The sequence below is a fragment of the Nocardia thailandica NBRC 100428 genome (genome assembly GCF_000308795.1).
GTDB lineage: Bacteria > Actinomycetota > Actinomycetes > Mycobacteriales > Mycobacteriaceae > Nocardia > Nocardia thailandica.
Window position 1 is genome coordinate 1 of the sequence record NZ_BAGK01000238.1, and the last position, 54,341, is coordinate 54,341.

The 54,341-nt window shown below is 72.0% G+C and carries 59 protein-coding genes and 1 pseudogene (1 of these 60 running past the window's edge); 25 read left to right on the plus strand and 35 right to left on the minus strand.

Going from position 1 to position 54,341, the window contains the following annotated elements; all coding sequences use genetic code 11:
* The 5 genes and pseudogenes from ON36_RS34310 to ON36_RS27280 form a co-directional block, all read right to left on the minus strand.
* Positions 1–510 (minus strand): annotated as a pseudogene (locus ON36_RS34310) (hypothetical protein); the annotation flags it as partial.
* 77 nt (positions 511–587) lie between these two features.
* Entirely contained in the window at positions 588–1,202 is a 615-nt protein-coding gene (locus ON36_RS27265) for a DUF1707 SHOCT-like domain-containing protein (RefSeq protein WP_043659581.1), read from the minus strand.
* Between the two features lie 88 nt (positions 1,203–1,290).
* On the minus strand, positions 1,291–1,944 hold the full coding sequence (locus ON36_RS27270; protein WP_043659435.1) for a response regulator: 654 nt from the start codon (positions 1,942–1,944) through the stop codon (positions 1,291–1,293).
* On the minus strand, positions 1,937–3,118 hold the full coding sequence (macS, locus tag ON36_RS27275) for a MacS family sensor histidine kinase (RefSeq protein ID WP_043659437.1): 1,182 nt from the start codon (positions 3,116–3,118) through the stop codon (positions 1,937–1,939). Before macS ends, ON36_RS27270 begins: the two co-directional genes overlap by 8 nt.
* Positions 3,099–4,346: an AI-2E family transporter gene (locus ON36_RS27280; protein ID WP_043659439.1), complete on the minus strand. Its 1,248-nt coding sequence runs from the start codon at positions 4,344–4,346 to the stop codon at positions 3,099–3,101. Before ON36_RS27280 ends, macS begins: the two co-directional genes overlap by 20 nt.
* Positions 4,347–4,418: 72 nt before the next feature.
* Here ON36_RS27280 and ON36_RS27285 point away from each other — a divergent pair, with 72 nt between their 5' ends.
* The 3 genes from ON36_RS27285 (at position 4,419) to ON36_RS27295 (ending at position 7,462) form a co-directional block, all read left to right on the plus strand.
* Positions 4,419–5,942 (plus strand): adenylate/guanylate cyclase domain-containing protein, encoded by a 1,524-nt coding sequence (locus tag ON36_RS27285; protein WP_052314406.1) that lies wholly within the window; start codon positions 4,419–4,421, stop codon positions 5,940–5,942.
* A 4-nt stretch (positions 5,943–5,946) separates the two neighbouring features.
* On the plus strand, positions 5,947–7,035 hold the full coding sequence (locus ON36_RS27290) for a lysylphosphatidylglycerol synthase transmembrane domain-containing protein (protein ID WP_043659442.1): 1,089 nt from the start codon (positions 5,947–5,949) through the stop codon (positions 7,033–7,035).
* A 64-nt stretch (positions 7,036–7,099) separates the two neighbouring features.
* Positions 7,100–7,462: a DUF3054 domain-containing protein gene (locus ON36_RS27295; protein WP_043659445.1), complete on the plus strand. Its 363-nt coding sequence runs from the start codon at positions 7,100–7,102 to the stop codon at positions 7,460–7,462.
* A gap of 3 nt (positions 7,463–7,465) precedes the next feature.
* On the opposite strand, the gene ON36_RS27300 is transcribed toward ON36_RS27295, so the two are convergent.
* A complete protein-coding gene (locus ON36_RS27300) occupies positions 7,466–9,103 on the minus strand; it encodes an NTF2-like N-terminal transpeptidase domain-containing protein (RefSeq protein ID WP_052314394.1) in 1,638 nt (545 codons plus the stop codon).
* A gap of 428 nt (positions 9,104–9,531) precedes the next feature.
* Here ON36_RS27300 and abmR point away from each other — a divergent pair, with 428 nt between their 5' ends.
* Together abmR and aroQ are read left to right on the plus strand one after the other, a co-directional pair.
* Positions 9,532–10,101 carry an ATP-binding transcription factor AbmR gene (gene abmR / locus ON36_RS27305; RefSeq protein WP_043659450.1) on the plus strand — a complete coding sequence of 190 codons (570 nt, stop codon included), beginning with the start codon at positions 9,532–9,534 and terminating at the stop codon, positions 10,099–10,101.
* A 15-nt stretch (positions 10,102–10,116) separates the two neighbouring features.
* Positions 10,117–10,572 (plus strand): type II 3-dehydroquinate dehydratase, encoded by a 456-nt coding sequence (gene aroQ, locus ON36_RS27310; protein WP_043659452.1) that lies wholly within the window; start codon positions 10,117–10,119, stop codon positions 10,570–10,572.
* Here the strand turns inward: aroQ and ON36_RS27315 are convergent.
* Together ON36_RS27315 and ON36_RS27320 are read right to left on the minus strand one after the other, a co-directional pair.
* Positions 10,569–11,015, minus strand: a complete 447-nt coding sequence (locus ON36_RS27315; RefSeq protein WP_043659454.1) for a nitroreductase family deazaflavin-dependent oxidoreductase — start codon at positions 11,013–11,015, stop codon at positions 10,569–10,571. The genes aroQ and ON36_RS27315 overlap by 4 nt on opposite strands.
* A 118-nt stretch (positions 11,016–11,133) precedes the next feature.
* Positions 11,134–12,015 (minus strand): NAD(P)-dependent oxidoreductase, encoded by an 882-nt coding sequence (locus ON36_RS27320; RefSeq protein WP_043659457.1) that lies wholly within the window; start codon positions 12,013–12,015, stop codon positions 11,134–11,136.
* Positions 12,016–12,187: 172 nt separating this feature from the next.
* On the opposite strand from ON36_RS27320, the gene ON36_RS27325 reads away from it, so the two are divergent.
* On the plus strand, positions 12,188–12,502 hold the full coding sequence (locus ON36_RS27325) for a winged helix-turn-helix transcriptional regulator (protein WP_052314395.1): 315 nt from the start codon (positions 12,188–12,190) through the stop codon (positions 12,500–12,502).
* On the opposite strand, the gene ON36_RS27330 is transcribed toward ON36_RS27325, so the two are convergent.
* Positions 12,496–13,260 (minus strand): SDR family oxidoreductase, encoded by a 765-nt coding sequence (locus ON36_RS27330; protein WP_043659463.1) that lies wholly within the window; start codon positions 13,258–13,260, stop codon positions 12,496–12,498. The two genes, ON36_RS27325 and ON36_RS27330, sit on opposite strands and share 7 nt — an antisense overlap.
* A gap of 157 nt (positions 13,261–13,417) precedes the next feature.
* On the opposite strand from ON36_RS27330, the gene ON36_RS27335 reads away from it, so the two are divergent.
* On the plus strand, positions 13,418–14,287 hold the full coding sequence (locus ON36_RS27335; protein ID WP_043659467.1) for a helix-turn-helix transcriptional regulator: 870 nt from the start codon (positions 13,418–13,420) through the stop codon (positions 14,285–14,287).
* On the opposite strand, the gene ON36_RS27340 is transcribed toward ON36_RS27335, so the two are convergent.
* Positions 14,269–15,393, minus strand: coding sequence for a glycerate kinase (locus ON36_RS27340; protein ID WP_043659469.1), 1,125 nt, complete (start codon positions 15,391–15,393; stop codon positions 14,269–14,271). The genes ON36_RS27335 and ON36_RS27340 overlap by 19 nt on opposite strands.
* A gap of 132 nt (positions 15,394–15,525) precedes the next feature.
* Here ON36_RS27340 and ON36_RS27345 point away from each other — a divergent pair, with 132 nt between their 5' ends.
* Complete coding sequence (locus ON36_RS27345; protein WP_043659471.1) at positions 15,526–15,837, plus strand: GNAT family N-acetyltransferase; 312 nt, start codon at positions 15,526–15,528, stop codon at positions 15,835–15,837.
* Here ON36_RS27345 and ON36_RS27350 read toward each other — a convergent pair whose 3' ends face one another.
* Positions 15,838–16,599: a lysophospholipid acyltransferase family protein gene (locus ON36_RS27350; protein WP_043659474.1), complete on the minus strand. Its 762-nt coding sequence runs from the start codon at positions 16,597–16,599 to the stop codon at positions 15,838–15,840.
* A gap of 66 nt (positions 16,600–16,665) precedes the next feature.
* On the opposite strand from ON36_RS27350, the gene ON36_RS27355 reads away from it, so the two are divergent.
* The 3 genes from ON36_RS27355 to ON36_RS27365 all read left to right on the plus strand — a co-directional run bounded on the left by ON36_RS27355 (position 16,666) and on the right by ON36_RS27365 (position 18,579).
* Positions 16,666–17,310, plus strand: coding sequence for a YqgE/AlgH family protein (locus ON36_RS27355; protein ID WP_043659477.1), 645 nt, complete (start codon positions 16,666–16,668; stop codon positions 17,308–17,310).
* 67 nt (positions 17,311–17,377) lie between these two features.
* On the plus strand, positions 17,378–17,887 hold the full coding sequence (locus ON36_RS27360) for a sigma-70 family RNA polymerase sigma factor (RefSeq protein ID WP_043659480.1): 510 nt from the start codon (positions 17,378–17,380) through the stop codon (positions 17,885–17,887).
* Positions 17,884–18,579 (plus strand): anti-sigma factor family protein, encoded by a 696-nt coding sequence (locus ON36_RS27365; protein WP_043659483.1) that lies wholly within the window; start codon positions 17,884–17,886, stop codon positions 18,577–18,579. The genes ON36_RS27360 and ON36_RS27365 overlap by 4 nt, the downstream gene beginning before the upstream one ends.
* A 52-nt stretch (positions 18,580–18,631) precedes the next feature.
* On the opposite strand, the gene ON36_RS27370 is transcribed toward ON36_RS27365, so the two are convergent.
* From ON36_RS27370 to ON36_RS27380, 3 genes are all read right to left on the minus strand, one after another.
* Complete coding sequence (locus tag ON36_RS27370; RefSeq protein ID WP_043659486.1) at positions 18,632–19,405, minus strand: ABC transporter permease; 774 nt, start codon at positions 19,403–19,405, stop codon at positions 18,632–18,634.
* Positions 19,402–20,376, minus strand: coding sequence for a daunorubicin resistance protein DrrA family ABC transporter ATP-binding protein (locus ON36_RS27375; protein ID WP_043659489.1), 975 nt, complete (start codon positions 20,374–20,376; stop codon positions 19,402–19,404). The genes ON36_RS27370 and ON36_RS27375 overlap by 4 nt, the downstream gene beginning before the upstream one ends.
* Positions 20,377–20,485: 109 nt before the next feature.
* The gene (locus tag ON36_RS27380) at positions 20,486–21,010 is read right to left on the minus strand and encodes an EXLDI protein (protein WP_043659491.1); all 525 of its coding nucleotides are present in this window, start codon (positions 21,008–21,010) and stop codon (positions 20,486–20,488) included.
* Between the two features lie 162 nt (positions 21,011–21,172).
* Here ON36_RS27380 and ON36_RS27385 point away from each other — a divergent pair, with 162 nt between their 5' ends.
* Genes ON36_RS27385 through ON36_RS27400 form a run of 4 tightly spaced genes read left to right on the plus strand, consistent with a single transcriptional unit; the run spans position 21,173 to position 25,599 of the window.
* A complete protein-coding gene (locus ON36_RS27385; protein WP_052314396.1) occupies positions 21,173–22,852 on the plus strand; it encodes a thiamine pyrophosphate-binding protein in 1,680 nt (559 codons plus the stop codon).
* Positions 22,849–23,508 (plus strand): DUF8713 domain-containing protein, encoded by a 660-nt coding sequence (locus ON36_RS27390; protein WP_043659496.1) that lies wholly within the window; start codon positions 22,849–22,851, stop codon positions 23,506–23,508. The genes ON36_RS27385 and ON36_RS27390 overlap by 4 nt, the downstream gene beginning before the upstream one ends.
* Before the next feature lie 11 nt (positions 23,509–23,519).
* The gene (locus ON36_RS27395; protein ID WP_043659586.1) at positions 23,520–24,533 is read left to right on the plus strand and encodes a 3-oxoacyl-ACP synthase III family protein; all 1,014 of its coding nucleotides are present in this window, start codon (positions 23,520–23,522) and stop codon (positions 24,531–24,533) included.
* A gap of 13 nt (positions 24,534–24,546) precedes the next feature.
* On the plus strand, positions 24,547–25,599 hold the full coding sequence (locus ON36_RS27400; protein WP_052314397.1) for an aminotransferase class I/II-fold pyridoxal phosphate-dependent enzyme: 1,053 nt from the start codon (positions 24,547–24,549) through the stop codon (positions 25,597–25,599).
* Between the two features lie 17 nt (positions 25,600–25,616).
* Here ON36_RS27400 and ON36_RS27405 read toward each other — a convergent pair whose 3' ends face one another.
* Positions 25,617–26,159, minus strand: coding sequence for a YaeQ family protein (locus ON36_RS27405; protein WP_043659499.1), 543 nt, complete (start codon positions 26,157–26,159; stop codon positions 25,617–25,619).
* Between the two features lie 16 nt (positions 26,160–26,175).
* Complete coding sequence (locus ON36_RS34315) at positions 26,176–26,496, minus strand: hypothetical protein (RefSeq protein WP_176569401.1); 321 nt, start codon at positions 26,494–26,496, stop codon at positions 26,176–26,178.
* 149 nt (positions 26,497–26,645) lie between these two features.
* Between ON36_RS34315 and ON36_RS27415 the strand changes: the two genes are divergently transcribed.
* A complete protein-coding gene (locus ON36_RS27415) occupies positions 26,646–27,032 on the plus strand; it encodes a cupin domain-containing protein (protein WP_043659502.1) in 387 nt (128 codons plus the stop codon).
* A 6-nt stretch (positions 27,033–27,038) separates the two neighbouring features.
* Here the strand turns inward: ON36_RS27415 and ON36_RS27420 are convergent, their stop codons facing one another.
* Positions 27,039–27,446, minus strand: a complete 408-nt coding sequence (locus ON36_RS27420) for an SdpI family protein (RefSeq protein ID WP_043659505.1) — start codon at positions 27,444–27,446, stop codon at positions 27,039–27,041.
* A 247-nt stretch (positions 27,447–27,693) separates the two neighbouring features.
* On the opposite strand from ON36_RS27420, the gene leuS reads away from it, so the two are divergent.
* Positions 27,694–30,543, plus strand: coding sequence for a leucine--tRNA ligase (leuS, locus tag ON36_RS27425; protein ID WP_043659508.1), 2,850 nt, complete (start codon positions 27,694–27,696; stop codon positions 30,541–30,543).
* A gap of 60 nt (positions 30,544–30,603) precedes the next feature.
* Here the strand turns inward: leuS and ON36_RS27430 are convergent, their stop codons facing one another.
* Both ON36_RS27430 and ON36_RS27435 read right to left on the minus strand, forming a co-directional pair.
* Entirely contained in the window at positions 30,604–31,392 is a 789-nt protein-coding gene (locus ON36_RS27430) for a polysaccharide deacetylase family protein (RefSeq protein ID WP_043659509.1), read from the minus strand.
* Between the two features lie 183 nt (positions 31,393–31,575).
* Positions 31,576–32,262, minus strand: coding sequence for an SDR family oxidoreductase (locus tag ON36_RS27435; protein WP_043659594.1), 687 nt, complete (start codon positions 32,260–32,262; stop codon positions 31,576–31,578).
* An 88-nt stretch (positions 32,263–32,350) separates the two neighbouring features.
* Here ON36_RS27435 and ON36_RS27440 point away from each other — a divergent pair, with 88 nt between their 5' ends.
* On the plus strand, positions 32,351–32,893 hold the full coding sequence (locus tag ON36_RS27440) for a DUF6069 family protein (protein ID WP_043659511.1): 543 nt from the start codon (positions 32,351–32,353) through the stop codon (positions 32,891–32,893).
* Between the two features lie 67 nt (positions 32,894–32,960).
* Entirely contained in the window at positions 32,961–34,301 is a 1,341-nt protein-coding gene (gene ggh / locus ON36_RS27445; RefSeq protein WP_043659514.1) for a glucosylglycerate hydrolase, read from the plus strand.
* 350 nt (positions 34,302–34,651) lie between these two features.
* Here ggh and ON36_RS27450 read toward each other — a convergent pair whose 3' ends face one another.
* The 3 genes from ON36_RS27450 to ON36_RS27460 form a co-directional block, all read right to left on the minus strand.
* Entirely contained in the window at positions 34,652–36,715 is a 2,064-nt protein-coding gene (locus ON36_RS27450; protein WP_043659515.1) for a PhoX family protein, read from the minus strand.
* A gap of 154 nt (positions 36,716–36,869) precedes the next feature.
* A complete protein-coding gene (locus ON36_RS27455) occupies positions 36,870–37,682 on the minus strand; it encodes a hypothetical protein (protein ID WP_043659517.1) in 813 nt (270 codons plus the stop codon).
* Positions 37,683–37,775: 93 nt separating this feature from the next.
* Positions 37,776–38,297, minus strand: coding sequence for a lipoprotein LpqH (locus ON36_RS27460; RefSeq protein WP_043659519.1), 522 nt, complete (start codon positions 38,295–38,297; stop codon positions 37,776–37,778).
* Positions 38,298–38,448: 151 nt separating this feature from the next.
* On the opposite strand from ON36_RS27460, the gene ON36_RS27465 reads away from it, so the two are divergent.
* The 4 genes from ON36_RS27465 to ON36_RS27480 are packed head-to-tail and all read left to right on the plus strand — an operon-like array spanning position 38,449 to position 43,612.
* Positions 38,449–39,744, plus strand: a complete 1,296-nt coding sequence (locus tag ON36_RS27465; RefSeq protein WP_043659520.1) for a hypothetical protein — start codon at positions 38,449–38,451, stop codon at positions 39,742–39,744.
* Positions 39,744–40,775: a hypothetical protein gene (locus ON36_RS27470; RefSeq protein ID WP_043659522.1), complete on the plus strand. Its 1,032-nt coding sequence runs from the start codon at positions 39,744–39,746 to the stop codon at positions 40,773–40,775. Before ON36_RS27465 ends, ON36_RS27470 begins: the two co-directional genes overlap by 1 nt.
* Positions 40,776–40,811: 36 nt before the next feature.
* Positions 40,812–42,362, plus strand: coding sequence for a tetratricopeptide repeat protein (locus ON36_RS27475; RefSeq protein WP_245558225.1), 1,551 nt, complete (start codon positions 40,812–40,814; stop codon positions 42,360–42,362).
* Entirely contained in the window at positions 42,359–43,612 is a 1,254-nt protein-coding gene (locus ON36_RS27480; RefSeq protein ID WP_043659527.1) for a CHAT domain-containing protein, read from the plus strand. The genes ON36_RS27475 and ON36_RS27480 overlap by 4 nt, the downstream gene beginning before the upstream one ends.
* A gap of 14 nt (positions 43,613–43,626) precedes the next feature.
* Here ON36_RS27480 and ON36_RS27485 read toward each other — a convergent pair whose 3' ends face one another.
* The 5 genes from ON36_RS27485 to ON36_RS27505 all read right to left on the minus strand — a co-directional run bounded on the left by ON36_RS27485 (position 43,627) and on the right by ON36_RS27505 (position 48,896).
* Positions 43,627–43,923, minus strand: coding sequence for a hypothetical protein (locus tag ON36_RS27485; protein ID WP_043659528.1), 297 nt, complete (start codon positions 43,921–43,923; stop codon positions 43,627–43,629).
* Positions 43,924–44,037: 114 nt separating this feature from the next.
* The gene (locus ON36_RS27490; protein WP_043659530.1) at positions 44,038–44,763 is read right to left on the minus strand and encodes an amino acid ABC transporter ATP-binding protein; all 726 of its coding nucleotides are present in this window, start codon (positions 44,761–44,763) and stop codon (positions 44,038–44,040) included.
* Positions 44,764–44,766: 3 nt separating this feature from the next.
* Entirely contained in the window at positions 44,767–46,569 is a 1,803-nt protein-coding gene (locus ON36_RS27495; RefSeq protein ID WP_052314399.1) for an ABC transporter substrate-binding protein/permease, read from the minus strand.
* A gap of 65 nt (positions 46,570–46,634) precedes the next feature.
* The gene (locus ON36_RS27500) at positions 46,635–47,429 is read right to left on the minus strand and encodes an LLM class F420-dependent oxidoreductase (RefSeq protein ID WP_043659532.1); all 795 of its coding nucleotides are present in this window, start codon (positions 47,427–47,429) and stop codon (positions 46,635–46,637) included.
* 42 nt (positions 47,430–47,471) lie between these two features.
* Complete coding sequence (locus tag ON36_RS27505) at positions 47,472–48,896, minus strand: ATP-binding protein (RefSeq protein ID WP_306306918.1); 1,425 nt, start codon at positions 48,894–48,896, stop codon at positions 47,472–47,474.
* Between the two features lie 140 nt (positions 48,897–49,036).
* On the opposite strand from ON36_RS27505, the gene ON36_RS27510 reads away from it, so the two are divergent.
* Together ON36_RS27510 and ON36_RS27515 are read left to right on the plus strand one after the other, a co-directional pair.
* A complete protein-coding gene (locus ON36_RS27510; RefSeq protein ID WP_043659534.1) occupies positions 49,037–49,819 on the plus strand; it encodes an alpha/beta fold hydrolase in 783 nt (260 codons plus the stop codon).
* A gap of 129 nt (positions 49,820–49,948) precedes the next feature.
* Complete coding sequence (locus ON36_RS27515; RefSeq protein ID WP_043659536.1) at positions 49,949–51,031, plus strand: ABC transporter ATP-binding protein; 1,083 nt, start codon at positions 49,949–49,951, stop codon at positions 51,029–51,031.
* Between the two features lie 31 nt (positions 51,032–51,062).
* Here ON36_RS27515 and ON36_RS27520 read toward each other — a convergent pair whose 3' ends face one another.
* The 8 genes in view from ON36_RS27520 to ON36_RS27555 are tightly spaced (at most 58 nt apart) and all read right to left on the minus strand, a layout consistent with a single transcriptional unit that may run on beyond the window.
* Positions 51,063–51,638, minus strand: a complete 576-nt coding sequence (locus ON36_RS27520) for a hypothetical protein (RefSeq protein WP_043659537.1) — start codon at positions 51,636–51,638, stop codon at positions 51,063–51,065.
* Positions 51,635–52,171: a DUF6286 domain-containing protein gene (locus ON36_RS27525; protein WP_043659538.1), complete on the minus strand. Its 537-nt coding sequence runs from the start codon at positions 52,169–52,171 to the stop codon at positions 51,635–51,637. The genes ON36_RS27520 and ON36_RS27525 overlap by 4 nt, the downstream gene beginning before the upstream one ends.
* Complete coding sequence (locus tag ON36_RS27530; protein WP_043659539.1) at positions 52,168–52,485, minus strand: hypothetical protein; 318 nt, start codon at positions 52,483–52,485, stop codon at positions 52,168–52,170. Before ON36_RS27530 ends, ON36_RS27525 begins: the two co-directional genes overlap by 4 nt.
* Positions 52,482–52,670 (minus strand): hypothetical protein, encoded by a 189-nt coding sequence (locus tag ON36_RS27535; protein ID WP_043659540.1) that lies wholly within the window; start codon positions 52,668–52,670, stop codon positions 52,482–52,484. Before ON36_RS27535 ends, ON36_RS27530 begins: the two co-directional genes overlap by 4 nt.
* Position 52,671: 1 nt before the next feature.
* A complete protein-coding gene (locus ON36_RS27540) occupies positions 52,672–53,169 on the minus strand; it encodes an Asp23/Gls24 family envelope stress response protein (protein ID WP_052314401.1) in 498 nt (165 codons plus the stop codon).
* Between the two features lie 58 nt (positions 53,170–53,227).
* Entirely contained in the window at positions 53,228–53,563 is a 336-nt protein-coding gene (locus tag ON36_RS27545; RefSeq protein ID WP_043659605.1) for a hypothetical protein, read from the minus strand.
* 2 nt (positions 53,564–53,565) lie between these two features.
* Positions 53,566–53,931 carry an Asp23/Gls24 family envelope stress response protein gene (locus tag ON36_RS27550; protein ID WP_043659541.1) on the minus strand — a complete coding sequence of 122 codons (366 nt, stop codon included), beginning with the start codon at positions 53,929–53,931 and terminating at the stop codon, positions 53,566–53,568.
* On the minus strand, positions 53,928–54,341 hold the 3' portion of the coding sequence (locus ON36_RS27555) for an Asp23/Gls24 family envelope stress response protein (protein WP_043659542.1). The gene runs 165 nt beyond the window's last position; only the last 414 of its 579 coding nucleotides appear in the window; the start codon falls outside the window, past its right edge; the stop codon is at positions 53,928–53,930. Before ON36_RS27555 ends, ON36_RS27550 begins: the two co-directional genes overlap by 4 nt.

The window sequence follows — 54,341 nt, forward strand, 5'->3', positions numbered from 1 at the left end:
TGATACACCGCCCGCGAAGGCGCCCGTGTCCCTCGCCTCACGTCCCGCCCCGGCACCGCCCGTCAGCCCATGGGACTCCGGCCGCTGGCCACCCCACGGACCCGTCATCGGCACCGGCATCACCCCGGACGCCGCCGCGGGCACGCTAGTCCGCGGAGCACCCCACAGCGGCTGCGGCTCGGGAACCACGCCGGGGCCGGAGCCGGTATCGGCTGCGCCCGGCGACCCGTCCCCGCCGCCCGTGGTCGGGGCAGTCGCTGGCTCGGCACCTTCGGGCACCCGCGCGCTCACCGGCGACTCGTCCTGCTCGGACGTAGTGCCCGGGCGCGCTGACCAGGCGCCCACCGGAACACCCGAGGGCGGCGTGGCGACCGCGCTCGTCTCCCCCGCGTCCACCAGCTGATCCCGCAGCAGGGCCAGGTCTCCGCCGAGCGTGTTCATCCGGTCGGCGAGGGTGCGGAACTCGCCCGAGAGGCGGCCGACCAGGGCCGGATCGAGAGAAGTGTTCATGACACTCATCCTCGGCGCGGGGCCGCGGGCTGCCATGAGTAGAAACCCCCGGTCGCGGGCCGGGAACTACGTGATCGTCAGCGGTAGCCCATGAGTTTGCGCCACTGGGCCATGAGCGGGTGCTTGGCGGTGACCGAGCCGAGGCGGGTGCGGCCGTGCACGATCACGTGCAGCGGGCCGATGGGCGGGCCGGTACGCACCTTGTTGGTGGCACTCGAGCCGATCAGATCGAGGCCGTTGAGGTCGACCGTCGCGGCCTCGGGCAGCATCAGGGTCAGCGAGCTGCACACGTCGTCGACCCGGATCTCGACCACCTGCGTCTGCATGACGGCCTCGGTGAAGTCGAGTGTCACCCCGGACAGGATGTTGTTGAGGTGCAGGACCGGCGGCACGTGCCACGGGCCGCGCCGCTGCACGCCCGACAGCCTGCTGCGGATGACGTCGTGCCCGGAGTGTCCGGGGCGCACCGCCGCCGGACGTGGCCGGGGCGCGGCGGGGACGCCGGACACCCGGACCCCGGGCAGGTCGACGAGGACCGCGTTGAGGTCGGCGCGGGTTCGCGCGGCCAGCGCGGTGTCCATGCGCTCGGTGAACTCGCCGAGCGAGAGCATGCCGAGACCGACCGCCCGCTGCAGCAGTTCGCCGACGTGTTCGCGTTCCGCATCGGAGACGCGCAGGTCACGGTCGCCGATGGGGGCGCCGGAGGTGGAGAGGGATTCGGGACCGCCCATGTCATCGAGGGTAGCCAGCGGGGGCGGTCGCGGACATCAGGGCAAACCCCTATTCCAGTCCCTGTTCGATGGCGTAGCGGGTGAGTTCGACGCGGTTGGCCAGCTGGAGTTTGCGCAGGGTGGCCTGCACGTGGTTCTCCACGGTGCGGTGGGACAGGCCGAGGCGGGTGGCGATCTGCTTGGCGGACAGTCCCTTGGCGACCATGCGCAGGACTTCGGTCTCCCGGTCGGTGAGCGAGGGCCGATGCGGCCGGTCCGGTTCGGCCGGTGCGGTGGCCATCCGCCGGTATTCGCCGAGTACGAGCCCGGCGAGCCCCGGCGTGAACACCGGCTGCCCGGCGTGGGTGGCGCGCACGGCGTCGACCAGCTCGGCCGCGGACGCGCTCTTGACCAGATAACCGCTGGCCCCGGCCTTGATGGCGTCGAGGACGTCGTCGCGTTCGGCCGAGGCCGACAGCACGAGGACGCGGCTGTGCGGGGACACCCGGAGCACCTCGGCGGTGGCGGTCGCGCCGCTGCCGTCGGGTAACTGCATGTCCATGAGCACCACCGCCGGTCGCACGGCGGCGGCCCGGCGGCCCGCCGCGCCGACGCTGTCGGCGGTGGCGGCGACGGTGAAGCCCGCCTCGGCGAGGTCGCGGGAGACCCCGTCGCGCCACATCGGGTGGTCGTCGACCACCATGACCGTGATCTCGTCAGCCATGACTGTTCCTGTCCCCTCGCGGAATCCGGAATTCCCATTCGGTGCCGTCGTCGTCGGTCAGCAGGTCGGCGGTGCCGCCGAGTTCGGTGATACGGCCGACGATGGACCGCGAAACGCCCATCCGGCCTTCGGCTCTGGCCGCGTCGAGCCGTCCCGCCGGGATGCCGGGGCCGTCGTCGCGGACCGCGACGACCAGTTCGTCGCCGGTGTCCTCCAGCAGGACATAGGCTTTCGCGCCCGGCCCGGCGTGCAGGGTCACGTTCGACAGGGCCGTGGCCACCGCGGCGGCGATCTCCTTCGCCGTCCACGACGCCGCGAGCACCGGCTCGCCGGGCGTGGCCACCGAGACCGACGGGGTGGCCTGGGCGGTCAGGAGGGGACGCAGGTCGACCTCGGCGGCGTCGGTCTCCGGGCGGGCGGCCTGCTCGGAGATCAGCACCCGCAACGCCACCTCCTGCTCGCCTGCCCGATCGGCCAGTTCGGTGGCCGCTCCGCCGATCTCGGTGCCGCGGCGTTTGATGTAGGCCAGGACCTGCAGCACGCCGTCGTGTACCTGCCTGGACAGGCGTTCGCGTTCCTCGGCGGCCGCGGTCAGCCGCAGCGCCCGCTCGAGCTGGCGCTGGGCGCGCTGGGCGGTGTCGGCGGCCAGCCCGAGCGCGAGGCCGACCGACACGAGCACCGGAGCGGTGGCGTCGCCCCAGACGTCCTGTCCCCACTGCTCGCGCACCGTCACCACGACCGCGGACATCAGCAGGCCCGACGCCACGCCTGCCACCGGGCCGAGCAGGATCGCCATCGAGATGACCGAGTTGGCGATCCACAGCGTGGTCGGCAGGGTCTGATGGCCGTGATACCAGTCGTAGTCGGCGACGAGCCGGGTCGAGGCGATGAGCGCGATGGTGACCACCTGGTCGCCGACGACCACCCAGCCCCGGATGCGGGCCGCCGCGGCGGGGAAGTACCACTGCGACAGCAGCAGCGCCGACACCCCGGACCAGATCGCCATCACCGCGACGAGCACCCAGCTCAGCCGCTGGTTCTCGTAGTAGGGCACCGACGCGATCTGCTGGCCGACGGCGTAGAGCAGGGTGACCAGGCGGAAGGCCTGGGCGGCGCGCCACAGCGGCGCGGTCGCCACCTCGGTGGCGGCGAGGTCAGCGGTGTGGGTCCGCATCCGGGGCGCCGCTCTCCCCGGCGCCCTCCCGGCGCAGGGTCTCGGCCACGTCGAAACGATCAGGCACCGGGTTGTCGGCCTGCGCCGAATAGAGTCTTCGATCCTCGCCCTGTAGCTCGCTGTAGAGCTCCTGCGGACTGTCGGAGAGCAGGTAGCGCACGGCCGTGTTCGCCACGGCGACGAACGGCACCGCGAGCAGCGCCCCCGCGATCCCACCGACGACCAGGCCCGCGGCGATGGCGAGGACCACGGCCAGCGGGTGGATGCTCACCGCGCGGCCGAGCAGCAGCGGCTGGAGCACGTGCCCCTCGAGCTGCATCACGGCGACGATGATGCCGAGCACGATCAGCGCGGTGACCGGGCCCTTGGTGACCAGCGCGATGAACACGGCGATGAACCCGGCGAAGAAGGCACCGATGATCGGGATGAACGCGCTGATGAACACCAGCGACGCCAGCGGCAGCGCGAGCGGCACGCCGAGGATCGCCAGACCCGCGCCGATACCGATGGCGTCGACCGCGGCGACGACGACGGTGGCCCGCACGAAGCCGACCAGCGTCCCGAACCCCAGCTCACCGGCCGTGCGCACCTTCTCCCGGTGCGGGGTGGGGATGATCCGGGTGACGAAATGCCAGATCTGGTCGCCGCCGTACAGGAAGAAGATGAGGACGAACAGCGTCAGGAACGCGCCGGTCAGGATGTGGCCGATGGCGGTCGCGGTGGTGAGCGCGCCGCTGGTCAGCCCGTCGCGGTTGTCCTGGATGGTGCGCACGATGGTGTCGCCCGCGTTGCGGATCTGCTCGTCGCTCAGGTGCGCTGGCCCGTTGATCAGCCAGTCCTGCACCTTGTGGACGCTGTCGGTGACCTCGTTGGACAGCCGGGGCACGCCGTCGACGAACTGCTCCACGACGAAGGTGAGGATGCCCGCCAGCACGCCGATCGACCCGACCAGCGAGACGAACACCCCGAGCGAGCGCGGGATACCGACCCGCTGCAGCCAGTCGACCAGCGGCGCGAGCAGCGCGGCGGCCAGCAGCGCCAGCGCCATCGGGATGACCACCGAGGCGAATTTCTGCACCAGCATCCCGAGCGCGAGCAGCGCCGCGAAGATGACGAGCAACCGCCAGCTCCACGCCGCGCCCTTGCGCACGAGCGGGTGCACCGCCTCGGCGTCCCCACGCAGGAGTGCGGACACGGCGGCAGGTGAATCCGTCTTCTGGTCGGTCACGTTCGTGAGCCTATCGGTCCGAACGCTAGATTGGTGATCGTGTCGGCGCCACTGGAAGCGGTCAAACAGACCATGCGAACGCGCTGGCCGCTGTATCTGACCTCGATGCTGCTGGCCAACGCCTTCGGCGCCGTGCTCGTCTGGGCCTTCATCCAGTACGGCCTTCCGGTGCCCGAGGGCGACCCGCGGGGCGTCAGGGAGAACTCGCTGATCGCGCCCCTGATCGTGTTCGGCGTCGCGGGCGTGCTCAGCGTCGTCGCCTCGTCGCTGATGCTGCGCCCGGTCATGCGCTGGCAGATGCGCGGCGGGCCGCCGAGCAGGCAGGAGCAGATGGCCGCGCTGCACGCGCCGCTGCGCCAGGCCATCCTGCACCTGATCCTGTGGATCGTCGGCGGCGGCGTGCTGGCCGCGCTGATCATCGTGGAGTCGCCGGAACTGGCGGGCGCGGTCATCGTGACCGAGTGCATGGCCGCGACCATCGTGTTCGGCTTCACCTACATGCTCGGCGAACGCATCCTGCGCCCGGTCGCCGCCGAGGCGCTGACCGAGGGCACCTTCGACCACACCCTCACCCCCGGTGTCGGCACCCGCATGGCCATGACCTGGGGCATGGGCACGTTCGCGCCGACCATCGCCATCGTGCTGCTGTGCGTCACCCAGATCTCGTCCGACGTGAAGTTCTCGGCGCAGTCGCTGGCCGTGTCGATCCTGCTGCTGTGCGGCGTGGTGATCATGCAGGCGCTGGCGCTGTCCATGCTGACCGGTTCCTCCATCTCCGACCCGGTGCGCCAGCTCTCGCAGGCCATCAACCGCGTGCAGGCGGGCGCGCTGGACGTGCAGGTCGAGGTGTTCGACGGCTCGGAGATCGGGCTGCTGCAGGTCGGCTTCAACCGCATGATGGACGAGGCCGCCAAGCGCAGGCGGTTGCAGGAGCTGTTCGGCCAGCACGTCGGCGAGGAGGTCGCCCAGCGCGCCCTCGACTACGGCACCGAGCTGGGCGGCGAGACCCGCTTCGTCGCGGTCCTGTTCGTCGACATGGTCGGCTCGACCGCGACGGCGGCCGAGCGACCGCCGACCGAGGTCGTCAGCCTGCTCAACGAGTTCTTCCGGGTGGTGGTCGAGGTGATCGACCACCACCACGGTTTCGTCAACAAGTTCGTCGGTGACGCGGCGCTGGCCATCTTCGGCGCGCCCCTCGACCGTCCCGACGCCCCGACCGCCGCCCTGGCCGCCGCCCGCGAACTGCGGGAGGCGTTGCGCGAGGTGGCCGGTCTCGACATCGGCATCGGCGTCTCGGCGGGCCTCGCGGTCGCGGGCAACATCGGCGCCGCGAATCGTTTCGAATACACGGTGATCGGCGACCCCGTCAACGAGGCCGCCCGGCTCACCGAACTGGCCAAAGATCGACCCGGCCGCGTCCTCGCTTCGGGCAGCGCGCTGTACTTCGCCGACGAAAGCGAGCAGGAACATTGGGACACCGGCGACGAGGTTCAGCTACGCGGCAGACGCCGCAAGACCCTGCTGGCCTGGCCGAAGGGGACTGCTGTCGCGGCCGACGGCGAAGACCTCGACGAACCGGCGCGTTCGTTAGGCTGAGCCGGTGACGGCCGACGGTGACCTCGCGGGCGAACCGGCCACGCCACCGGCCGCGCGTTCACCGCGCCGCCGCTTCCGGTGGCTGAAATGGGTGCTCGGCGTGGTGCTGGTCGCCCTGCTCGTCGCCGAAGGCGCCTACCTGTGGCCCCGGCTGCACGAGTCCTGGCAGAAGCTGACCGAGATCCACTGGGGATGGCTGGCGCTGTGCGTCTGGTTCCAGGCGCTGTCGATGAGCGGCTTCGGGCGGGTGCAGAAGCAACTGCTGCACGCGGGCGGGGTGAACGTCGGCCAGGGGAAATCGGTCTCGGTGGTCTACGGCGCCACGGCCATGTCGGTGACGCTGCCCGCCGGCCAGGTCTTCTCCACCGCGTTCACCTACCGCCAGACCCGCAAGTGGGGCGCGAGCCCGATCGTCGCCTCCTGGCAGCTCGTGTTCTCCGGCGTCGTCGCCGCGGTCGGGCTGGCCCTGCTCGGCGTCGCGGGCACCGCGCTGGTCGGCAACCGGATCGGGGTCAACCTGATCGTCTCGCTGCTGGCGCTCGGGGCGCTGCTGTTCGCGGGCAACTACGTCTCCCGGCATCCCGGCACCCTCGAGGCCGTGCTGCGCCGGGCCCTCGCCCTGGTCAACCGGCTGCGCAAGAAACCGGCCGACACCGGGATCGCCGAGCTCGGCGAGATCCGCAGGCAGCTGGAGTCGGTCGACCTCGGCCGCCGCGACGCCACCCTGGTCGGTTGCTGGGCGCTGGTGCACCGCTTCGCCGATGTGGCCTGCCTCGGCGCGGCCTGCTACGCGGTGGGCGCCGACCCCAAGCTGTCCGGCCTGCTGATCGCGTTCACCGCGGGCAAGGCGGTCGGCTCGATCCCGTTCGCGCCCGGCGGCATCGTCTACGTCGACGCGACGCTGATCTACGGCCTCACCGCGACCGCGGGCCTGGCCGCCTCGCAGGCGGTGGCCGCCGCCTTCGTCTACCGCCTGGTGAGTTTCATCCTCGTCGCGGTGGTCGGCTGGATCGTGTTCGCCTTCCTCTTCCGTACGCCCGAGGCCGGAGATGCCGAGTACGAGAAGGAGTTCGAGGAGCGCAGGCCGCTGTGATTGCACTGGTCAGGGCATATCCCTTCCGGCGCGTACAAGATCAGCGGTGACTAACCTTCTCTCTGTGAGAAATGTGGCCCCCTTCGCCGTCGACGTCGTTCTGGTCATCGTCTTCTGCGCCATCGGCAGGCGCAGCCACGACGAAGCGATCCTGGCCGGCCTCGCGAAGACCGTGTGGCCCTTCGCGATCGGGCTGATCATCGGCTGGGCCGTCGCCGCGGTCACCGCGCGCCGGCTGTTCGGGCGGCTGGACGGCACGGCCCTGTGGCCGACGGGCGTGCTGGTCTGGCTCGGCACGCTCGCCGGCGGCATGGTCCTGCGCGCGGTGAGCGGCCAGGGTGTCGCCGTCAGCTTCGTGATCGTGGCCGCGTGCGTGCTCGCCCTGTTCCTGCTCGGCTGGCGCGCCGCCATCCGCGCCCTGCGCTGAGGGCTACGGCTCCGGCGTCGCCAGCGACTTGAGCAGGACGTTGGCCATGCGCGAGGTGGCGTTGCCGCTGTCGACGTCGGCGATGTGGATGGCGAAGGCGAGGTCGCCCATGGTGGCGAGGAGCCAGCCGTCGGTGCCGCCGGTCGCCGGGAAGGCCAGCACGTCGCGGAATCCGCGCACCGGCGCCGCGTCCGGCTTGCCGACACCTTCGTGCAGCATGCCGCGCAACCGGTCGACCGCGGCCGCGGGCAGCGCGGGCGCCTGGGTCTCGGTCGTGCTCGGGCGGCCGTTCTCGATCATCGGCGGGACCAGCGAGCCGCGCGCGATGGCCGCGGCGGCGATCGCCATCCCGAAGGGGCTGGCCAGCACGGCGTCGGTGCCGCCGCCCTGGCGGACCTGCTCGGCGCTGCGGCCCGCGGTGCCGATGCGACCGGTCACCTCGTCGAGCCCGGGCACCTTGAAGTCGACCCCGATGCCGAGCGCGGTGGCCGCCTCGGCCGCCTCCTGCACCGACACGTCCTGCGGTGCCTTGTTCTTCAGCGCGGCGGCGACGTTGCGGAACAGTTCCATGGCGTCGCCCGCCGGGTAGAGCCCCGTGAAGGCGAGCGGGCCCTTCTCGGTGGAGTAGGTGTTCTGCGCGACCGCGACGACCGCGCCGGTCGACGGCTGGATGGCCACGATCTCGGCGGCCGTTCCGGCGCTGACCACCGCGTCCTCGGCGGCGCGCTGGAGCCGCTGGTCCATGGTCGCGGAGATGTCGGGCCCGGCGGGGCCCTGGTAGCCGGCGATCTGGTTGACCAGCTTGCCGTCGGGTTCGAAGATCTGCACGCCCCAGCCGGAGTGCGCCTCCTGGCTGTCCTGCCAGACCTTGCGCAGGGCGTCGAGCATGGGCGACCAGGTGCGGCGGTCGGCGGAGATCAGCTTGGGCTGCTGTTCCATGACCACGCCGGGGATCCGCGCCATGCGGGGCTCCAGGATCTCGAAGTCGGCCTGGCGCAGGTTGACCGCGACGACCGGCTGCCCCTGCGCGGCGGCGAGCTGCTGCATGAGCGAGGGGCCGGTGATGAGCGGGGCGACCGGCTCGATGGCGTCCGCGAGCGCGTTGGTCGTCCCGACCAGGTCCCCGGTGCGGGCGGGGTCGACCTTGATGACGTTGAGCGTCTGCTCGGTCATGAGCGCCTCGCCGGACAGGTCGGTGACCTTCGGCGGCGGCTTCGGCAGGGTGCGCACCAGCTTGACGGTGCGATTGTTGGTGAGCTGGGGCATGACGACGGCCGGGTCCCAGGAGATGCGCCAGCCGATGGCCAGCTTCCGGACGGTGCCCTCGAGCGTGTAGTGCCAGTCCTTGTTCTCGCCGAAGTTCCAGCTGACGTCCATGCTGAAGATGCCCGACTCCGGATCGAGCCCGATGAACTGGGTCTTGCGGTAGTCGACGGTGCCCGAGTCGAGGCCCTCGAACATTTGCTTCAGGGTTGCGGACGCGGCGGTCGGGTAGGAGGTGAGGTCGGCCGCCTTGGCGTAATCCTTCTTGTCGAGCAGATCGGTGAACCGCGAAACGAGGGTTTCGGGTTCACTCTGCTGCCCGCCGATCCCGCACGAGCACATGACGGCAGCGAGGGCGGCTGCCCCCACCAATGCCATTGCGCCCCGGACGCGAAAGCGGCGGGATCCCCACACATCCATATCGCCCACTCTTCACTCTTGCCACTCCGGTAACAACACCACCGTACCGGACCGTGACCTGCCTGCGATGCCCCGGTAACACGGGACGTTACCCATCCTCAGCAACTCGATTGTGCCCGAAATCTCCCCATCTCGGGGGGCGGTTCCGGGCTCTCGCCCAGCCAGTAGCGACAACTAGCGCGCTTACCGTACCGGGCCGGAGGATCGGTTGTGCGAATCTCGCATGGTGCGGCGATTCAACGGGGGATTACCCCGCGCGCGACCCGGTCATTCCTGGCGAACCGACCAGTTCTCCTGTTCACCCAGAGCGTATCGGCCATTCCGTCGCAGCGGTGTAATCTTGTAATCACTGTAATAACTGCACAACAGACAGCAGGTGATCCGCCATGAAGAACGCCCATCGCGGCCGCGGTTTCGGCAAGTCCGGCGGCTGGCAGCAGGCCGATCTCCCCGACCCCGCCGACGCCCCGGACTGGTTCGCCGGGCGATTGCCCGGCGACTGGTTCACCGAACCGCCCACCATCGACATCGACCGCGACGAGATCGTGGTCGTCGGCAAGCTGCGCCTGCCCGAGCAGGCGGACAAGAACGACGTGCCCGCGGCGACGAAGGAGGGGGCGCTGGCCCGCTTCCGCGAGTCGACGCGACCCGCGCGCATGCAGATCGCCGACGAGGCCCAGCGCCGTTACGGCCGCAGCGTGGCCTGGGGCGTCGAACTCGACGGCGAGCGCATCCTGTTCACCCACCTGTCGGTCCCGGTGATGACGCGGCTGCGCCAGCCCGAACGCCAGGTGCTCGACACCCTGGTCGACGCGGGCGTCGCCCGGTCCCGCGCGGACGCGCTGGCCTGGACGGTGAAGCTGGCGGGCAAGCACGCCGAGAGCTGGCTCGCCGAACTGCGCGAGGCCATGCGCAAGGTCGACGACCTGCGCGCCGAGGGTCCGCGTGGCCTGTGAATTAAGGTGGCCTGCATGGCAGAACGCGCTGTGCAGGCCACGGGCCCGATCCTCGTCCTGAACGGGCCGAACCTGAACATGCTCGGCACCCGCCAGCCGGAGGTGTACGGCGCCGACACCCTCGACGACGTGATCGCGCTGTGCGAGCGCACCGCGGCCCGGTTCGGCCGCGAGATCGTCGCGTTCCAGACCAATCACGAGGGCGCGCTGATCGATCGCATCCATCAGGCGCGCGGCGAGGTCGCCGCGATCGTGATCAATCCGGGCGGCTGGACCCACACCTCGGTCGCGCTGCGGGACGCGCTGGTCATTCCGGAGGTGCCGATCGTGGAGGTGCACATCAGCAACGTGCACGCGCGGGAGGAGTTCCGGCACCATTCGTTCATCTCGCCGATCGCGACCGCCGTGGTGGCGGGCATGGGCATCCAGGGGTACGCCGCCGCGATCGAGTTCCTGGCGGGCCGGGCCTAGCCGATCCGGAAGACCGGGAACCCGGGGGCGATCTCGGCCAGCTGGGCGTCGGTGGCGTTCTTGTCGAGACCCTCGAAGAACCGGCCGACCTCCCAGCCCCACTTCTCCAGGTACAGCCGCAGCAGCGGGGTCTTGTCGGCGTCGGCGACCTCCACGGCGGAGAAGGTCTCGCTCTTGCGGCCCAGCCGCAGTTCGCCGCCACCCGCGGCGCGCAGGTTGCGCACCCACTGGGTGTGCCCGCGCGGCGCGACCAGGTAGCGCGCGCCGTCGGCGGTGGCCATGGGGTTGACCATGGTCGTGCGCCACTCCCCGCTCTTGCGTCCGCGGACCGCGAGCAGCCGCGAACCCATCACGCTGATCCCCAGCTTGGGCAGCAGGTTGAAGAACTTGTTCATGACCGGGTCGAGACCGGAGGGGCCGATATAGCGGGTGGCGGCGTTCATTTCGCGCCTCCTTCGTGAGCACTGCTCTCTGTTGAGAACAATGCTCCACCCCGTCGCCCGCAATGTCAAGAGCACTGCTCTCACTTTGTGCGGGCGACCCCTCCGGCCCCTCCGGCCGTCAGGCCGCGTCGCCGCGCAGCAGCCCGTAGACCGACACCGGCTCGCCCGCCTCCTCGGTGGCCGCGATGGCCCGGCGCCAGACTCCCTGCGCCACACGGGACAGCGTCGCGTCGACGCCGACCTCCTCGGAGGCGTCGATGATGTGCTGCGCGCCCGCGTCCATCATCTTCAGCTCGGCCAGCCCACCCCAGCCGCCCGCCCGGGCGGCGGCCGCGTACTCCTCGATGAAGAAGGGATAGGCCGCGGCCGAGCGCACCGCGTACGGGGCGAAGGCCGCGATGTCGTTGCCCGACTTCTCGATGGTGGCGAAGGCCTGGTTCAGGCTGATCATCCAGGGATGGAAGGTGATCAGCAGCGCCTGGTAGAACACCTGCGCCAGGCCGTCGTCGGCGCCGAGATACTCCGCCGGGCTGAGCGGACGCAACAGCTCGGCCACGGCGTCGAACACCGCACGCGGACCGCTGTAGAAGATGTAGGACGCCGGGTGGGAGATGTTGTCGCCCGCCGACATCACGCCGCCGGAGAGGAATTCGGCGCCGTGCGAGCGCACCCACGCCGCCCCCGCCCTCGCGTGCTCCGGCGAATCGGAGGAGAGATTGGCGATCACCTTGCCCGCCAGATGGTCGGTGGCCTGGCCGAGCACGTCGTACATCGCCGCGTAGTGCGTCAGGCTGACCACGGCGACCGCGTTCGCGTCGAGCGCCTCGGCGACGGTGGCCGCCCGCTTCGCGCCCAGGGCGACCATGGCGTCGGCCTTGTCGCCGCTGCGGTTCCACACCGTCACCTCGACACCGGCGTCGAGAAAGGCGCGGACCATCGCCCGGCCCATCGGGCCGAGGCCGAGCACCGAGACCGAACGGGAGCTCGTGTTGTCGGACATGTCGGATTCCTTCGTTCGTCGGGACTGGTTCGGCGCCGGTTCCGATGGTCGTCCGCGCAGGTAGACTCGACAAGTACGCACATGCGGGTGTGGTGACTTACCCCCAGGTCCGTGACGAGGTCGGGAGGATCCGTTGAACAGTTCCGGTGACGCACCTCACGACGTGTGCGGCATGAGCCTGGCGATCGACGTGGTCGGCGGCAAGTGGAAACTGCATCTGATGTGGGTGCTCGGCGGCGCACCGCAGCGCTTCGGCCGGATCCGCGACCTGCTGCCCGGGGTGAGCGAGAAGGTCCTCACCGAGAACCTGCGCCAGCTCGAGAACGCGGGCGTGGTGCACCGCGAGATCTATCCCGAGATCCCGCCGCGGGTGGAGTACTCGCTCACCGAACTCGGCGCCGACCTCGCCCGTGCCCTTCGCCCGCTCGAGGACTGGGGCGACCGCCACCGGGGGCAGCTGGCGCCCCGGCTCGCCCGGGCTCAGTAGGGCTGCCCGACCGGGAGCACCGCCAGCTGGGCGATGTTGACACCCCGGCGCCGCCCGGCCACGAAGGCCACGACCTCGGCGACGTCGCGGGGTTCCATCGTGGACACCTCCCCCGCCATGGCCGCCAGCTGCGCGGCGAAGCCGGCGTCGGCGACGTGCCCGCCGATCTCGGTGCCGGTCATCCCCGGTTCGATCGCCGCGACCCGGATGCCCTTGGGCCCCAAATCGGTACGCAGATTCCGCACCAGATGGCTGACGGCCGCCTTGGTGGCGAAGTAGACGTGGTAACCGGGGTAGGCGACCTGCGCGCCCAGCGACGAGATGGCGACGATGTCCACCGGGCCGCCGTCGCCGGCGGCGCGGAGCAGGGCAGGCACGAAGGCGTCGAGGGTGCGCAGGACGCCGTTGAGGTTCACGTCTATCTGGTGCCGCCACAGGTCGGCGCGCGGCTGTTCGGGCGAGAACGGCTGCATCACACCGGCATTGGGGACCAGCAGGTCGACGGTGCCGAGCTCGCGATCGATCCGGGCAGCGGCGTCGGCCAGCGCGTCCGGATCGGTGACGTCGGCCGCCACCGCGAGCGCGACGCCGCCCGCGGCGACGATCTCCGCGGCCAGCTCGTCGACGCGCTCCTTGCGCCGGGCCAGCAGCGCGACGGCGGCGCCGCAGGCCGCCAGCTCCCTGGCCGTGGCCGCGCCGATACCCGAGGACGCGCCGGTGACGACGGCGACGCGACCGGCCAGTGACCGAGTGCTCATGGTGGGACTCCGTTTCTCGACGACCCCGGACTGTCCGGGCCGAACCATCGTCGGTTCGCGCCGCCCCGGCCCGCCAGGCCCGGACCGGCCGGGGTCCGGGCGAGCCTGGGTCCGGCAGTACCAGGCGGGCGACCCGCCGATCGCCGATAATCGGCCGATGACCCGAAACCGCGAACTGGGCGAGTTCCTGCGCACCCAGCGCGCCCGCCGGACACCGGACCCCGCCGCGATCTGGTCGGGCCCGCGCCGGGTCCCCGGCATGCGGCGCGAGGAGGTGGCGCAGGCGGCGGGGGTCAGCGTGGACTACTACGTCCGGCTCGAGCAGGGCCGGATCGGCGCGGTGTCCGACGAGGTCCTCGACGCGGTCGCCGACGCCCTGCGGCTGACCGTCACCGAGCGCGAGCATCTGAACCGGCTCGCCGCCCGGCGCAGGCCGGAGACCACGCGCGCTCGGCGGGCGCGCCTCGATCCCGGCGTGCAGCGACTGCTGGATTCCTGGCCGGTGACCCCGGCCCACATCCTGGACCACCGCACGAACATCATCGCCGCGAACGACCTGTGCCGGAGCCTGTTCGCGGCGGTCGGCTGGGACCTGGCCGCGCAGGCCAACGCGGCGAGGCTGATCTTCCTCGACCCCGCCGCCCGGGAGTTCTACGTGGCCTGGGACGAGAAGGCCGAGTCGATGGTCAATTTCCTGCGGCTGTCGGCGGGCAGGCATCCCGGCGATCCGGAGTTGTCCGCGCTGGTGGGCGAACTCGCGGTCGGCAGCCGCGAGTTCGCGACGCTGTGGGCGGCGAACCGGGTGGCGGACAAGGGGATGGGCCTGGTGCGGATCCGGCATCCGGAGATCGGCGAGATGACGGTGCTCTTCCACGGTTTCCCGGTGCCCGGCGACGACGACCTCACGCTGGTGACGTTCACCCCGGCGACCGAGGCGGACGAGGAATCGCTACGGCTGCTGGGCAGCTGGCACGCGGATCCGCCGGAATCGCTGCGGGACAGGGCGGTTCAGCGCGAGGCGAAGTAGGTCCGGGCGATCTGCTCGCCGACCTCGGTGAGCAGATCGGCCGCGCCCGCGATCGAGCGCGCGGGGTCGGGTTCCAGCGCGCTGAGGGTGAAGCAGCCGGTGAAACCCGCGGCGCGGATCTCGCCGGGCGACAACAGGGTCCGGCCGACGGCCGCGACGACCGGCACCCCGGCCGCCCTGGCCGCCGCGCCGACGCCGACGGGCGCCTTGCCGCGCAGGCTCTGATGGTCGAGGGAGCCCTCGCCGGTCACGACCAGCGTCGCGCCCGACACCAGGTTCGGGAACTCGAGCAGTTCGAGCAGCACCTCGATCCCACTGCGCACCTGCGCACCGAGGACGGCCAGCGCGCCGAATCCGGTGCCGCCCGCCGCGCCCGCGCCGCGGACCTCGGCGTACCCGCGGCCGAGCACGGCCGCCCAATTGCTCAGAGCCGCTTCGAGAACGGCCACCTGTGCCGCGGTCGCCCCCTTCTGCGGCGCGAACACCGCCGCGGCGCCCGCGGGGCCGAGCAGCGGGTTGTCCACGTCGCAGGCCAGGGTGAACCGGGTCTCGGCGACCGCCGGGTGCAGGCCGGAGCGATCCACCGACACCACGCGGGCCAGGGCCGCGCCGCCCTCGCCGGGGTCCTCCCCCGCCGCGTCGCGCAGGCGAAGGCCGAGGGCGCGCAGCAGCCCGGCGCCGCCGTCGGTGGAGGCGCTGCCGCCGAGACCGAGCACGATCTCGCGGGCGCCCTGATCGAGGGCGTGCGCGATCACGACGCCGAGCCCGAAGGTGCTCGCGCCGAGCGGGTCGGGCCTGCCGCCGGGCAGCTTGGCCAGGCCGACCGCCGCCGCCAGCTCGATCACCGCGGTCGTGCCCTGGACGGCGTAGACCGCCGTCGAGGCCGCGCCGGTGGGACCGGGCGCGGGGACGACGACCCGCTGCCAGCCCGCCGCGATGAAGGCGTCGACCATGCCGTCCCCGCCGTCGGCCACCGGCACCCGCCGGATGTCGATGTCCGGGCGCACCCGGGTGATGCCCGCGGCCAGCGCCGCCGCGACCTCGGGCGCGGTCAGGGAGCCCTTGAACTTGTCGGGGGCGAGCACGACGCGGGGGGCGGGGGTCATCCCGACATTGTCCGGCCTGTCACCGAAACCCGCCAGGGATCGGTCCGGCCGCGCGGCCACGCCGGACCGCGGCGGGCCGGTGCAGGCGCGCGCCGCTGGCTGCGGCGCACGGCGTCGGATACGGTGCAACGCATGGCGACCGAGGTCCGCAACAACACCGCGCTCGAGCGCTTCGAGCTCACCGCCGACGGCCAGGCCGCCGGGTACGTCGAGTACCAGGACACGGGCGCCGAACGCGCGCTGGTGCACACCGAGATCTTCCCCCGCTTCGAGGGCCGAGGCTACGCGAACGTCCTGGTCGGGGCGGCCCTGGACGCCAGCCGGGACGAGGGCTACAGCGTGCTGCCGCTGTGCACCGTCGTCGGGCATTTCATCCGCAAGCATCCCCAGTACATCTCGCTGGTGCCGCAGGGGTCGCGGACGATGTTCGGGTTGCCGCTGTAGTCAGTAGGCCTTCACGGCGCCGTCGACCGCCGATTGCAGGTCGCTCTTGACCAGCCGGGCGATGTCGCCGGGGCGCTGCGGCAGGTCGAGGATCGGCGGGTTGAAGTAGAACGCGGACGACTGGACCTCCTCCCGGGTCGGCTCGACCCCCGGGTCCAGGCGCGGTCCGTAGCTGATCCCCAGGCTGACCAGCGCGGGCGGCGCCCCGAGCTTGGCCGCGCGGAAGGCGATGTGCCCGATTCCGCTGCCGACCGACTGCACCTGGGTCGGGTCGACGTCGTTGCAGGTGCCCTCGGGGAAGATCGCCAGGTGGTCGCCCGAGGCCAGCCGCCGCGCGCAGACGTCCATCATCTGCTGGCCGGCCGCGTTGACCGCGCGGATGCCGTGATCCTTGCCGCGGAACACCGGGATGCCGCCCATCATGTCGACCTTGCGACGCTGATCGGCCTCCACGAACAGCTCGTCCTTGGCCAGCACCCGGACCCGCCCGATGCGCGAGCGCAGCGGCGAGCGCCAGGCCGCGGCGGCGACGGTGTAGGGATCGCTCTGCGACAGATGGTTGAGCGAGTAGATCACCGGCCGCTTGCTGCGCAGCAGCTGACGCACCTGTTCCCTGGCGCCGCCCGCGAAGAAGACGCGCGGCCGGTACCGCCTGGCGAGCAGCGCGTAAGCCGCCAGCGCCTGCAGCCGGTTCTGGCGATGCCGCAGGTAGTAGTCGTAGACGGCGTCGCTGTTTTCCAGGAGGACCTCGGGCTGTCGCATGACGCGACACTACCGCCGCGCACCAGGGCTGCGCGGGGCCGCGTTTTTAGTGTCATGATGACTGACGTGGCACGCGGAGACGACCCGGACGAGCGCCAGGCTCGCGGCGAACCCGGCGGTGGCCGCCGCCGTGATTCCCGCAGGCCGGACGGCGGGGTCCGCGCGGGGAGTCTGCTGGTGTCGGCGACCGAACTCGTCGAGCCCACTTTCCGGCGCACCGTGGTCTACATCATCGAGCACAACGACGCGGGCAGCCTCGGCGTCGTGCTGAACCGGCCGAGCGAGACGCCGGTGTCCGACGTGCTGCCGCAGTGGGCGGCGCTGGCCGCGGATCCCGCCGACCTGTACATCGGCGGGCCGGTGAAGCGCGACGCCGCGCTCTGCCTGGCCACACTGCGGCTCGGGGTGGAGACCGACGACGTGCGCGGGCTGCGCCGCGTCGACGGCCGCATCGCGCTGGTCGACCTCGACGCCGACCCCGAGGTCATCGGACCGCTGGTGGAGGGCATCCGCGTCTTCGCCGGGTACGCGGGCTGGTCGATGGGCCAGCTCGACGGCGAACTGGACAACCGGGACTGGATGGTCGTCTCGGCGCTGCCCGGCGATCCGCTGGCCACCGACCGCCACGACCAGTGGGCGATGGTGCTGCGCCGTCAGCCGCTCCCGCTGGCCCTGCTCGCGACGCACCCCATTGAACTGGAGCGCAACTGAGGCCGTTACTCCTACGAAGACCTTCCAGGAGTGACACATGAAACCCGAGCAGTGAACCGGGCCGCCGATGAACGACGGTCGCGACGAACTGATGCGCGCGCTCTACGCCGAGCACGCTCCCGCGCTGTGGCGCTTCACCCTCGGCCTGGTCCGGGACCCCGGCCGGGCCGAGGACATCGTCCAGGAGACGCTGCTGCGGGCCTGGCAGCGCCCGGCGGTGCTGGAGCAGACCGACACCTCACCGCGCGCGTGGCTGTTCACCGTGGCACGTAACCTGGCCACCGACGAGTACCGCAGCGCGCGCCACCGCCGTGAGCTCGGCACCGACTCCCCGCCGGAGCAGGTCAGCCCCGATCAGGCCGACCGCACCCTGGACAGCTGGCTGGTCGCCGACGCGCTGAGCACGCTGAGTACGGACCATCGCGAGGTCATCGTGCGCGCCTACTACCGCGGGCTCGGTACCGCGCAGATCGCGGACGAACTCGGCATTCCGCCGGGCACCGTGAAATCGCGCCTGCACTACGGCATGCGCGCGCTGCGCCTCGCCCTACAGGAGATGGGGGTGACGAACCGATGACCGACCTCGCCGACGACTACAGCACGTGGGACGCGTCGTACGTGCTCGGCTCCCTGAGCGCCGCGCAGCGGCGCGAATACGAAGAGCACCTGGCCGAGTGCCCGCACTGCCGCGAGGCCGTCGCCGAGCTGGCGGGCCTGCCCGGCCTGCTCGCGCTGGTCGACCGGGGCACCGCGCTGGCCATGATCGAGCCGCCGGGCGAGGACGCGCCGCCCCCGGACCTGGTGCCGAACCTGGCCGCCGCGGCCGAGCGCAGGCGACGGCGGGGCCGCTGGGTCACCGTCGGGTCTGCCCTGGCGGCCGCGGCCGCCGCGGTGGCGGTCGCGATCCCGGTCACCGCGGCCGTCACCCGCTCCGACGACCCGCCCGCGGTGGCCGAGCAGGTGGTGGCCCAGCGGCAGCTGCAGCCGCTGGAACAGACCCCGATCAGCGCCGAGGTGACGATCCTGCGCGACGGCGACCGCGCCCGGCTCGTCATGACGTGCGCCTACGCCGAGACCGCCTACGGCGGGACCTGGAAGTACGGGCTGGTCGTCAACACCGGCGGCAAGCGCGTCGAGCTGGACCAGTGGTCCGCCGGGCCGGGCACCGAGGTCCGGCTCGAACGCACCGTCGACGCGGACCCGGACGCGATCAGCAGCGTGGAGATCACCTCGGGCTCGGGCCGCACCGTGCTCGTCGGCACCTTCTGACCGCCGCACGGCCCGGTTCCCGCGCGGGAACCGGGCCGTGCGGCGAGCCGGATCAGCGTCGCGCCTGCTTGCGGAAGATCGACCGCGACCAGGCGAATCCGCCGAGGCCGATGACCGCGCACCAGCCGAGGGATACCCAGCCGTTGATCCCGATCTCGGTGCCCATCAGCAGGCCGCGCACGGTCTCGGTGATCGGCGTGAACGGCTGGTACTCGGCGAACTGGCGCAGCCCGACCGGCATGGTGTCGGTCGCGACCAGGCCGCTGCCGAGGAAGGGCAGCATGACCAGCGGGAACGGCGCGTTGCTCGCGGCCTCCGGCGTGGGCGAGAGCAGGCCGAGCGCCACGGCGAACCAGGTGAAGGCCAGCACGACCAGCGACAGCAGGCCGAAGGTGGCCAGCCACTCCGGCACGGTCGCGTTCGGCCGGAAGCCGACGAGGACCGCGACGACCACCATGCCCGCCAGGCCGAGGATCGCCTGGATGAGCGTGCCGACGACCTGTCCCGACAGCATCGCCGATTGCGAGATCGCCATGACCCGGAACCGGTTCACGATTCCCTTGGCGGCGTCGGTGGCGACGGCGACGGAGACCGAGACGGTCATGTAGGCCGGGATCAGCAGGAGCATGCCCGGGGCCAGGTAGTCGATGTAGTTGCCGCCGGAGGACTTCTCCAGCGCGCCGCCGAAGACGAAGTTGAACACCAGCAGCAGCACGATCGGCATGATCACGACGGCGAAGACCATGCTGGGATACCGCTTGGCGTGCAGGATGTTGCGCCGCAGCATCGTGACGGTGTCGGTGAGGGCGTAGGTGGGGGTGCTCATCGGGCGGGCTCCTGCTCGATTCGGGTGGTGGCGTGGCCGGTCAGGGAGAGGAAGACGTCGTCGAGGTCGGGGGTGTGCACGGAGAGCCCGCCCGCCTCGATGGTCGCGGCGTCGAGCCGGTCGAGGACCGCGCGCAGCGATCGCACGCCGCCGTCGCTCGGCACCGCCAGGGTGAGTCCGTCGCCCGCCTCGAGCACCCGGGCCGCGGGGCCGAGCACCCGCTGTGCCGCGGCGAGACTGGCGTGGTCGGGCAGGTCGACGCGGATGTATCCACCCGGGACCAGGCGCTTGAGCTCGGCGGCGGTGCCCTCGGCGACGATGCGTCCGCCGTCGAGGACCGCGATCCGGTCGGCGAGCTGGTCGGCTTCCTCCAGGTACTGGGTGGTGAGGAAGACGGTGACCCCGGCGGCGACCAGCTCACGCACGATGTCCCAGATGGCGCGCCTGCTGCGCGGGTCGAGGCCGGTGGTCGGCTCGTCGAGGAAGATCACCCGCGGGTCGCCGACCAGGGTCATGGCCAGGTCGAGGCGGCGGGTCATGCCGCCGGAGTAGGTGCTCGCGGGCTTGTCGCCCGCCTCGACCAGGTCGAAGCGTTCGAGCAGTTCGGCGGCGCGCCGACGGGATTCGCGTCGGGGCAGGTGGAGCAGATCGCCCATGAGCTCGAGGTTCTCCCGGCCGGTGAGCAGTTCGTCCACCGCGGCGAACTGACCGGTGACGCCGATCCGCGCGCAGACGTCGGTCCGCTCGGTGGCGACGTCGAAGCCGCCGACGCGCACCTCGCCGCCGTCGGCGCCGATCAGGGTGGTGAGGATCTGGACGGTGGTGGTCTTGCCCGCGCCGTTGGGGCCGAGCAGGGCGAACACCGTCCCCTCGGCGACGGTGAGGTCGATGCCGTCGAGCACGGTGTGGTCGCCGTAGGCCTTGCGCAGGCCGCGCGCCGTGAGGGCGGGGGCCGGTGAGGCGTTGACCATGGTCTTCCCTTTCAGCGGAAATGAATAAATCAGTACGAATATGTGCATGTTTTATCGACACCGCTCCCGGGAGCGGTGGTGGTCGCGGAGGTGGAGTTGTCGGCTCGGACTAGATGTCGAGCTCCTCGATCCTGGGGTGGGCGCCCTCGCGGACGCGGCGGTAGAGCTTGTCGGGGAGCTTCGGCTTCAGCTCCTCCACGTCGTCGACGATCTCAAGTTCGTATTCGCCCCAGTCCCAGGCGTTCTCGCCGATGCCGAACATGCGGCGCCAGTACTTCCAGTCCTTGAGGTCACCCGCGGCCTTGCCGGTGGGGTACTCGTCCCACGGCGCGCTGTGGGTGTGCAGGACGTATTTGCCCTTGCGGCTGCGGTAGACCCGCAGCTGCAGGACGCGGTCGTCGTCCATGTCCTGCCATTCGCCCAGCAGGACGCCGCCGAAGCGGACCTGCCGGACCCCGTCGCGGCCCACCTGCAGCACGACCTCCTCGTAGCCGGCGAGCTTGCCCTCCTCCAGCTCGATGAACCGGCGCAGGGCGGCGATCACGGCGCCGGACAGGTTGCCCCCGACCAGCTCCTGCGCCCGCGCGAACAGCGGGAGATCGTCGTCGGCCACGTAGATCGTCTTGTTGGGCATGAGGAAACTATACGTAGATGTATACGTACACACAAGTGGTCGCGGAAATTCGGGTGAACCGGCACGCCGACCGGCTCGTATCCCTGATGTAGGCGGTGATCGCACCGCCCGGCCGACGTCGTCGTCGCCGGGGCGGCGCGCCGGATCGCGAAAGGAGGGTCGATGCCCGATCGAGTCGTCGATCATCTCGTCAGGACCGTGGCGGACCTGGGAATCACCCACATCTTCGGCGTCGACGGCGCCAACATCGAAGACCTCTACGACGCGATGTTCGAGGCGGGCGGCCGCCCGGCGGGGATCGTCGCCAAACACGAGTTCTCCGCCGCCACCATGGCCGACGGATACGCCCGCAGCACCGGCGGCCTCGGCGTCGTCGCCGCGACCTCCGGCGGCGGGGCGATGAACCTCGTCGCGGGACTGGCCGAGTCCCACGCCTCCCGGGTACCGGTACTCGCCCTGGTCGGCCAGCCACCGACCGCGCTGGAGGGCAAGGGCGCGTTCCAGGATTCGAGCGGCCGCGCGGGCGCGCTCGACGCCGTCGCGCTGTTCTCGGCGATCAGCGTGTACTGCGCCCGCGTCACCGACCCGGACGAGGCGCCCGCGCAGCTGGCCGCGGCGATCGCGGCCGCCCGCCGCGGCGGACCGGCGGTCCTGCTGCTGCCCAAGGATGTTCAGCAGGCCGAGCTGTCCCCCGGGCCGCGGGCGCCGATCCCCGGACGGCAGCGCGCCGCGCCGGACCTGCGCGCCCTGACCGAGGCACTCGCCGCCGCGCGCGGGCGGGGCAAGATCGTCGTCCTGGCCGGCGACCAGGCCGCGCGGGACAGCGCGCGCGCCGCGTTCGCCGAGCTCGTCGCCTGCCTCGACGCCGCGGTCGGCCTCGCACCGGACGCGAAGGACGTCTACGACAACAGCGCACCCGGCTACTGCGGCGTCGCGGGCAGCATGGGCCACCCCGAGCTGACCGCCGCGCTCGCCGCCGCCGAGACCGTCCTGCTGGTCGGCACCCGCCTCCCGGTGACCGCCCGCGCCGGACTCGACCCGCTGGTGGCCGGGCGGACCGTGCTGAGCATCGGCGCCGAACCGCCCTTCGTCCCCGCCGAACACACGCCCGCCGATGATCTCGCCACCGCCCTGACCGCCCTGACCGCAGCACTCGACGACCACCGCGCGGCCCCGGCGACCGGGCCCGGCACCCCCGCCCTGACCCCGCTGGCCGTCCCCGCCGCGTCCGGCCCCGGCCTGCGCTACCGCGAGCTGGTCGAGACCATCGACCGCGAACTACCCACGGGGACCGATGTCTTCGCGGACGCGGGCAACACCGGCGCCTCGGTGGTGCACCACCTCCGCGTCCCGCGCGGGGGGCGGTTCGTTGTCGCGCTGGGGATGGGCGGGATGGGCTACGCGTTCGGCGCGGGCATCGGTTCCGCCTTCGCCCGCCACGACGCCGCCGACGGCCCGCACCGGACCGTCGTGATCGCGGGCGACGGCGCCTTCTACATGCACGGCATGGAGATCCACACCGCGGTCGAGCACGACCTGCCCGTCACCTTCGTCGTGCTCAACAACAACGCGCACGCCATGTGCGTCACCCGCGAGCAGGTTTTCTACCGAGACCGATACAGCTTCAACCGTTTTCGCGATACCCATATCGGAGCGGGAGTCGCCGCCATGTTCCCCGGACTGCCCGCGCGCACGGTCACCGACCCGGCCGGGCTCACCGACGCCCTGCGTACCTGCCTGCACACCGGCGGCCCCGCCTTCCTCGAGATCGTCTGCGACCCGGACGAGATTCCCCCGTTCACGCCCTTCTTGGCGACCCCTCACCCCAGGAGCCCTTCGTGACAACCAGCGCTCTCCCCGCACTCAGCGACATCCCCGAGGAGGTGGTGCCCGGCGTGCTGCGGATCGAGAACTCCGACAAGGACGCCACCACGCCCATCATCCTGGACATGCTGCGCTCGGTGTACCCGCACGACCAGATCTACGGCGACTTCTGCCCCGTCCAGTCCTACGTCGCCGCCCCGCCGCGCGAGGTGTGGGAGTACCTGGCCGACACCCGCTCGCTCGAGGAATGGACCTACAGCCTGCGCGGCTTCGCCGAAACCGGCGAGCCGGGGCTCTGGGTCGCCTACGACAAGCTGGGCAAGGACACCCAGATCTTCACCCGCACCGAGGCGAACGCCGAGGCGATGACCGTCGACTACCACTGCGCCTGGGACCAGGGCGAACACCTGTGGATGATCTACCTCATGCGGGTCGTCGACGCGCAGGTCGTGCTGAACAAGCCCGGCTCGGTCGTCCTGTGGAACAACTGCAAACACCCCTTCTACGACGAGAACCCCTTCCCCGAGAAGGTTCCCGGCGACCGGCCGGTCTGGGTCGGCGACTTCTGGGAGATGTTCTCGGCCGGGCATCGGCTCGAGCTGGACAACCTCAAGGCCATCTGTGAGTACCGCGCGGCCAACGGCCTGCCGATCAAGCCGGAGTGGATGAAGTGAATTCTGCAGCCCTGCCCCCGATCAGCCTCGTCGACGTCGCGAGCTACCTGCCCGGCGACCCGGTGCCCACCGAGTACTTCACCCAGTTCTCCCGCTCGGACCGCATGGCCAAGAACGTCATGTTCCGCTCGCCCACCGGCCGCCACCACATCGGTCCGGACGAGACCGCCGTCGACATGGCCGAGCGGGCGTTCGCGCCGCTGCTCGACCGGCACGGCGCCGGCCTCGCGGGCGAGATCGACATCCTGCTCACCCACACCCAGCTGCCGGACAATCCCGTCCTCGGGGCGGGCCCGGAGCTGGCCCGCCGGATCGGCGCGAACCCCGCCCAGGTCGTCGACGTGCACAACGGCGGCTGCGCCGCGTTCGTGCACATGATGAACCTGGCCCGCGCGCTCATGCAGACCAGCGAGGCGCGCACCGCGCTGGTCGTGGCGATCCAGAACTGCGCGGGCCCGGTCTTCACCCAGACCGAGATCCGCAAGCTCGCCCAGGCCCCGGTCCCCGGCGACGGCTGCGGCATCGGCCTGCTGCGCAAGGACGCCACCGCGCCCATCCTCGACATCGAGACCCGCACCTACCCCGAATTCGCGGGCGACATGGACTTCAGCACCAACGGCGAGCGCAAGTACTGGCAGCCCGGCGAGGGCCAGGGCTGCGTGAGCTTCACCGAATCCAAGGTGGCCAAGGTCTTCGCGCGCGGCAACCGGCTCGTCCCCGAGGTGGCGCTCGCGGTCTGCGACCGGATCGGGGTCAAGGGCCGCGACATCGACACCTTCGTCACCAATCAGCCCAACCGGCTCTTCCTGCGCAACTGGCACGACGCGATGGAACTGCCCGCCGAACGCCACCCCGACACCTTCGACACCTGCGGGAACCTCTTCGCCGCAGGCATCCCGGTCACCCTGGACACCGAGAACCGCGCGGGCAGGCTGCGCAACGGCTCGGTGGTCCTGATGTCGGCCTTCGCCCACGCGGGTGACTTCGCCGGCGCGGCGGCGGTGCGCTGGGGCGCGGCACGATGAACGGAGCACGAGCATGAGCGTGGGGTTGGCCGAGAGCACCCTGCCGTCGCGCCGGGTGCGCGGCGACACGATCCCCACCCGCTTCGACCTGAGCCTGAGCGAGAACCCGTTCCCGCCGCTGCCGTCGGTGCTGCGCGCGGTCAACGACTCGCTCGCCAAGGCCAATCGGTACCCGGAGTTCCTGCCCCAGCGGCTGCCCCGGGTGATCGCCGATCACCTCGGGGTGCGGCCCGAGGAGGTGGTGGTCGGCGCGGGCGCGACCGGCGTCGCCATGCAGGTGCTGCACGCCCTGGCCGGCGATCGGCGCGAGATGGTCAGCAGCACACCGACCTTCGACGGCTACCCGATCATGGCCGACATGGCCGACATCCCGCTGGTCCCGGTCCCGCTGCGCCGCGACGGTCAGCAGGACCCCGACGCGCTGCGCCGGGCGGTGAACCGGCGGACGGCACTGGTGGTGCTGTGCCGTCCACACAACCCCACCGGGACGGTGCTCGGCGCGGGCGAGGTGCGTTCGCTGCTGCACGCGATCCCCGGCCGGGTACCGGTGCTGCTCGACGAGGCCTACGTCGAATTCCTCTCCCCCGCCGATCAGCTCGACCTCCGCGCGCTGCTGGCCAAGCACGCGAACCTGCTGGTGCTGCGCACCTTCTCCAAAGCCTATGGACTGGCCGGGCTGCGGATCGGGTACTGCGTTGGCCGCGGCAAGCTGATCGAGCGGATCGGCAGGCAGCAGCTGCCGTTCGGGATCTCCGACGCGGCGGTCGCGGCGGTCACCGCCACCTACGCCGCCGACCGGGAGCTGCGCGAACGCGTCGACTGGATCACCGCCGAACGCGAGGCGCTGCGCGGCGCCCTGCTGGCGGCGGGATTCGCGGTACCGGCCAGCCACGCCAACTTCCTCTACCTCCCCGGGCCCGGCGTCTCCACCGCGCTGCGCCGGGCGGGGATCAAGGCCAAGGCGTATCCGGACGGGAGCGCGCGGATCGCGGTGGGCGACCCGGCGGCGGGACGGGCGGTACTCGCGGCACTGGCCGGACTCGGCGAGGCCCGGCGGCGGTCCTAGCCGGTCCCCGCCTTCGCTCAGGCGATGCGGTGCTCGGTGACGGTCGCGCTGAGCGCGGTTCCGTTCAGGTCACCGAACAGTTCGCGCTCGGTCACCGACACGGTCAGGGTGTTGCGGCGGTCGACGGCGGCCGCCGCGGCGTCGATGAAGTCCCGGTCGAAACTGTAGACCGGGATCTCCTCGGCGCGGTGGATCTTCTTGCCGGACAGGGCCGCCAGCACCTTCGCCGGGTCCCGATGGGTGTAGACGGCGGCCCGCCCCGCGAGCTTGCTGCCCCGGTGCAGGCGCTCGGCGTCGGGCGCGCCGATCTCGATCCACGCGGTGGTCCGCCCCGTCAGATCGCGGACCAGCACCGCGGGCTCGTCGGTGGAGGAGACCCCGCCGTCGCTGAAGGTGATCCCCTCCTCGTACTCGAGCAGGTACGCCAGCAGGCGCGTCACCATGAACTCGGCCGTCTCCGACGGATGCCGCGCCACCTTCAGCTCGAGCTGCTCGTACACCCCGCGATCGACATCGGCCAGGTCGACGGTGAAGTGGTGGATGGTTGCGCTCAGTGCCATGGTGGCAAGAGCCTACTCAGCAGCCACCGCCGCCACCGCAACCACCACCGCCGCCGCCCCCGCTGTCGCAACCGCCGCCCCCGCAGCCGCTCCAGCTCGAGCCGCCCGACGATCCCGAGTCGCCGCTGTACGTCGTACCGCCGTAGGACGAGCCGCTCGACCACGACGACCGCCGGTGCCGCCGCGACGGCCCGCCGCTCGCGAACGAACCCGACCTGCCCCTCGCCGCCCGGATCGCCCACACGATCGCCACGATCGGCACCACGACCACGACGGCCACGGCGACGACCGCGAACACGACGGTGAGCACCCCGATCACTACCCCGATGACCTCCACCGTTCCTCCCCTCGTTGCTGCCTCCGGAACCGAAAGTAGCCACGCCGCCTTGTGATTCGCTTTCGATCGGCCAAGCATCCGGAATCGCCGGACACCCGGTCACGACGGAATCCGCGGCCACGGGGCCGCGCTGCGGTAAAGGTGGAGGGGTGCGATTTCCGTGGCAGGGCGAGTACACGCCCAATTCGGCGCCGTCGTCCGGGACGGCCAGTCGCGTGCTCGGCCGGATCCGGTGCGGCCGCCACGACGTGATCCTGCGCCGGACCCGGATCGTGCCCGGCGGCTCCAGCGGGTGGCACTTCCACGACGGCACGCTGTTCGTGCTGGTCACCCGCGGAACGCTGGACCATCCATACCTCGACCGCGGCCCCGTGCGGTACCGGACCGGGCGGGTGTTCCGGGAGCCGAGCGGCCCGTCACACGTGCACGTCGCCCGGAATCACGGCCCCGGCGAGGTGCGCATCCTGGTGCTCTACGTCAACCCGGCGGGCAGCCCGCTGTCGCACAGCGTGCCCGCGCCGCCCGGCGAGAGCTGAACGCCGTCAGTTGGCGGGGGCGCAGGTGCTCTTCAGGGAGCACCCCGCGCAGGAGGAACCGCAGCCGCCGACGGGGGCGGGCGGGAGGAGCGGCTCGACCGCGCGGGCGGCCGCGTTGGCCCCCGCGCCCATGGCGAACACCGCGAGGACGAACGTGACCGCGGCGACGACCGCGGCGGGGATCCCGCCCGCGACCAGGGTGACCAGGCCACCGGCGAAGAGCACGGCGCCGCCGCCGACCATGGTCGGCGCGGCGATGCGGTTGGCGATGCGGAAGTTCTCGTCGCTGTGCAGCGCCGCCTCGGTGGTGACGCCGACGAAGCGGTTGCGCGGCAGCTTGCCGACGAAGCCCAGCACGCCGAGCACGATGACGGCGGCGGCCAGCGCGAACATCAGAAAGGCGACGACGAACATCCCTGCACGGTAGCAGTGTCGATGCGCGGCTGGCGCCGCGGGTCGGCGGCCCTTCTGTCTCGATTCTTCCCTCCTCCGGCCGGTCGCTGCGCTCCCTCCCTCCGTCAGTCCAGAATCGAGACGGCCGCCGACCGGGCGGCGACCTCGGTGGGCCGAGGGGAAAAGTGGTGGGGGTCACGCACTACGCTGGAAGACGTAGTGTGTCCAGCCCACGGCGGCGAGATCAGCGAGAACAGGAATCGGGACAGTGCCAGACACTCGTGCAACCGACAGCGATGTACCCCAGCACCGGTACAACGCCGAACTCGCGGGCCGGATCGAGCGGCGGTGGCAGCAGAACTGGAACGAGCGCGGCACCTTCCACGCGCCGAATCCGGTCGGCCCGCTGGCCGGCGCCACCCCGGTCGACAAGCTGTTCATCCAGGACATGTTCCCGTTCCCGTCGGGCGCGGGCCTGCACGTAGGCCACCCGCTGGGCTACATCGCCACCGACGTGTTCGGTCGCTACCACCGCATGCACGGCCGCAACGTGCTGCACGCGCTGGGCTACGACGCCTTCGGGCTGCCCGCCGAGCAGTACGCGGTGCAGACCGGCGCGCACCCGCGCGACACCACCGAGGCCAACATCGCGACGATGCAGCGTCAGCTGGACCGGCTGGGTCTCGGCCACGACCGCCGCCGCTCGTTCGCGACCACCGACCCGGAGTACTACCGCTGGACGCAGTGGATCTTCCTGCGGATCTACAACGCCTGGTACGACCAGGAGGCCGACAAGGCCCGCCCGATCGCCGAGCTAGAGGAACAGTTCGCCACCGGCGCGCGTCCGCTGCCCGACGGCCGCGCCTGGGCCGAGCTGACCGCCGCCGAGCGCGCGGGCGTGCTGGACGGCTACCGCCTGGTGTACCAGTCGGATTCGATCGTCAACTGGTGCCCGGGCCTCGGCACCGTGCTGTCCAACGAAGAGGTCACCGCCGACGGCCGCAGCGAGCGGGGCAACTTCCCCGTCTTCCGCAAGCGCATGTGGCAGTGGATGATGCGCATCACCTCCTACGCCGACCGGCTGGTCGACGACCTGGACGCGCTGGACTGGCCCGACAACGTCAAGTCCATGCAGCGCAACTGGATCGGCCGTTCGCGCGGCGCCCAGGTGCGTTTCGACGCGCCCGACGGCGAGCAGGTCGAGGTCTTCACCACCCGCCCCGACACCCTGTTCGGCGCCACCTACGTGGTGCTGGCACCCGAACACGAGCTGGTCGACAAGCTGGTCGCCACCGCCTGGCCCGGGGGCACCGACCCCCGCTGGACCAACGGCGGCGCCGCCTCCCCCGTGGAGGCCGTCGCGGCCTACCGCACCTCCATCGCGGCCAAGTCCGACCTGGAGCGCCAGGAGAACAAGGAGAAGACCGGCGTCTTCCTCGGCGTCTACGCGACCAACCCGGTCAACGGCGCGCAGGTGCCGATCTTCACCGCCGACTACGTGCTGAGCGGGTACGGCACCGGCGCCATCATGGCGGTGCCCGGCCACGACCAGCGCGACTGGGACTTCGCCACCGCGCTCGGCCTGCCGATCGTGGAGGTCATCTCCGGCGGCGACGTCACCGAGGCGGCCCACTCCGGCGAGGGTGTGCTGGTGAACTCCGGCTTCCTGGACGGCCTGCCCGTGGACGAGGCCAAGGCCACCGTCATCGGCAAGCTGGAGGCCGACGGCCACGGCACCGGCACCATCCAGTACAAGCTGCGCGACTGGCTGTTCGCCCGCCAGCGGTACTGGGGCGAGCCCTTCCCGGTCGTCTACGACGAGGACGGCCTGGCGCACGCCCTGCCGGAGTCCATGCTGCCGGTGGAGCTGCCGGAGCTGGCCGACTTCGCGCCGGTCACCTTCGACCCCGACGACGCGGACTCCGAGCCGTCCCCGCCGCTGGCCAAGGCCACCGACTGGGTGAACGTCACCCTGGATCTGGGCGACGGCCCCAAGCGGTACCGCCGCGACACCAACGTCATGCCCAACTGGGCGGGCAGCTCCTGGTACCAGCTGCGCTACGCCGACCCGACCAGCACCGAGTACTTCTGTGCCCCGGAGAACGAGCAGTACTGGCTCGGCCCGCGGCCCGAGGCGCACGGCCCGGCCGATCCGGGCGGCGTCGACCTGTACGTCGGCGGCGTCGAGCACGCGGTACTGCACCTGCTGTACGCGCGTTTCTGGCAGAAGGTCCTCTACGACCTGGGCGACGTGACCGGCAGCGAGCCCTACCGCCGCCTGTTCAACCAGGGCTACGTGCAGGGCTACGCCTACACCGACGCCCGCGGCGCCTACGTGCCCGCGGCCGAGGTCGTCGAGCGGGACGCGAAGTTCTACTGGACCGGGCCGGACGGCGTGGAGATCGAGGTCGCCCAGGAGTACGGCAAGATCGGCAAGTCGCTGAAGAACGCCATCTCCCCGGACGAGATCTGCGACCAGTACGGCGCGGACACCTTCCGCTTCTACGAGATGTCGATGGGCCCGCTGGACACCTCGCGTCCGTGGGCGACCAAGGACGTCGTCGGCGCGCATCGGTTCCTGCAGCGGGTGTGGCGCCTGGTGGTCGACGAGGAGACCGGCGCGGTCCGCGTTACCGAGGACGCGCCCTCCGACGAGACGCTGCGCCTGGTGCATCGCACCGTCGCGGGGGTGGACGAGGATCTGGCGGCCCTGCGCGACAACACCGCGGGCGCCAAGCTGATCGAGCTGACCAACTACCTGACCAAGAACTACCCCGAGGGCGCGCCCCGCATCGCCGTGGAGCCGCTGGTGCTGATGCTGGCGCCGCTGGCGCCGCACATCGCCGAGGAGCTGTGGGAGCGGCTGGGCCACACCGAGTCGCTCGCGCACGGCCCGTTCCCCATCGCCGATCCCGCGCGGCTGGTCGACGATTCGGTGGAGTACCCGATCCAGGTGAAGGGCAAGGTGCGCAGCCGCATCCAGGTGCCCGCCGACGCCGATCCGGCGTCGATCGAGGCCGCCGCCCTGGCCGACGAGAAGATCGCCGCCCTGCTCGAGGGCAACGCGCCGCGCAAGGTGATCGTGGTGCCCGGCAAGATGGTCAACATCGTCCCGTGATCGCCGGAAACGACTGCGCCCCCTGGCCTTCCGGCCGGGGGGCGCGTTGTTTCACGTGGATCAGGCCTGCACCTTCAGCACGTCGTTCAGGGTGACCAGCGACAGGTTGCGTTCCTTGATCAGGTCGACCAGCTGCCCGTAGCAGTGCGTGACCGGCGGGAAGTTGGCGTGCCCGATGACGATGGTCTGGGCGTTGAAATACTTGCGCGCGCACTCCATCAGGTAGTCCTCGGTGATGAGCCCGGAGTCCGACAGCGAGCCGTACCACATGGTCGGGACGGTGTAGCCGAGGTCGGCGGCCACCTTGTCCACGGTGGCGTTGTGATAGCCGAAGGGCGGGCGGTAGAACGGGGTGCCGTCCACGCCGAAGTTGTTGCGCAGGAAGTCCTTCGTGCGGCTGAGCTGGTCGGCGACCCCGGAAGCGCTGAGCTTGGTGAGCGCGGCGTGATCCCAGGTGTGGTTGCCCAGCTGGATCTGCCCCGACTCGACCAGCGGGCGCAGCGCGTCGCGGTGGATCGTCCAGGAGTCGTAGTAGCCGGTGACGAAGAAGGTGAACCGGGCGCCGGTGTCCTTCGCGAATTTCACGTAGGCGCCGACCACTTCGGCGCTGGCGCCGTCGTCGACGGTCAGCGCCATGCTCGAGCCCGCGCCGGGCAGTTCGGTGATGATGCCGGGCTTGATGACCGACTTGGGCCCGGCCGGCGGCGCGGGCAGCAACTGCTTCGCCGGCGCCGCCGACGGCGGGACGGCGGGCGGGGTGGTCGGCTTGGGCGCGATCGGCGCCTCCCCCTCGGCGGTGGCGCAACCCGCCACGGCGACAGCCGTGCCGGCGACCAACAGGGACAACATCCGACGACGATCCACGTTCTCGGGCCTTCGTGTGTGCGGGCGGCGTGCGGCCGCCGGGACGGGAGTGGGGGGTGCGACTGTGCCGGCGTCGGGAGCCGATGATCGCGTCACCCGGTCGGGGTGGTGCCGACAAGGTACGCGGACATCATGACCGGAAGTTGAACCCCGCGCAGCGCGCGGTGCTCAGTGCCGCCAGGGGCGCAGAACCAGTTCCGCCGGATGGGCGTCGGCGGGCGTGCGCACCGCGTTACCGACGGCGGCGGCGACGGTCGAGGGCTTCAGGAACTCCTCGGGCCGGTATTCGCGGCCCTCGCCCGCGATGATCTCGCGCTGCATGTCGGTGTCGATGCGGCCGGGGAAGACGGAGGTCACCCGGAGGCCGGGTTCCTCGGCACGCAGCGCGTCCGCGAACGCCCGCAGCCCGAACTTGGCGGCCGCGTAGGACGCCCAGCCGGGATTGGCCCGCAGGCCTGCCCCCGAGTTGATCAGCACCACATGCCCGTTCGCGGCGCGCAGCGCGGGCAGCAGCTGCCGGGTGAGTTCGGCGACGGCGATGAGGTTGGCCTCCAGGGTGTACCGCCACTGGTCGACGGTCGAGTCCGCGATGGTGCCGAGGTCGGCGACACCCGCGTTGTGCACCAGCACGTCCAGCCGGGTGATCGGCGCGCAGGCGGCGGCGACCGCGGGGTAGTCGGTGAGTTCCACCGGCCACGGGGTCGCGCCGGGCAGTTCGCCGGTGACGGCCGCGAGGGCCTCGGCCGAACGGGCTCCGACCAGCAGGTCGTGGTCGGCGGCGAGGTCGCGGGCGATGGCGGCGCCGAGGCCACGGCCTGCGCCGGTGATGAGAGCGAGCGGTCGCGCGGTGGTCACGACGACCACGGTAACCGGAGTCCGCGCCACGCCCGGATCGGGAGGTTCGCCGAACCGGATCGCCGCGATACGGGTAGTTTCGACAGGCATGACGGATCCGCGTTACCAGAACCGGCAGTACGAGCAGCAGCCGTACTCGGCGCAGCAGCAACCGGGTCAGCAGCAGTACCAGCCCTACGCCCCGCCGGAGCCCGAGAAACACATCAATCTCGGCAAGCTGTGGGCGGGTGGTTTCGGCACCGCCGTCGTCGCCGCGCTGATCATCGTGGTCGGCGTCCTGCTGGTGCGCGGTGTCCTGCAGGTGGCGCTGCTCTCGCCGACCGGCACCGGCACCTACGGCACCATCTCGACCACGTCCTACGCCTTCTCCGGCGCCGTCGCGGCCCTCATGGCGACCGGCCTGCTCAACATCCTGCTGGCGGCCATGCCCAACCCGATGCAGTTCTTCTACTGGATCACCGGCCTGGCCACCGCCGCCGCCGCGCTGCTCCCGCTGACGCTGATCGCCGACTGGGGGCCGAAGCTGGCCACCAGCGCGATCAACCTGGTGGCCGGTCTGGCGATCATCACGATTCTCGGCTCGATCGGCGGCTCGGCGGTGGAATACACCCAGCCGTCGGAGTACCGCTGAGCGAACGTGTCGGGCGCCACGCCCACGCCGAGATGCCGGTTGCCCGCGCCGGGGTCAAAATGAACAAATGACGAACCCCGGGTTCACCCCGACGCAGCTCGCGGCCCGCGCCGCCTACCTGCTGCGCGGCAACGACCTGGGCACGATGACCAGCGCCGCACCCCGCCTCTACCCGCACATGTGGAGCTGGGACGCGGCGTTCGTCGCGGTCGGGCTCGCGCCGCTCAGCGTCGAACGCGCGGTCATGGAGCTCGACACGCTGCTGTCGGCGCAGTGGAAGAACGGGATGATCCCGCACATCGTCTTCGCCAACGGGGTCGACGGGTACTTTCCCGGCCCCGCCCGCTGGGAGTGCCGCAGGCTCGCGGCCGACGCACCCGACGGCCCGGACACCTCCGGGATCACCCAGCCGCCCGTGCACGCCGTCGCCGTGCAGCGCATCCTCGACCACTCCCGCAGGCACGGGCGCACCACCCGCGCGGTGGCCGAGGAGTTCCTCAACCGCCGCTGGCCGGACCTGGTGCGCTGGCACCGCTGGCTGGCCAACGCCCGCGACCCGAAACAGAGCGGCCGGATCACCCTGTACCACGGGTGGGAGTCGGGCATGGACAACTCGCCGCGCTGGGACCGCGCCTACAAGAACGTCGTCCCCGGCGCGGACCTGCCCCCGTACCGCCGGGCCGACACCGCCATCGTCGCCGACCCCTCCCAGCGGCCGAGCGATCGCGAGTACGACCGCTACCTGTGGCTGGTCGAGCAGATGCGCCGCGCGAACTACGACGACTACGCCCTGGCCTCGGTGATGAGCTTCGCGGTGGAGGACGTCTTCGTCAGCGCGATCTTCGCGCTGTCGTGCGAGGTGCTCGCCGACATCGGCGAGGAGTACCGGCAACCGAACGCCGACGTCCGCGAACTGCACGAATGGGCGGCGCATTTCCGCGCGGGCGTGCTCGACACCACCGACAAACGCACCGGCGCCGCCCGCGACTTCGACGTCCGCGCCGAACAGTGGATCAGCACCGAGACCCTGGCGATGTTCGCGCCGCTGCTGTGCGGCGGCCTGCCGCGGCAGACCGAACGCGCGCTGCTGCGCCTGTTCGACGGCCCGCGCTTCTGCGGGCACCCCGACCTGCGCTACGCCCTGCCGCCGTCGACCTCGCCGGTGTCCAAGGACTTCCGCCCGCGCGAGTACTGGCGCGGCCCCGTCTGGCCGGTCATGAGCTGGCTGTTCTCTTGGGTGTTCGCACACCGCGGCTGGGCCGAGCGCGCCCGCGCGTTGCGCGAGGAGGGCCTGCGCCAGGCCGCCGACGGCGCCTTCGCCGAGTACTACGAACCCTTCACCGGCGAACCCCTCGGCAGCATGCAGCAGTCCTGGACCGCGGCGTCGGTACTCGACTGGCTCGGCTGACCGCCCCCACTATCAGCCCGTCCCCACCACCCCATCACTACGTCCGCCCGCCGGGCCAGCATGTGCGCCCGGGCCACCACGTCCGGGGCCCAACCGGGCCACCACGTCCGGCCCCAACCGGGCCACCACGTCCGGCCCACCCGGACCACCACGTCCGGGCCGCGACCGGGCCACCCGAAGGCCGACCTCGAGGAGGCCCCGTCGCGGCCCGGCCCGTCGGTCGGGGTACCGAGACCATGCGCCGCAGGCGCGAGTATCGGTACGCCGACCGACGGGCCACCAGGGGGCCGCGACCCGCGGCGCCCGCGGCGCCAAAGTCACAGCCGCGCCGCCGAAGTCACCCCCCACACTCACATCCCGATGCGACCGCCCGCCTTCTTCCAGACGGCGACGACCGAGGGGCGCGGCTGCGCGTCGCCGCCGTCGGGCCAGTGCGAGAGGGGGTTCTCGGGGGTCGCGTCGTCGGCCTCGCCGGGATGCTGGACGCACACCATGACGCGCTGTTCGGTGACGATCGGGCCGCAGGTCTCCGCGCCGCGCGGCACGGTGAGGAACTGCTTGGTCTCGCCGCGGTCGGGGCCGTCCAGGACGACGGAGAAGAGGCCGTCGTTGGTCTTGAGGGCGTTGCCGTCGGTGGAGATCCACAGGTTGCCGTACGGGTCGAAGGCCAGGTTGTCCGGGCAGGAGATCGGGCTGACCTTGTTCTTGTCGAAGCCGGCGAAGTAGGTGTCGGCCGCCTTGGGGTCGCCGCAGACCAGGAGCAGCGACCAGGTGAAGTCGGTGCCGGTGTGGTCGTCGACGATCTCGAGGACCTGGCCGTTCTTGTTGAGCTTGCGCGGGTTGGCCTCGTCGACACCGGGCTTGCCCTCGGCGGCGCGGTTGTCGTTGTTGGTCAGCGCGACGTAGACCTTGCCGGTGTAGGGGTTGGCCTCGAAGTCCTCGGGGCGGTCCATCTTGGTGGCGCCGACCTTGTCGGCGGCGAGGCGGGTGAACACCGCGACCTCGCTGGCCGACATGCCGTCGACCAGGGACTCGGCCTTGCCGTCGCCGTTGCTCTTCAGCAGCGGGATCCACTGGCCCTTGCCGGTGAAGCCCTTGTCGGAGGGGACGTTTCCGCTGCCGTCGATCTTGTCGGCGTGGTCGCCGGTGAGCTTGGCGACGTAGAGGGTGCCTGCGTCGAGGATGGTCATGTTGTCGCGGCGGGCGGCGGCGCCGGTGCCGGACTTGATCTTCTTCGACGAGACGAACTTGTACATGTAGTCGAACTTCTCGTCGTCACCGGTGTAGGAGACGACGTCGCCGTTCTTCGTCACGTAGATGGTGGCGCCCTCGTGCTTGAGGCGACCCATCGCGGAGTGCTTGATCGGGGTCGAGGCGGGGTCCCACGGGTCGATCTCGACGACGTAGCCGAAGCGGTTGGCCTCGTTGGGTTCCTGCGCGAGGTCGAAGCGCTTGTCGGTGCGTTCCCACTGGTTGGCGGTGCCGCCCTTGGCGAACCCGTAGCGCTTGAGGCGGCCCGCGGGGTCGGCGGCCTTGTCGACGTTGGCGAAGTAGCCGTTGAAGTTCTCCTCGCCGGAGAGCACGGTGCCCCAGGGGGTCACGCCGCCCGCGCAGTTGGCGAAGGTGCCGCGCACCTTGGTGCCCGTGGGGTCGGCGCCGGTGATCACGTAGCCCGAGCCTGCGGCGGGGCCGGTGAGCGTGAACTCGGTGGTGGCGGTGATGCGGCGGTTGTACTTGCCGAAGACCGGGGTCAGCTTGCCCGAGCCCGGCTCGCCCTTGACCTCGACGACGGTGAGCCCGTGGGCGGCCTTGGTGATCTCGATCTGCTCGTCGGTGGGCTTGGCCTTGTCGTAGCCGCGGAACATGTGCGGGCCGGTGGTGTACTCGTGGTTGACCACCAGCAGGTAGGAGTTGGCCTGGCCCTCGATCGGCAGCAGGGCGGCGAAGTCGTTGTTGTAGCCGAACTGCTTGGCCTGGGCGGCGGCGGTCTGCTTCTCGAAGTCGAAGGCGGGCGCGTCGGCGAACAGCGGGTCGCCCCAGCGGATCACGACGCCCTGCTCGTAGCCGTCGGGGACGACGACGGCGTCCTCCTTGTTCGGCGCGACGGCGGTGAAGCCGGTGCCCGTTCCGGGCGTGCCCGCCGGGGTCGGGGCGGGGCCCGCGGTCTCGGCGCTGTCGTCACCGCCGCAGGCGGCGAGCGCGCTCGCGGCGCCGACGGCGAGGACGGCGGCCGCGCCGCCCTTGATCAGGCCGCGACGGTTGAGCCCGGCGACGATGTCACCGAAGTACTCGCCTCCCGAGGTGTTCGGCGGCTCGTGGAAACACGCGTTGGCGCACTTGTATTCGCAGGTCACTGCGGCGCGTGCGGACTGGCCGTCGTGCTTGACGAACAGGGCGAGCGGGCTGATGCTCACGGCGACTCCTGGGTAGATCGGACGTGGGCACGGTAAGCAGCGCAGGAAAGCCACGGGGAACACGTAGATGAACACCTGACCAAAACTCGTCCGGGAACGACGCCGAGCGCGGCATCCGGCCGGTCACCGGATGCCGCGCTCGCGGGTGGGGTCCTCAGGCGTTGACCGGGAGGGACAGCACCACCTCCTGTTCGCGGCCGGGCAGGTAGTGCACCTGGACGATCCGGCCGACCTGCACGTGACCGATCGCGGTCGGGGGCAGGAACTTCTCCACGCTGGTCTCGAAGGTGCCGCCGTTGTCGCGGGTGACCACGAGGCCGAGCCGGATCTTGGTGTAGCCGCCGCGGATCTCCCCGGGCACGTCGAGCGTGCGGACCACGGCCTGGGCGACGACGCCGCGCTCGGCGATGTCGAGCTTGTCGCGGGTGGTGACGCCCTTGCGGATCATGGACTCGTTCATGGCCGCCTGAACCGCCCGCTGGTCGCCGGACCGGTCGACCTGCACCCGATCGGTGCGGCCCGGCACGTACCGGACCGGCAGCACGACGCCCGGCCGCAGCAGGGCCAGCTCGGTCAGGGGCACGATCAGTTTGGCGTGCGAGTCGAAGACCTTCCCGTCGGCGCCCTCGACGCTGAAGTCGATCCGCACCTGCGGCTGGTCGTTGATGGTGATGCCGGTCTGCCGGACCGTCTTCACGGTGCCGATCCCGATCCGGCCCTCCCGGAACTCGCCGGTGTTCTGGCCGGTGAACGCGGCCACCAGTCCTTCGCCGAGGCCGCGGCCGGTGAAGGCGAAGGCCATCGGCACCAGGGTCAGCGCCATGATCGGCAGGGCCATCTGCGGGCCGAGCCAGGCCAGGGTGGTGCCGGTCCACGGGTCGGGGGTGTAGGTGAGGCCGTAGTAGAGGTAGTAGCCGAAGGCGAAGAGGCCGAACGCGACCGCGGCCGCACGGATCGTGGTGGTCATGATGTGCTCCTTGGGGAAAGGTCGGGGGGATTCGTGGGTCGCGGTGTTCGACTGAGCGGGCGCCCGGCGAGGTGGTTCGCCGGGCGCGGCCGATCAGGAGCCGACGACCTCGCGGCAGGCGAAGGTGATGTCGAAGGTGCTGGTGGACGGGCCCGCGAGCGGGTTGGTCAGGTCGACGCCGCCGACGCCCTCGCCGGTGATGCGGTAGGTGTTGCCGTCCTTGGTGAGCTTGGCCGAGCCGCCGGGCTGCCCGTTGCCGTAGCCGACCGCGTAGGGCAGGCCGTTCGCGCCGCCCTGGCTGCCCGCGATGCCGACGGCCTGGACGGTGTCGCCGGCGACGGTCGCGCTGACCGCGAGGTTGCCGTAGGTGGCGTTCGCGGCGTCGGTGAGCGCCAGCGCCAGGGTGCCCGCCTGCTTGGCGCAGGTGGTGTCGAACGTGGCGGTCAGGGCCTTGCCGTCGACCGAGGCGGAGGACTTGCCGCCCGCCGGGGCGGCCGGGGCGGCGGAGCCGGGGGTGGACGGGGTGGCCGAGCCACCGTTGTCGCCGCAGCCGGTGACCAGCAGGGCGGTGGTGGCAGCGGCGGCGGAGAGGGCGGCGATCAGCTTGGCGTTCATGGTGTTTCCTTCTTCTCTGGCGAGGAGTGGGCCGGTGTTCCGGCCCGTTGAGAGAAAGGTAGGAATCTTCCGCCGCCTACCGATCTCGAGTTTGCGCGTGCGCTCGGCACGGAAACCTCGTTAACCTGCTCGTATGCGAAGACCCCGCGCCATGGTGCTCGACGAGGTGTGGCGCGGGCTCGACGGTGTCGAGGCCCTGTCCGGCGCCGGTGGCGGCCCCCTGCGCCGCACGGTGAAGCTGATCCTCGACCCGCTGGTCATCCGGCCGGTGCAGCATCCGAGCTGCGCGGGCGCGCTGCTGACCGCCGACGGGATCACCCTGCTCACCTCGCTCGTGCACGCCCAGGGCGACGCGCTCCGGCACTGCGCCGCGTGGTTCACGGTGCTCAAGCAGGTCCGCCGGAAGCTGCGGATCACCGAGGGCAACGCGCAGGACCTCTACTTCCAGCGCTGTTTCGAGCTGGCGACCGTGTGCGGCGCCCCGGACGAGCGCGGCCCGGCCACCGCCGAGGCGACCCTGCGCGAGATCCACGGCAGCACCGGCGGACGGACGACCCAGGCGCTGAAGGCCCACGTCACCGATCCCGGCCGGGCGGCGGCGCTGAACGAACTGCTCGACCTCGCCTGGGGCCGCAGGCCCGCGGCGACCTACGGTGCCCGGGACCGCGCGGCCGAACTCGGCGCGCTGCTCGACGCGTGCGCGCTGACCCGCGACGGCGCCGACGAGGGGCCCGTCTTCGACGATCTGCTCGCCGGGCGGGTCGGCACCCATCGCGGCGTCGCGCTGTGGGGCGTCCACACCGAGGGCGGCGCGGACGAGCTCGGCCTCACGGTCCACCGGTGCCCGCGGCGACCGGACCTCGGGGCGTCGGCGTCCACCGCGGCGCTGGGGCTGCCGTTCGACCGCACCGTCTACGAGCGCATCTTCACCGTCCTGCAGGGCGGCACCGATCGCAGCGACCTGCCGGAGATCCCGGAGCTCGTGAGCCGCGAGATCTCCCGCAGCTGCGCGCCCTGGGGCCTGCTCGACGAATCGCTGCGGCTCGCCGCCGCCGCGGGCAGCGAACTCGCCCTCGGTCTTTCGCCGTTCGGCCGCGACCAGCCCGCGGGCGGGTCACCGGCGCACGACATCGTCAACAGCCGCTGGCGCCGCGAGGCCTACGTGCTACAGGCCCGCCGCTACAGCGTGCACGTCGCGGGGGACACGAGCCCGCTGACCCTGATCGCCACCGAGCTGCACACCCCGTGGCGGCCGTACCTGCGCCGCCTCTGGGTCCGCCTGCACGGCCGCGACGTGCGCGAATTCGCCGTCTACGACACCGCGGAGCTGTGGGATCTGCTCGACGGCGTGGCGCGATCGGTGATCCTCGATCATCGCGCCCGGGTGAAGCAGGCGCTCAGCGCGCCCGTCGCCGAGGCCCCCGAACTGGAAGCGAGGGCAGGCTGATGACCACGGTGCGGATGAGCCACGGCCCAGACGGGACGCTCGTGGTCGCGCCGCCGGGCGCGCCGCTGACGACCGACGACCGGCCCGGGCTCGACGTGCTCGTCCTCGAGGTCGCCGGCGGCCATCTCGGCTGGAGTCTGCTCGCCGGGCAACGGATTCCGGGCGCGGTGCTCGACGACGCGGACGCGGCGCAGGAGTGGCTGTGGGCCGTCTTCGGCGAGAACGTCGCCCTCGCGGTCGCGGACTTCGACGGGACGCCCGCCGAGTGGACCGCCGAACCCGCACGGCCCGAACTGGTCTCGTCGCTGTGGCGGCTGGCCTACGCCCAGTGGGCGGCGCGCTGGTGGCCCGCCTCCACCCTGGACGGCATCGCCGCGCTCGATCGGGACGTGCTCGCCGGCGAGATCGGCACGCTGGCCGTGACGTGCGAGTCGGTGGTCGACGGCGCCGACGCGCCGGGCGACCGCGACTTCGACCGCGCCGAGGACGGCCACCACGCCGAATCCCGGCCGCGCGCCGAGGATTACGCGCTGGCGGCGGACGGTCCCGCCGCGCCGCCGGGGCTGGTGCTCGCGCGCGGCAGCACCGGCTGGGACTGGCGGACGTGCCCGCCCGGCGTGCTCGACGCCTCCGAACACGCCGTCTCCTGGCAGGCCCTGCGCGACGCGGGCCGCACCACCGTGTGGGTCAGCGCCGTGGCCGCGCCCGACGCGAGCGGCGCGCTGCCGGATCATCTGCACCCGCACGCCGTCGTCGAGCTCGGCGGCCTCCGCACCGACTGTGTCCTGCGCAGGCGCGCGGACAGCTGGACCGGCGAGGTCGTCGTCGACACCGCCGCCGACCCGCGCCCCACCGTGACGGTGTTCGTCCCGGGAGTCGGTGCCGGGCAACCGGATACCGACCTCGCCGCCCGTGACCTGCTGCGCCGCTACGCCAGGGACCGGCTCGCCGCGGTGTCCTCGGGCGCCGCGCCCGACCCGCGGCCGCTGCGCGCCGAGGTCCTCGCCGCCGAGTCGGATACGGACTTCTGACATGGGGAACGGGCACGACGCGGGCGGGCGGGCGCCGTGGCAGTGAACGCGACCCCGGCCGCGGGCGACAACGAGCGGCTCACCGCCGGGTACGCCGCCTACCAGCGCGGCGACACCGCCGCCGCCCAGGCGATCTTCGAGGAGGTCGCCGCGGGCGAGACCGGCAGGCTGCGCACCGCCGCCCTGATCAACGCCGCGAGCATGGCCGACGAGCGGGGCGAGCACCGCCGGGCCGTCGAGTTGTTCCGGACCGCGCTGGCGGAGATGCCGGACGACGCCGCCCACCAGCGGCCGGCCGCGCTGGTCAACCTGTCCCAGGCGTTCCAGCACCTCGGCGAGCTGGACGCGGCGGCAGCGGTCCTGGAGGAGGCGCGGACGCTGCTGGCCGGCCTGCCCGACCAGGGCATGCTGCGGGTGGCCTGCCTGCTGTCGCTGACCGCCGTCGCCCTGCACCGGCAGCAGTGGGCCCGCGCGAGCGAGCTGGCCGGGGAATCGCTGACGGTCACCCGCGAGCACGCGCCGGCGCTGGCCGGGCATCCGTTGATGAACCTGGCCGCGAGCGCTTTCGAGACCGGGCGGACCGAGCTGGCCTTCGACTTCGCCGCGCAGGCCATGGACGCCTTCCGGGAGGCGGGCGACGCCGCCGCTGTCGCCGAGACCCAGCAGAACCTGGCGACGATGTACCTGCGGGCGGGCCGCCACGCCGAGGCGGGCGAGCCCCTGGCCGCGAGCCAGGACTTCTTCGAGCGGGCCGGCCTCGCCCACCGCGTCGGTGTCGGTGCCAAGATCGCCGGCTTCCTGGCCGAGAGCGGCGGCGACCTCGCCACGGCCCGCGCCTGGTACCGCGCCGCGCTCGACGGTTTCGCCGCGTCCGGCGCAATCAGCGACGCCGCCGACGTCCGCGTCCGCCTGGCCACGGTGCTGTACGCCTCCGGTGCCGCCGCCGAGGGCGAGGCGCTGCTGGCCGAGTCGTTCGCGGTCTTCGCCGCCCACGGCCTCGGCCTGCACTGCGCCCAGCTGGACTACTGGCACGCCGAACTCCTCGACCGGCTGGTCGAGGGCGCGCCGCCCGGCGATCCCGCGTCCGCGCGGGCCGCGGCCGAGGCGGTCCGGCTCGCGGTGCCCGCCGCCCTGACCATCGACGCCGTCCGCCACACGCTGCCCAACGGGCGGCAGCGCGATCGCTGGCACCGGGAGATCGCCGCGCCCGCCATGCGGCTCGCGTTCCGTTTCGCCGTCCGGACCGGCGACGCGCGCCTGGTCGCCGACCTCGTCGAAACCCAGTGCGCCGGAACGCCCCTCGACCTGTCGTCGGCGGCCGCCGCGCCGCCGCCGGTGGCGCTGCCCTACGACCTGTTCGACGGCACCGGCACGGCCCCGGACGCGGGTGGGCATCCGCTGACGGCGGGCACCGAGGCGCTGCGCCTCGGCGCCGCCCTCGCCGACGTCGCCGCCGCCGCGGGCATCCCCGTCGCCCCGCCGCCGCGCCTCGTCATCGACGGCAGGCCCGCCCTCGCCGACTACATCGCCCTCGCGGAGGCCCGCTACGGCCGGACCGTCCGCGACCGGCAGACGATCGTCCTATGAGCAGGAGCCCGGCCGTGCCACCCACCGCGCTGATCCGCCTCGCCGACGCGGGCGACGTCTACGTCGCGTGGCGCTGGCTCGACGCGGCCGCCGCGCCGGGCGTCGCGGTGCTGCCCGGCGAGGACGTGGATCGTGTCGTCGCCCGGCTCGCGGCCGAGCTGCCCCGGCCCGGCGACCCGGCGGGCCTCCGCCGGGCGCTCACCACCGGCGTCCTGGCCGATCCCGACGCGGAGAACGCCTTCGCCCAGGAACTCTCGCGCGTCCTGCTCCCCTACGCGCTGGCCGTGCAGCTGCACGATTTCCACCAACGCGGGATCGTGCCCCACCTGCGGATCCAGCCGTCGCCCCGGCTGGCCCAGGTGCCGTGGGAACTGCTCGCCCCCGACCCCGACATCCGGCTCCTCGACCTCGTCGACCTCAGCCTGCTGGCCCCCGCCTCCGTCGTCCGCGCCCCGGACCGCGCGGTGCGCCGCTGGGCCGAGACGCGCGACCTGCCGGTGGTCGCCGTCCTCGACCCGCGTGTTCCCGGCTTCCGCGCCGATTCCGAACTGGGTTCGGTGCTGGGCCGCACGACGCCCGAAAGCCCGATCGCCCGGCACTTCTCGGCCTACGGCGCGCGAATCACCCCCGCCGGCGGCCTGTTCCGGCGCACCGACACCGACCGCGACTGGCTGGCCGCGACGCTCGCCGCGGGCGCCGCGCGGCTGTTCTACCTCGGTCATGTCACCGCCGCGGCGCCCGACTCCGGCGAGAGCGAGCATGCCGCCCTGCACCTGACCTGCGGCCCGGACACCCGCGGTTTCGCGGCGCTCACCCGGACCCATCGCCCGCTCACCGCCAAGGACCTCCTGCTGGGCACCCACACGCTCGACGAGCACCCGGTCGCCGGCCGCGACCGCTACCCCATGCCGAGCCGGGTCGCCCTCGTCGCCTGCGAGAGCGGTGGCGACCAGCGCTTCACCGAGGCGCTGGGGCTCACCACCGCCGCCCTCGCCAACGGCGCCGAACTCGTCACCGCCACCCGCTGGCCGCTGCCCACCGATCACGCCTTCCACACGTTGGCGGGCGTGCCGGAGGACCGCTTTCCCCTCCAGGAGGCGGTGTGCGCGATCGACGCCGCGCACGACGCCGTGGATCCGATCGGCGAGCTGGCGGCCTGGCAGCGGGCCCGGCTGGCGGCCTGGCGAACCCGGCCGACCGCCGCCGACGCCCCGGTGCTGTGGGCCGCGCCGGTCACCGTGCGCGACTGACCGGCCGCGCGCGGTCAGTGGTCGTCGTAGTGACCGTCGTGCGAGGCGTGCCGGTGACCGTCGTGGATGTAGTCGACGTGATCGCCGTGCGGCACGGCGACGTGCCCGCAGCCCTCGCCGTGCACGTGCGGGTGATCGGTGTGCTCGACGTGTGCGCTGGTCTCGCACTCGTCGAAGTGGCCGTCGTGTTCGCGGTGCAGGTGACCGTCGTGGACGTAGTCGACATGATCGCCGTGCGGCACCGCGGCGTGCCCGCAGGCGGGGCCGTGGGCGTGGTCGTGATCGGTGTGTTCGATGTGTGCGGTGGTCATCGGCTGTCCCTCTGTCCGGTGCCGGACGCGGGGCCCGGCGCATGACGAATCGAGCTCTTGCGCTTCCGACATTAACAGTTGCGCATGAATAGCCGGAGTCCCGGTCGCGGCTGTTCAGAGCACCTGGTCGAGGAACTTGCGCAGGCGCGGGGTGCCCGCGTCGTCGAAGAGCTGATCGGGGCTTCCGGTCTCCACGACCACGCCGCGGTCCATGAAGACGACCCGGTCGGAGACGCTGCGGGCGAAGCCCATCTCGTGCGTCACCACGATCATCGACATCCCGCCCGACGCCAGGTCGGTCATGAGCGCCAGGATGCCCTTGACCAGTTCCGGGTCGAGGGCCGAGGTCGCCTCGTCGAAGAACATGATCTGCGGCTTCATGGCCAGCGCGCGGGCGATGGCGACCCGCTGCTGCTGCCCGCCGGAGAGGTTGGCCGGGCGCGCGTCGGCCTTGTCGGCGAGGCCGACGGTCTCCAGCTGGGCCAGCGCCTCCGCCCTGGCCTGCTCCTTGGACAGGCCGCGCAGCTTGCGGGGGCCCAACGCGATGTTCTCGGCGACGGTCTTGTGCGGGAACAGGTTGAAGTGCTGGAACACCATGCCGATGCGCTGGCGCAACGCGTCCGGGTTCTCCTTCAGCACCGACTCGCCGTCCAGCAGGATGTCGCCGGAATCGGGCTCGTGCAGGCGGTTGAGCACCCGGAGCAGGGTCGACTTGCCCGAGCCGGAGGGCCCGATCACCGTGGTGGTCGTGCCCGCGTCGACGCTGATGTCGACGCCGCGCAGGATGTGGTTGCCGCCGAGGGTGAGGTTCAGTCCGGTGCCGGTGAGGGATGCACTCATGGGTCAGCGCCCTTCGGTGATGACGGCCTGCTCGACCGGGTCGATGGGATCGTCGGGCGCGGCGGCCGGTTTCCCGGTGCGCATCCGGCGGTCGATGTAGTTGACCAGATGGGTCAGCGGAATGGTCAGCACCAGGTACATCAGACCCGCCGCGACCAGGGGGGACAGGTTGCCGGTCTGGGCGTTCAGATCGCGGCCGACGGCGAACAGCTCGCGCTGGGAGGCGAGCAGGCCGAGGAAGTAGATCAGGGAGGAGTCCTTGATGAGGGCGATGAACTGGTTCATCAGCGCGGGCAGCACCCGGCGCACGCCCTGCGGGATGACGACCAGCGTCATGGACTGCCGGTAGCCGAAGCCGATCGCGCGCGCGGCCTCCATCTGCCCCGGCTCCACCGACTGGATGCCGGACCGGAAGATCTCGCCGATGTAGGCGGCGGCCAGCAGGGCGAGGGCGACCGCGCCGAGCCAGTACGGGTTGTTGCCGGTGATGTTGCGGACGACCGGGCCGACGCCGAGGCCGATCAGCAGGATGATCACGACGGCGGGCAGGCCGCGGAAGATGTCGGTGTAGACCCGCGCGGGCCAGCGAAGCCAGCGCGTGCGCGAGATGCCCATGACCGCGAGGAGCATGCCGAGAAGGGTGCCGAGCACCCCCGAGACCAGCGCCAGGATCAGTGTGTTCGGCAGACCGGTCTTGATCAGATCGGGAAACGCCTTGCGGTACAGCGACCAGTCGAAGAAGGTGTCCTTCAGCTGCTCCAGGGTCGATTTCTGCGCGACCTCGGCGGTGTCGCCCGTCGGCTTGTCGGCGGCGAGGGCGCGGAAGTCGGGGAGCTGGGGCGCCGGGGCGGATCGGGAGCCCGGCTTCCAGCCCGGCGGGAGTTCGCGCGGGACCCAGTCGGCGTAGAGGCGGGCGTAGGTGCCGTCGGCGATCACGGCGTCGAGGCCGGAGTTGAGCGCGTCGATCAGGGGCTGGTTGTTCTTGGCGACCGCGTAGCCGACGAAGTTGTCCAGGCTGAAGGTGTTCTGCGACACCGAGATCGGGTCGCCGGGCTTGATCGCGCCCTCGGCCTGCGCGGACGGCGCGACCCACGCGTCGACCTGGCCGGACTTCAGGTTGGCGTAGGCGGTGTTGTAGTCGGGGAACTTCACCGGGTCCAGCTTCAGCTGGTTGACCACGAACTCGTCCTGCACCGTGCCCTGCACGACCGCGACGCGGGTGCCGCTGTTCAGGTCCGAGAACTTCTGGATCCGGCTGCCGTTCGGGACGACCAGCGAGAAGTAACCGAAGTCGTAGCCGTTGGTGAAGCCGACCAGCTGCCTGCGTGCCTCGGTGGTGGTGATGTTGGAGGAGCCGACGTCGAAGCGCCTGCTCGACACCTGGGCGAGCAGCCCCGCGAACTCGGTGCCGGAGAACTGCACCTCCAGGCCCAGCTTCGCGCCGATGGCCCGCAGCAGTTCGTTGTCGAACCCGGTGAACGTGCCCTGGGAGTTGACGCAGATGCTCGGCGGCGCGTCCGACAGCGTGCCGACGCTGAGCCTGCCCGGGCTCAGCAGCCCGAGTTTCGTGGTGTCGATCGAGGTCAGCGGGGCGGTGGTCGCGGTGGTGTAGCGGTCCTCGGCGGCCGCGGCCGCGTCCGAGGCGAGGTTGTCCGGCGCGGCGGAGGCGGCGGCGGGGCCGGGCGGCGAACACAGGTCGGCGGCCGTCGCCCCGCCTCCGTCGCCGCAGCCGGTCGCCGCGACCCCGGCGACCAGCAGCAACGCCGCGAACAGAGCCCGGGTTCGCACAGCACGCAGTCCAGCCATGCTGATAGACGATAGGTGACCCGTCCGGCGCCGGTTCGCGACGCGCGCAACCGGCGCCGCGCCGGTCAGGCCAGGCCAGCGACCTGTTCGGGGTTGATCTCGTCGCGCCAGGCCAGCGCCCGTTCGACCTCGGTGAGGTCGTAGTCGGGGCCGGAGACACCGATGGTGAACAAGGTGACACCGGCGGCGTGCAGGGCGTCGGCGGCCTCCCGCCCCGGCCACTGGACCGAGCGCTCGATGCGCGACTCGTCGGTGCCGACCTCGGCCGCGTGCTCGGCGAGGATCTTGTTCTTGTGGGTCAGCACGTCCAGGTCGGCGAAGGAGTGCCAGATGTCGGCGTACTCGGCGACCAGGCGCAGGGTCTTGCGTTCGCCGCCGCCGCCGATGAGGATCGGGATGTCGCGCACCGGGGCCGGGTTGAGCTCGCGCAGCCGGGCGGTGAGCCGGGACATGTTGTCCTTCAGCAGTTTCAGGCGGGTGCCGGGGGTGCCGAACTCGTAGCCGTACTCGGCGTAGTCGCGTTCGAACCAGCCCGCGCCGATGCCGAGGATCAGCCGGCCGCCGCTGATGTGATCGATCGTGCGCGCCATGTCGGCGAGCAGGTCGGGATTGCGGTAGCCGCCGCCGGTGACCAGCGCGCCGAACTCCACCCGCTCGGTCTGCTCGGCCCAGGCGGCGAGCATGGTCCAGCACTCGAAGTGCGCGCCGGCCGGGTCGCCGGTCAGCGGGTAGAAGTGGTCCCAGTTGAAGACGATGTCCACCCCGGCGTCCTCGGCCCGCCGCACCGCGTCGCGGATCAGGCCGTAGTCGGGGGCGTGCTGGGGCTGCAACTGCATACCGATGCGGACCGGACGGGTCATGCGCGGCACTCCTAGGGCTCGCTGACGATTGCGGAACCGAGCCTACCCGCGCGCGAGGCCGTCCGCGGGGCGGCGATCGCGCAGCGGGACACCGACATCGGCGCCCCCTTCGGCGGTCAGCCGAGGCCGCACCTTCGCCAGCACCGGCGCGGGCACGAAACCACCGGCGAACAGGGCCTCGCCCTGCCGGAACCACGGGGACTGGGCGAGCATCGCGGCGGGCGCGTACCCGAAGTAGGTGCCGAGCTCGTCGAGGTCCTGCGGGGAGGTCATCTTCATCAGGGCCAGGTTGTCGCACTGGGAGATGATCCCGGAGTGCACCTTGGACGGCCGCTGGGTCGACAACAGCAGCCACAGCCCGAACTTGCGGCCCTCCGCCGCGATCTGGATCAGTCGTTCGCGCACGGCCACCGCGATCGGTGAATCCAGCTGCGGCGAGGCCAGGTTGTGCGCCTCGTCGATGACCAGCAGCACCGGCCTGCGTTCCTCGCGCCGCGCCCACAGGTCGTCGAGCAGCGACAGCGCGACCACCAGCTGCTGATCGGGCGTGGAGAAGCCGCCCAGATCGAGCACGGTGGCATCGGGCCGTTCGTCGACGATGTCGACCACCGACCGGTCCGGGCCCGCCCACACCTCCCATTCGGTGATGCCGAGGTTCTCCACCCGCTGCGCGAGCCTGCGCATCACCGTGTCGTCGATGGCCTGGATCTTCGAGAGGACCTGGTCGATCTCGCCGTCCATGTCCTGGAAGCGCAGGTGGACGAAGGCGTTGAACTCCTCCCGATCGGCCACCGGGTCCAGCCGCAGGATCGCCGCCTGGGACGCGAGCGGCATGCCGGTGAAGCGGGCGCGCAGGCGCGGCTTCGGGCCGGTGTTCGGGCGGAGCACGCGGATGTCGCGCCTGCTCAGCGCGGCCGCCGTCACCCCGGTGGCGTCGGGGTTCAGCTCGCCGAGCCGGACGAAGTCGGCATTCGGGTCGAAGATCACCACCGGCAGTTCGGTGTGCGCGATCAGTTCCTCGAGCACCACCCCGAGCGCGTAGGTCTTGCCCGACCCGCTCTGCCCGCACCAGAAGGTGTGCCGGTTGAAGCGCTTGGGCGAGAGCCGGGCCGGGCCGCCGGGCGCGGTCAGGTCGGCGCCGACCTCGAGCACCGAACCCGTCGTCTCGTGCAGGGCGCTGACCGTCGCGGCGTCGGCCGCCTCCAGCACGCCGCGCTCGAACGGGAACCCGCTGCGCAGCTCGACCCCACCGTCGACGAGCTCGCCGAGCAGCCGCCCGTGCAGCCGCACCGGCGCCTGCGCGGACCGTCCCTCCACGAGCACCAGCTGGCGGCGCCCCTCGGCCGTGAGCACGGCCAGCGAACCGACGGTGAGCGGCATGTTCCCGGCGTCGTCGACCACGAACGAACGCCCGTCCGCCGAACGGGCGATGGGACCGGACGAGCCGGTCACCTCGGCGCTATCCATGCCTCCGATAGTGCCACCGCCGGGCCCGCGCGACGGTGACCGCGCCCGCGCGCCGATGAGTTCCGCCGCGTCTCCCCGTCGTAGTACCCAGACGGCTCCGACGACCCGGGACCCGTTCCGGCCGCGAAAGGAATCCACACATGCCGACGGCGACCTCCGCGGATGGCACGACCATCGCCTACGACGTGTCCGGCACCGGGCCCACGCTGCTCTACATCACGGGGGCGACCTGCTTCCGCTCCTTCCTGCCGGTCGCCGCCGACGCGAAGGTCTTCGCCCGCGCCTTCACCGTGTACAGCTACGACCGACGCGGACGCGGCGACAGCGGGGACACCGGGCCCTACGCGGTCGCGCGCGAGGTGGACGACATCGAGGCGATGATCGATGCCGCGGGCGGCCGCGCCCTGCTCTACGGGCACTCCTCGGGCGCGGCGCTCGCCCTCGAGGCCGCCGCCCGCATGCCGGACAAGGTCACCGGCGTGGTCGCCTACGACGCGTCCTACGTTCACGACGCCACCGAACGCGATTCCTACGCCCGCCTCGCGCGGGCGGTCGGCGCCGAACTCGACGCGGGCGAGCACGCCCGGGCGCTGACGGTCTTCCTGCGCGGGATCGGTATGCCCCGCGCCTTCGTCGCCCTGCTCCCGTTCTTCCCCGGCAGGCGCACGATGAAGGCGCTGGCACCCACCCTGCGCTACGACATCGCCCTGACCGCGGAACCGGCCCCCGTCCACCGCTTCGCCCGCATCGAGGTCCCGGTGCACGTGGTGGTCGGCGCGAAGAGCCCGCGGAGCCTGCACGCGGTCGCCGAACAGCTCGTCGCCGCGGTACCGAACGCGAGCCACCAGATCCTGCCCGGCCAGAACCACATGGTCGGCGCGAAGGCCCTGCTCCCGATCCTCACCGCCGCCTGCCCCACCTGAACCCCCAGGTCAGTGCCGCCGATCGAACACCGGAACCGAGGCCGCCCGCCGGGTACTATCACCGCGTTCGACCCCTGTTACTCGGATCGTCCGGCACGTTCCTGCCGGTGAATGGGATGTGGTTTACGTATGGCTACGGTGACCTTCGATCGCGCCACCCGGCTCTACCCGGGCGGGCAGCGGCCCGCGGTGGATCAGCTGAACCTGGAGATCGCCGACGGCGAGTTCCTGGTGCTGGTCGGGCCGTCCGGGTGTGGCAAGTCGACCTCGCTGCGGATGCTCGCGGGGCTCGAGGAGGTCGACGGCGGGCGGATCCTGATCGGGGACTCCGACGTCACGGATGTGGAACCCAAGGAACGCGACATCGCGATGGTGTTCCAGAACTACGCGCTGTACCCGCACATGTCGGTCGCGGAGAACATGGGTTTCGCGCTGAAGCTGGCCAAGGTGTCCAAGGCCGAGCGGGAGCAGCGGGTGCTGGAGGCGGCCAAGCTGCTCGACCTCGAGCAGTTCCTGGACCGTAAGCCCAAGGCGCTGTCCGGCGGCCAGCGGCAGCGGGTGGCCATGGGCCGGGCCATCGTGCGGCAGCCGCAGGTGTTCCTCATGGACGAGCCGCTGTCGAACCTCGACGCCAAGCTGCGCGTGCAGACCCGCACCCAGATCGCCCAGCTGCAGCGGCGGCTCGGCACCACCACGGTCTACGTCACCCACGACCAGGTGGAGGCGATGACCATGGGCGACCGCGTCGCCGTGCTCAAGGACGGCCTGCTGCAGCAGTGCGCGTCCCCGCGCGACCTCTACCGCGACCCGGCCAACCAGTTCGTCGCCGGGTTCATGGGCTCGCCCGCGATGAACCTGTTCACCCTGCCCGTCGACGACGGCACCGTCACCCTCGGCGGCCACGCCATCCCGGTCCCGCGCTCGGTGGCCGACGCGGGCGCCGGTTCGGTGGTCCTCGGCATCCGGCCCGAGCACCTCTCGGCGGGCGACGGCGGCATCCGTCTCGAGGTCGACGTCATCGAGGAACTCGGCTCCGACGCCTACGTCTACGGGCGGGCGCTGTCGGACGGGTCCAGCGGGCACACCGGGGAGAGCATCGTGGCCCGGGTCGACTGGCGCAAGCCGCCGGCCAGGGGCGACCGGCTCGAGCTCGTCGCCGACCCGGAGCACGTGTATTTCTTCGCCGCCGAGGACGGCAGGCGGCTGCGCTGAGGCCCGGCCGCGGCCCCGGCCGGGCGTCGCGCTAGAGCGCCCGCGCGGTCCGGGCCCGGTCGGCGATCCGGAACTCCGCCGAGACGGGCACCGTGACCAGGTCGAGCGCGGTGCAGAGCCGCCCGACCGCGTGGCCGAGGATCTGCCGCCGGATCGCCGGGAGATCGGCATCGGGGTCGGTGTCGATCACCAGGTGCAGGTTCGGCGCGGCGGGTCCGTCGGACAGCCGCGCGGTCGCCGACCGGACGCCGGGATAGGTCTCCACGTCGGCGGCGACGGCGGCCGCGGCGGCGTCGGAGCCGAGCAGGGTGCGGCCCTGCGCGTCCGCCGCGCCCAGCTGCCAGGTCTCGCGCCTCGGCAGCCGGGTGAACTGGGCCGCGAGCCAGCGCAGCGCGAGCAGCGTGACGATCACCGCGCCGGCGATGACCGCGTAGAACACCAGCCGGGGCGGCTCCTCGGTGCCCGGCACCAGCGGTGAGCCGGGCGAGATCCGCGAGACGGCACCGAAGTGCACGGCGAGGACCGCCGCGCCGCCCGCGACGAGCACCAGCCCGAGCAGGCCGAGCACGCCGCGGTTGAGCCGCGCGGGCCGGTTGGCGGTTGTCATCGGGTACCTCCCGGCGTGATCGCGCGCAGGCTGGTGCGCAGCCGGGGTGTCCCGGCGGGGCGGATGCGGTCGAGCCGCGCGCCGACCGCGACACCGATGTCCTCGGCGGTCTTCGGCGCGGTGTGGTGGGTGTGCCCGCTGACCCGGATCTTCTTCGCGCGCAGCCGGACCCGGGCCCGGTCGAGCCCGTCCACCCCCGCCGCGGCGTCGGCGATCGCGTGGCGCAGGCTGCGCCGGGTGATGCCGGCCTCGACCTCGTCCTCGGCCTCCAGCGGCACGACGACCGCGCGGCCCGGCAGCAGCGCCGCGGCCAGCAGCAGCAGGCCGAGCACCACCGCGACGATCCCGCCCGCCAGCACCCACGCGCTGTCCCACGCGGTGGTGTGCAGGCGGGTGGCCACGCTGTCGTAGGACACCAGTTCGTGTGTGCCCGTCAGGCGTTGGACGAGGGTCACCGCGACGAGCACGGCGAGTGCGCCGAGCGCCGTCGCGACGAGCACCGCCGGGACGATCCGGCGGGGACGTCGTTTCATCGCACTCTCCTCTCGGCGGGCGCGGGCACGAGGGCGGTCACCTCGATGTCCACGCGCGGCACGGTCAAACCGGTCAGCTCCGTGACCCGTGCGATCAGGTGGGCTCGGCACCGGTCGGTCACCTGCGTGACCGAGCACGGGTAGCGGACCGGGAGCCGGACGCGCAGCCCGGCCCCGGTCCCGACGACCTGGGCCTCGACCTGCACGTCCGGCTCCACGCCGTCGACCTCGGCCGCGGCCCGGGCGGCGATGCGGCGGACCGCCCGCTCGCCGACCGTGGTCGCGCCGGGCAGTTCGGCGGTGACGGTGGTCACCGCCTGCCCCGATCCTGGGTGGTCCGGATCAGGCCGGCCAGGTCGACCTGGCCGTCGAGCCAGCGGCCGACCAGCAGACCGAGGCCACCGAAGATCAGCACGACGGCGAACGCGCCGAGCCCGCCGAACGCGGCGGCGAATCCCAGGGACAGGCCCATGGCGAGGCAGATCGCGGTGGCACTCATGTCACTGCACCCGGTCGCGGGTCGGCTGCTGCTCGGAGTCATCCTCGATGTAGACGTCGTTGACGTTGATGTTGACCTCGACCACCTCGAGGCCGGTCATCTGCTCGATGGCGGTGATGACGTTGCGGCGCACCGCCTTCGCGAGCTCGGCGATCGAGACCCCGTACTCGACGACGAGTTCGAGGTCGACCGCGGCCTGCTTCTCGCCGACCTCCACCGACACGCCCTGGCCGATGCTCGACGAGGCGCCCGGGATGCGGTCGCGCAGCGCGCCGATGGCCCGGGCGGTGCCGCCGCCGAGGTCGTGCACGCCGCGGACCTCGCGGGCGGCCAGCCCGGCGATCTTCTGTACCACGGTGTCGGCGACGGTGGTGGTGCCCAGGTCGGTCGCCAGCGGGTGCGGGCGCTCGGCGGTGTTGCGCTCGGTGGTCGCCTTGTCGGCGGCCTTGTTGTTCTCGGTGTCCTTCACGACGGTGCTCACGTGTTTCCTCCCGATCATGTTGTGTGGCAAGGACGGACGATCTGACATCTGTTAGGACACGGGCCCGCGCGGAACCTCACGGACCGGAATCGTGATCTGGATCGCTGTCGGCGCCCAGCGCGTCGGCGTGCAGGGCGACGACGTGGACACGGAGCGTCGCTCCGGCCCACGGGCTTTCGTCGAGCAGCGGACGCACCGCGGCGCCGACCCGCTCGACCAGGGCGGACAGCGGCAGCGAACCGGCGACGATCCGGATCTCCACCGCCTCCTCGCCGAGTTCGACGGCGAATCGGTGCGGGTCCCAGGGCAGCCAGCGGCCGCCGCGCATGCCCATCGGCACCGCGGGGTGTACGTCGTCGAAGTCGTCGAGCGCCGCGACGATCGCGGCGGTCAGGTCGGTCGCTCGGTTCACGGTCACCTCGGTTCGATGTCCAGCACGGAGACCGTCACCGAGTCGACGGTCTCCGCGGTCGCCTCGGCCACGGCGCGAACGACCGCGCGCTGCACCGCGCGGCCGACCCGCGTGACCTGCGCCGTCGCGGTCAGCGCCAGGTCGACCTGCACGGTCAGCCTGCCCTCGGCGCGGCGCACGCGCACCCCGGCGGTCGCCGCGGTCGGCAGACCGCTCCACAGCTGTCCGCCGGTGCCCGCGTACTGGCCGGCCAGCCCGAGGACGCCCGGCTCGAGCCGCGCGACGCCCGGGACCCGGGTCGCCGCGTCGGCGGCGACGGCGGCGATCACCGCGGGGCCGACGGTCAGGCGCGTCTCCGGTGCGGTCACGATCGCTCCTCGTAGAGATCGGTGACGGCGATGTCGAGCCGGACGACGCGCACGCCGATCCGGGCGGACGCCGCGGCGTGCACGCGTTCGCGCACCGCCGTGACGAGGTCCTCGATGCGGTGGGCGCCGTGCCGCACGGCCAGGGTCATCGTGACCGCCAGCCCGTCGGTGCCGTCGTCGCCGTCGCCGTCCACGCCGCGCACCCGGCAGCTCCTCGCCCTGACCCCGTCGACGGTGTCGGCGGCGTAGCGCAGCAGCACGGCGACCGCCTGCTCACTGACCTGCACCGAACCGGGTTCGGCCGAGTCGACGGTGACCGCGCGACCGCGCCGCACGTCGGCGCGCACCGCGGACATGATGCGGCCGAACAGATCCGGCGGCGGCGGGTCGGGCTCCTCGATCAGTTCGCG

Coding starts and splice junctions, on each gene's coding strand:
- ON36_RS27405 (WP_043659499.1), bottom strand. CDS start 26,159: ATGGCACTGAGCGCAACCATCCACCACTTCACCGTCGACCTGGCCGAT.
- ON36_RS27455 (WP_043659517.1), bottom strand. CDS start 37,682: ATGACCACCACGATCCGTGCGGCCGCGGTCGCGTTCGGCCTCTTCGCC.
- ON36_RS27440 (WP_043659511.1), top strand. CDS start 32,351: ATGACGGATCCGCGTTACCAGAACCGGCAGTACGAGCAGCAGCCGTAC.
- ON36_RS27300 (WP_052314394.1), bottom strand. CDS start 9,103: ATGGCATTGGTGGGGGCAGCCGCCCTCGCTGCCGTCATGTGCTCGTGC.
- ON36_RS27320 (WP_043659457.1), bottom strand. CDS start 12,015: ATGTCCGACAACACGAGCTCCCGTTCGGTCTCGGTGCTCGGCCTCGGC.
- ON36_RS27480 (WP_043659527.1), top strand. CDS start 42,359: ATGAGCAGGAGCCCGGCCGTGCCACCCACCGCGCTGATCCGCCTCGCC.
- ON36_RS27515 (WP_043659536.1), top strand. CDS start 49,949: ATGGCTACGGTGACCTTCGATCGCGCCACCCGGCTCTACCCGGGCGGG.
- ON36_RS27330 (WP_043659463.1), bottom strand. CDS start 13,260: ATGAGCACTCGGTCACTGGCCGGTCGCGTCGCCGTCGTCACCGGCGCG.
- ON36_RS27465 (WP_043659520.1), top strand. CDS start 38,449: ATGGTGCTCGACGAGGTGTGGCGCGGGCTCGACGGTGTCGAGGCCCTG.
- ON36_RS27490 (WP_043659530.1), bottom strand. CDS start 44,763: ATGAGTGCATCCCTCACCGGCACCGGACTGAACCTCACCCTCGGCGGC.
- ON36_RS27340 (WP_043659469.1), bottom strand. CDS start 15,393: ATGACCCCCGCCCCCCGCGTCGTGCTCGCCCCCGACAAGTTCAAGGGC.
- ON36_RS27485 (WP_043659528.1), bottom strand. CDS start 43,923: ATGACCACCGCACACATCGAACACACCGATCACGACCACGCCCACGGC.
- ggh (WP_043659514.1), top strand. CDS start 32,961: ATGACGAACCCCGGGTTCACCCCGACGCAGCTCGCGGCCCGCGCCGCC.
- ON36_RS27505 (WP_306306918.1), bottom strand. CDS start 48,896: ATGGATAGCGCCGAGGTGACCGGCTCGTCCGGTCCCATCGCCCGTTCG.
- ON36_RS27500 (WP_043659532.1), bottom strand. CDS start 47,429: ATGACCCGTCCGGTCCGCATCGGTATGCAGTTGCAGCCCCAGCACGCC.
- ON36_RS27375 (WP_043659489.1), bottom strand. CDS start 20,376: ATGGTCAACGCCTCACCGGCCCCCGCCCTCACGGCGCGCGGCCTGCGC.
- ON36_RS27430 (WP_043659509.1), bottom strand. CDS start 31,392: ATGTTGTCCCTGTTGGTCGCCGGCACGGCTGTCGCCGTGGCGGGTTGC.
- abmR (WP_043659450.1), top strand. CDS start 9,532: ATGAAGAACGCCCATCGCGGCCGCGGTTTCGGCAAGTCCGGCGGCTGG.
- ON36_RS27345 (WP_043659471.1), top strand. CDS start 15,526: ATGGCGACCGAGGTCCGCAACAACACCGCGCTCGAGCGCTTCGAGCTC.
- ON36_RS27420 (WP_043659505.1), bottom strand. CDS start 27,446: ATGTTCGTCGTCGCCTTTCTGATGTTCGCGCTGGCCGCCGCCGTCATC.
- ON36_RS27370 (WP_043659486.1), bottom strand. CDS start 19,405: ATGAGCACCCCCACCTACGCCCTCACCGACACCGTCACGATGCTGCGG.
- aroQ (WP_043659452.1), top strand. CDS start 10,117: ATGGCAGAACGCGCTGTGCAGGCCACGGGCCCGATCCTCGTCCTGAAC.
- ON36_RS27470 (WP_043659522.1), top strand. CDS start 39,744: ATGACCACGGTGCGGATGAGCCACGGCCCAGACGGGACGCTCGTGGTC.
- ON36_RS27380 (WP_043659491.1), bottom strand. CDS start 21,010: ATGCCCAACAAGACGATCTACGTGGCCGACGACGATCTCCCGCTGTTC.
- ON36_RS27315 (WP_043659454.1), bottom strand. CDS start 11,015: ATGAACGCCGCCACCCGCTATATCGGCCCCTCCGGTCTCGACCCGGTC.
- ON36_RS27400 (WP_052314397.1), top strand. CDS start 24,547: ATGAGCGTGGGGTTGGCCGAGAGCACCCTGCCGTCGCGCCGGGTGCGC.
- ON36_RS27495 (WP_052314399.1), bottom strand. CDS start 46,569: ATGGCTGGACTGCGTGCTGTGCGAACCCGGGCTCTGTTCGCGGCGTTG.
- ON36_RS27540 (WP_052314401.1), bottom strand. CDS start 53,169: ATGATCGGGAGGAAACACGTGAGCACCGTCGTGAAGGACACCGAGAAC.
- ON36_RS27270 (WP_043659435.1), bottom strand. CDS start 1,944: ATGGCTGACGAGATCACGGTCATGGTGGTCGACGACCACCCGATGTGG.
- ON36_RS27535 (WP_043659540.1), bottom strand. CDS start 52,670: ATGAGTGCCACCGCGATCTGCCTCGCCATGGGCCTGTCCCTGGGATTC.
- ON36_RS27520 (WP_043659537.1), bottom strand. CDS start 51,638: ATGACAACCGCCAACCGGCCCGCGCGGCTCAACCGCGGCGTGCTCGGC.
- ON36_RS27335 (WP_043659467.1), top strand. CDS start 13,418: ATGACCCGAAACCGCGAACTGGGCGAGTTCCTGCGCACCCAGCGCGCC.
- ON36_RS27285 (WP_052314406.1), top strand. CDS start 4,419: ATGCGAACGCGCTGGCCGCTGTATCTGACCTCGATGCTGCTGGCCAAC.
- macS (WP_043659437.1), bottom strand. CDS start 3,118: ATGCGGACCCACACCGCTGACCTCGCCGCCACCGAGGTGGCGACCGCG.
- ON36_RS27325 (WP_052314395.1), top strand. CDS start 12,188: ATGAGCCTGGCGATCGACGTGGTCGGCGGCAAGTGGAAACTGCATCTG.
- ON36_RS27510 (WP_043659534.1), top strand. CDS start 49,037: ATGCCGACGGCGACCTCCGCGGATGGCACGACCATCGCCTACGACGTG.
- ON36_RS27385 (WP_052314396.1), top strand. CDS start 21,173: ATGCCCGATCGAGTCGTCGATCATCTCGTCAGGACCGTGGCGGACCTG.
- ON36_RS27350 (WP_043659474.1), bottom strand. CDS start 16,599: ATGCGACAGCCCGAGGTCCTCCTGGAAAACAGCGACGCCGTCTACGAC.
- ON36_RS27460 (WP_043659519.1), bottom strand. CDS start 38,297: ATGAACGCCAAGCTGATCGCCGCCCTCTCCGCCGCCGCTGCCACCACC.
- ON36_RS27360 (WP_043659480.1), top strand. CDS start 17,378: ATGAACGACGGTCGCGACGAACTGATGCGCGCGCTCTACGCCGAGCAC.
- ON36_RS27525 (WP_043659538.1), bottom strand. CDS start 52,171: ATGAAACGACGTCCCCGCCGGATCGTCCCGGCGGTGCTCGTCGCGACG.
- ON36_RS27365 (WP_043659483.1), top strand. CDS start 17,884: ATGACCGACCTCGCCGACGACTACAGCACGTGGGACGCGTCGTACGTG.